Below are 57,671 nucleotides of genomic sequence, written 5' to 3'. Positions count from 1 at the left end.
AATAAGAATTAAAACAATATGGTGAACTTTTCGGATTTTAAGAATATATAGTTAGTAAAAACTGTCTTTAAAGGCCTGGGTAGAATTATTCACTTTCAGCTTTTCAAGGATATTCTGGCGGTGTCTGCTCACCGTATTTACGCTGATAAAAAGCAAATCTGCAATTTGTTTACTGCTATATCCTTCTCCTACAAATTTTAAAACTTCCAGTTCTCTGTGGGTCAGTATACTTTTATAATCCAGTTTATCTTTAACAATAATTTCCCCTTTCACAGTATTAACAATCATAAATTCAGGCATTAAAGACTGTTTCAAAGCAATATTATAAAGACAAAGTGCAAATCTTAACTTCCCATTATCCGGTGAATATATATAAAACATACGATGTTTTACGGCCTTGTATTCTTCGTTTTTATCTTTCATCCTGATGTTTGACAAAACAGCATAGTCCGAACGAAATTCAGGTTCTATTGAATCTAATAAATTAAAAAAACGGAGCTCATGGATATATTTTTTAAGCCTGTCATCAGGATGTATCTTCTTCAGCATCTCTTCTTCCCAAATGGAATCAATTTCTACAGAACCCATATGAAAACTTATTCCCAGTTCTAAGGCCGTTTTTGATTTATAAATATAACTTTTATCAGCCTGCATGTCGCTTAGTACTCCTATTGCACCTTCTATCTGCGAATACATTTGTGCTCTTTGCTTATAGATCTCAATGTCCAGTAAACATTTCTTTGAGGTCTTGTCCAGCAGCTTATCACTTAATTGTTCCCGGATCTCCATATGGTTATTTTTCAGTATTGATATGATACTTCTTTAATTATACTTTTGCTAAAATAATAATTTACCCTTAGAACTTATTAAAAAAGAGAATGAAGAGATTGATATTAGGTTTCTGCGCACTATTTCTGACCCAAAAGATTTCGGCTCAGACCTTAGAAAAAATGACCTGGTTTAATGAACCCGAAAAATGGGAGATCAAAAACAACAGTATATCCATGTTTGTGACACCACAAAGTGATTACTGGAGGGTCTCACATTACGGATTTACAGTAGATGACGCTCCTTTTTACTATAATCTCTATGGAGGTGAATTTGAAGCCAAAGTAAAAATAACGGGTAATTACAAAGCTAGATTTGATCAGATGGGCCTTATGTTGCGGACAGATAAAGAGCATTACATCAAAGCCGGTGTAGAATTTGTAGACGGAAAATACAATCTGAGTACCGTTGTTACTCACGGTAAAAGTGACTGGAGTGTCATTACATTAGACAAAATTCCCTCAGCCATCTGGATAAAAGCTGTAAGAAGACTGGATGCTGTTGAGATATTTTACTCCTTTGATGACAAAAATTACAGCATGATGAGAAATGCCCCACTTCAGGACAACACACCTGTCATGGTAGGTTTGATGGCAGCCTGCCCCGATGGTGAAGGGTTTACAGCTACATTTGAAAATTTCAGGGTTAAGCATCTGCCGGATGAACGTAGACTGAAATGGCTTGAAAACAATAAATAACCGATTGAATTACACTTCAATATACAGTCAATTTTTGCCTCCCGCTTTTTTGGGGGGCTTTTTTTATTTAGAATTTCCCGGCTGTTATATTCAAGATTAAAAAGCTTATACGGCTTTCCTATCATAAAAAAGGATAAACAGAAAACTGTTTATCCTTTTTAGTTTTATGGATCAGAGAATTTTATCCTCCGAATTTTTCTGCGTAATCAGCTTGAGAAGCCTTGATTACTTTTCTTGCGTGTTCAGCACCATATACCTCCTGGATTCTGCATTTTGCAGGCTCATCCGGTAAGTTTTTATAGGTTAGGAAATAGTGCATCAATCTTTTAACTTCAGCTTCCGGTAATTCAGAAATATCTCTGAAATGTCCGAATGCGTGGTCGTTAATCATTACGGCAACAATTTTATCATCTGCTTCTCCTCCATCGATCATTTTGAAACCTCCAATTGGAATAGCTTCCATCAATAAACCTCCTGCATGGATATTATGAGAACTTAATACACAAATATCAAGTGGATCATGATCTCCCATTGTTACATCATCAGCTCCCGCTTCAATAGCAAGCTTCATTACCTCATTATGACAGTATGTTCTTGGTACAAAACCATACAAAGCCGGGATAATATTGGAAAACTTCTGTGGTCTGTCTACTTTTAAGTATCCTGTTTCTTTATCTACTTCATATTTAATTGTATCTGAAGGAACAATTTCCACAAATACATTAACAACATTCGGTGCATCCTCTCCTGCAGAAATTCCGTGCCATGGATGTGCTTTAAAATTTGGAATCATTATTTTATCTCTTATTTTTTAAGTTATTATTAAAATTTCTTTTCTCAAGTCTTCTATTGTCGCTGCAATATAGTCATTGTCCTCCATATAGTTCATGATAAAAATAGTCTTGAACTCATTCAGATCAGCATTTCCATTCAATCCTTCGTAAGTTTTATGAAGCAGCTCTATTACGGCATTTTTAGAATCTACGATATTCTTCCATGAATTTTTCGAAAGATACAGCTGCTGTGAAGAATTGTATTCAAACTCTTCATTAATCGTTTTCTCTGTAAGGAAAAGGAATTCGTGAACAGCCAGCTCTTTATCAAATTTCTGAATAAGATTGGAAGGTTTCAGCCTTTCAAGAAATAAAGTCATCCTTTCATAAGAATGTGCTTTATTTTCTGTATTCGACTTCACCGAAAGCAGCTTGATTTCTTGATTTTTAAGGGTAATATACGAATGTACAAACTGTCTGAGCAATACCAGGAAAGGAATCGCAATGATCAATGCAAATGCATACGGTAGATATTCTGAAAAATTAGCCATAATTTTAGGTGGCAAAATTACTAATATTTTCTGAAACTATAACTCAAATAAAGCAGGCCTTTGTGTAACTTCATGATAACACACGCTGTTTTCATCAAAAAAATGATAAACAAGACTTTTTCTGGTTCTGTTTTTATCCAAATGAGGCTCCCCGCCATGGAGAATATTAGCATGCCAGATTAGTAAATCTCCTTTTTTGGCTCTGAAAATTTCTTTTTTCAATCCCAGTTCTTTCACTTTATTCTCAAGGAATTCTTCATATGCTGTATAGCTCTTTTTACCTATTTTGAAAGCAGTTCCTTCATTATCATAATCAGAATTCAGGAAGTAAGGAAGCTTTTGACTTTTGGGGATATAATGCAGTGCTCCATTATTTTCATCTACATCTTCCAACGCAATCCATACCCCCAGAAGTCCTCCCAATGGATAAGTAGTCATATGAATACTGTCTGAATGGGTTTTCTGCTGGCTTCCATTGATGAAATTTATACTCTGGAAAAGCTTGGCTTTACCATTTAATAGTACGGATAAGAATTCTGTGAGGTCCTTATCATTTCCTATATTTTTAAGAATTTCCGAATGATGAATCGCAAACATCAGTTTCCCTCCATATCTAAACTTCAGAGTACCGTCATTAACCATGTTTTCAATCTCCTGATTGATTTTATCGGCAGTTTCCGGGCTTAGATAGTTTCTGATGATCATATATCCGTTATCATCATATTGAAGAGCACTTTCTTTAGCATCTTCTGATAATTTAGTAAAAAAAGGAGTGGCAGTAAGCTTATCTTTATCTGCTTTTCTTTCTGTATCAGGGAGATGGGCAAAATCTGAGCTGGAAATACTGGAAAAATAACTCTTCTTAATTCCGTATTTTTTATACAATGGGATATTATGCTTTAACTTACTCTTTTTAAATAAGTTATATAACATATATGATAATTTATAATTGCGAAGTTGCTGGAACATAATTGTTGGAATAAGTATGTTATAAAGTTAGGGAATAATACTTAATTAGAACCAATCTAAACAATGGTTTTTATCATATTACAAGAGTTTACCGCTTATTAAAAAATACCCAAATTTCTTCAAAAGATCTTTTTTGGAATTTTCAATAATTGCATAAGGTTTTAATTCCGGGCGGAACCCTCTGAAGAACTCTTCAATATTGGGTAGTTCCCCTCCTTCAAAATCAAAGATATGAGTTTCAATAGTTTCTCTGATAATGGTATCAATCAGGGCCGAAGCACCGGATATTTTCACGTAATCTTTATCATTAAATGTTCCTAAAAGTGCTACCATATTGCAATCAGAATAAGTTGCAATAATATTGATAATCTTATGGTGATAAAAAAAGGCAGAAAATTTGAGATAATTCAAGTGATAGGAAGCTTCAAAAATCCTCATGAAATCAGGAAGATCATTTTCCTTACTCAACCCTATCATATTATTTTCTATAAAGAGTTTAGCTTCCTCATAGCTAATTGTTTTAATTTCAGAATTCTTTACCACTTCATCATCCAATCTGAGTTTTCTTTTTCTTTTTGGAGAATACCGTGCATATACTTTTTCGTAAGAATCAGGATAGAGCAAAAAGTTTTTTTTCAATCGGAGCTTCGTTTGAAGCTGGTTACAATCATTCAGTGGGTAAGCTCTGATCAAATAGTTTTTTTCCAGAAAATGCAAAAAAGCCTCGTTAAGCTGTATATCATCTTTAGGAGAAAAAACACCTAATTGCTGACAGAGTTTAGGATTATGAACAATTTTAATTCCATATTTTTTTACAAAAGGAACAGGCATTACTGCCTCATAGTCATTATAGACTAAGATTTCCCATTGCTTTTCCGAAGTGGTATCTAAAAAATCCTTTGTAGCAGAATACTTCTTCTGTTCAGACTTTTCTAAACATCGGGAATATTTTACGAAATCAATTTCATTGTATCTTAATCTTCTAATCATAATAATCCTGTGTCCGAAAAACTAAAATATGAATCCTGTGTAATGATAATATGGTCTAAAAGCTGGATATTTAGGGTTTTTCCGGCTTCTTTTATTTTTTGTGTAATATTAATATCTTCCCTGCTTGCTTTTAAGCTTCCCGAAGGATGATTATGTGCTATAATAATACCTGTTGAAAAATGATCCAATGCTTTTTTAAAAAGAATTCTTACATCTACAATAGACTGGCTGATTCCTCCCTGTGTCAGCCGGGATATATGGATGACTTTGTTACTGTTGTTAAGAAAAATAGCCCAAAATTCTTCAGTTCTCAGATCGGACAACTGATTTTTAAGCAGTACGTAAGCGTCATTGCTATTTCCTATAGTAGATTTTTCCGGAATCTCCTGTCCTGCCCTTCTTCTCCCTATTTCTAAAGCAGTAGCAATAGAAATGGCTTTAGCTTCCCCTATTCCTTTAAATTTCATTAAATCTTTAATAGAAAGCAGACTCAGCTGATGCCAGTTATTATCTACAGAAGCCAAAATCTTTCTTCCCAGTTCTAAAGCACTTTCCTCTTTACTTCCACATCCCATTATGATAGCCAGCAGCTCAGAATCAGAAAGCGAGTTCTTACCTTTATGTAAAAACTTTTCTCTCGGTCTGTCATCCTCGGCAAGAAACTTTATGGGCATGGGAGATAGTTTATGGGTTATGATTTATATATAAAATTAATAAAATGCATATAAAATGATGGGCTGCTCTGATTGATCAATATATTTTGCAGTTTCATTAAATGCATTGGCAGAAAGCATTGGGCATCCAAGACTCAGACATGCCGGATTTTGAGATTCATTATCCGGAACACATCCATAAGAATGGAGTACAATTGCTCTTTGCATAGCATTGCTATTAGTGGTATCCAGCCCTTTTAAACGGTATGCTTTTCCGAATTTCCCAACATAGCTTTCCCGAATTTCATATTTCCCTAATGAAGACTGATAAGATCCTTCAATATTACTAAACTGCAAAGTACTTGAATGGGGAATAGCCGAACCTGAACCATGAGATACAATTGCTTTTTGTACTATTCTATCTTTTTTTAAATCGTAGATAAAGTAACGGTATTTCCCGGAATGTATTTTAAAATTTATAAAAACAGCCAATTCCTGATTATAGTTTTTCCCTTTGAGATAGCTTTTAATCTCAGAGATTTTAGACTGAGGAACTCCGGATACATCCAACTGCTGGGATTCAGCTTTTGAACAGGAGATCAATAGTATAAAAAGGAAAATAAAATGTTTCATCATCTGGCTGGCCTCTGCTATTCTATAATCATTCCGTCTTTCATGACAAGTTTACGGTCTGTGATTTCAGCAAGATTCGGGTTATGGGTTACAATAACAAATGTCTGATTATATTTATCTCTCAAATCAAAAAACAGCCTATGAAGGTCGTCTGCATTTTTTGAATCCAGGTTACCTGTTGGCTCATCCGCAAAAATAATCTTAGGAGAATTAATCAATGCTCTGGCTACAGCTACCCTTTGAGCTTCACCACCTGAAAGCTGATTGGGCTTATGGTGCAGTCTCTGTTCTATCTTTAAGTCTTCAAATAAAGCATGTGCCTTATCAAGAGCTTCTTTTTCATTAGCTCCGGCAATTTTGGTAGGAAGCAAAACATTCTCCAAAGCAGTAAACTCGGGAAGAAGCTGATGAAACTGAAATACAAAACCAATATTCTGGTTTCTGAATTTAGAAAGCTGTTTATCATTCATATTGATAAACGATTCTCCAGCTATGGCAATTTCAGTATCATATTTAGATGAAGCCGTAGGATGATCCAATGTTCCTAAAATCTGCAATAATGTAGATTTACCAGCTCCCGATTCCCCAACAATAGAGACAACTTCTCCCATCTTGATGTGAATATCAACTCCTTTCAACACTTCTAAATTCCCATAAGACTTATGGATATTTCTTGCTTTAATCATGATTCAAAAATAGTAACATATTGTTGATTTTACAACAAATTGTTACAACATTATTGATCGTAAAACAAAAAAACCTCCCGCTTTGGAGAGGCTAGCATTATATTACTCAATTTTCAAAGGGATATGTTTGACTTTTCCACGCTTGAGAAATGAACTATTTTATTTTCTGTTTTCATGATAGAGCCTCCGAAGAGGCTTTATTATTGTTTTGTCAATACAATTTCTTTAGGTAGAGCCTGAGGAAATGGAGTTGTATTATAATACTGACAATCTGTTGTAATCATATTACTTCCAAGAGTAAGCTTCCAATTAAGCTGTATTTTAGAGGAATCTGTAAAATTAATTGCTATCCCTCCTGAAGTATTACAAAGATCTGGATTAAAATAAACCAAAGCAAATTTCTATTATCTAGTCCTCTAGTTCTTTTGCTTTTACATTTCCGGCCTTAAAGATTAGCTTTGTTGCGTGCCAGAAATTTTTTCTTTTACTTGTATACTTATCCATTTTAGATAAACAATTAACAAAATAAGTTTCTTTTTTACTATTATTTTTAAAGATAGTCATAACAGTACTAAAACCATCCATGCAATTAATTGTTAAAGTGTCTTTACCATTATCTGAAATGTCATATAAAGCTTTTGGATTAATTTTCAAAATAGCATGATCAATAGCTTTATATTCTTTCTTTGAAAGGTTTCGGGTGTACTTGTCTTTTTTGCTTTCAACCGTTATTTTCATTCTATGCCTTCCTATTTTAATCGGTTCGATAATAATGTTTATACCACTACCAATTATTATCGAATTTGAATGGCTAAGTTCTATTTTTTCAAATTGATTTTGAGAAAAGCAATAATTATAAAAAGTAAAATAAATTAAAAATAAGACTTTTCTACACATGTTATTATTGTTTTGTCAATATAATTTCTTTAGGTAGAGCCTGAGGAAATGGAGTTGTATTATAATATTGGCAATCTGTTGTAATCATATTACTTCCAAGAGTAAGCTTCCAATTAAGCTGTGTTTTAGAGGAATCTATAAAATTAATTGCTATCCCTCCTGAAGTATTACAAAGGTCTGGATCAACATAAATAAGAGAATACTTGTCTCCATACTTTCTAAAGCTCACACCATTTATTTTTGCATTATCATCTGTTAAACTGGTATTGTCAAATAGAATACTTCCATTATTATCTAATACTTTGAACTTTCCAATTAAATAATCCTTATAATGCTTAAAATTATTATCATATTTATTGGATAGTTTTTTAAAAGTTACATAAATAATTTTATTATCCCATATTCCTTTCCATGTTCCTTCATAATAAGGAAGCTCATTATTTGTATCTTTTTGATAAGAATTCTCTGGAAGATCAATTTCAGATGGTCTTAATGAATATATCTGTTGAGCCTTAAAAAATATGCTCACACTAAAGAATATAAATAGAAATAAATTTTTCATAATTTTGAAATTAAATTGTTATTAAGGGCAAGGAATTGGCTTTACAGGATTGTCTTTTCCATCATATTTCAACTTACTTGTACTACCTGTAATTTTATCACTTTTATAAACTTCTAACCCGTCAAGTTTTACCTTCTCTTCAAGGAATTGAGTAAACAACTTTTCAACAATAGCAGGATTAGCCAATTCATTTTGAGATAATCGTTCGTATGCTGTTTCATACCAAGACTGCCAATTAGCTTGAGTATTAGGTCCAATACCATAATTACCATCTCCGGAGTATTTTAATATATAATTTCCCTGTGATGTAATTACCATGCCATAAGCATCACTCATTGTTCCCTTAACTTGAGCATTTCTTACACAACTTGTTAAAAAAGTAGAAACATCAGCGGGTGAGAATATCTTAACAACTCCAGGTTTACTATCAAGATGAGTATGCATATAGCCAAAATATTTATTCCCCGGTGGGAACTTCAAATTATCATTTGCAGTATTTGCCAAGGGCTCGTAATTGGTCTGTGGCCCATATGCGGCAGCAAGTCCTGTTTCTTGCTGTTTATCAAATATTTCTTGTTTATCCAATGCAGAAACTTTATCCTTGAAGGTCTGATCATTTTTTTGCTTTTTCATTTTCTCACATGATTCATCAGAACTATCAGGATTATTAGGGTTACCACTTCCATCACAGTTTCCATATACCCCACAACCTCCACCAACTACCCCAGGATCCCCTCCACCGGGATTAGCTCCCGGAAGATAAAGATTAGGGTCTCCTTTCGGTCCGTTAGGTTTTGGTATAGTGATCACCACTTCGCCCGTCCCGCATGGTGATCCTTCATCCCATCCGCATCCGCCTCCTTTACTAGCTGTTCTTTCACTCATTAGTTTTTTGCTGTACGCTAAACGGAACAGATCAATAATTTCTTTATAATAAGCATTTTCAGAACCCAGCCTCCAAAATTCAAGCTTAGTCTCCTCCTCTTTTAGAATACCAACTTCTATTCCAATGACTTCATTTGCATTCACTACCGGATAAAGTATCCAGCGTTCAGCATTGTTTTTCATCATTAATTCTTGGGAACGGATATTAAGTTCTACATATTCTTGCGAAACGGATTTTCCTGGAGCATTGTTTTTCAAAAAGGTTTTCTTTGTATAGGAAGTGGTATAAATACTGTCATATTTTTCCAAAAGGGTTTTATATCCCTTGGCATAATTTATGGGTTCTCCGTTTCGAGAAGTAAATACCTGAAACCTGTTCACTGTTTGCAGAGGACTGGGTATTATTTCGTCCTCCGTCCTACAGGAAAGTAATGAAAAGGTAATGGTTCCTGAAAGGGTTAACCGAAGAATTAATTTTTTCGTCATAAGTGTGTTTTTTTAAGTTGTTAAATATAATATTTTTTATTTACCCACAAAACTGTGAAATATTAATCAATCTACAAAACCTATTTTTGCATAATTCTACCCCTTATCCGGGTAATTTTTTGAGGAAATTATTTTTATATTTGTCTAAAATAACAAAGCATGACTAACAACGTTGCAGAGAAAATAAAAAGACTTCGAAAGTCCAAAGGATTCTCCCAGGAAGAAATGGCTGAAAAATTGCACATTTCCCAATCTGCCTACGCCAGAATTGAAACAGGGGAAAGCCACTCTTGGGCAGCACATATAGAAAAACTTAGTGAAATTTTTGAAATAAAGCCTGAGAATTTTCTTTCAGATGAAACCAATAATCTGGAACAGGAAAATACTGATCAAAAAGGAGGTATGGCTTTTCAATTTGTAGGAACAATTAATACCATCAATTCTCTTTCTGAAAAATTAATAGAACAATATGAAGGGAGAATCGAAGAACTGAAAACCCAAGTAAAAGAACTTAAAGAAGAGATAAAAATACTGAAGAAATAATTTTATCGGAAATATTTAAAAACAAAAAAACCTCCCAAAGCGGGAGGTTTTAGTATGTACAGTTTAGAAATTACAGTAACAATGTTAATGGATTTTCTAAATATGTTCTTAATGTTTGTAAGAATTGAGCACCTGTAGCCCCATCCACTACTCTATGGTCACATGCCAATGATAGTTTCATTGTGTTTCCTACTACAATCTGACCGTCTTTAACAATTGGTTTTTCAATAATTGCACCTACGGATAGAATGGCAGAGTTTGGTTGGTTGATAATACTTGTAAATGTTTCGATTCCGAACATTCCCAGGTTAGAAATAGAGAATGTAGATCCTTCCATTTCATTAGCTTTAAGACCTTTATTCTTAGCTCTTGAAGCCATATCTTTCACGGATGCAGAAATCTGAGTGTAGCTCATCTGGTCTGTATTCTTCAATACAGGAACTACCAATCCGTCAGGAATAGCTACTGCTACACCCACATTGATATTTCCTCTGTGGATGATCTTATCACCTGCCCAGCTTGAATTTACCTGAGGGTGTTTTCTTAAAGCAATCGCAGTTGCTTTAATGATCATATCATTGAATGAAATTTTAGTATCTGGTAAAGAATTGATCTCTTGTCTAGCTACAATAGCTTTATCCATATTGATCTCAACCATCAGATAATAATGAGGGGCAGAGAATTTACTTTCAGAAAGACGTTTCGCAATGATATTTCTTACCTGTGAGTTTGGAGTCTCTGTATCTTCTCCCTGAACGAAGTTTACTGCTACTTGAGCAGCAGCACTTGCAGCCGGAACTGAAGCAGCTGGTTTCGCCTGAGATGGCTGATAGCTTTCAATATCTTTTTTAACAATTCTTCCGTTTTCTCCAGAACCCTGAACACTGTTGATATCAACACCTTTGTCCTGAGCCATTTTTTTAGCTAATGGAGAAATTGCAACTCTGTCAGAAGATGAAGAATCTGCAGCCGGAGCAGCTTTTTCTTCTGTCTTAGTTTCTGCTTTTTGTTCAGCAGGTTTTTCTGATGACTGAGCAGCAGCTTTTGGAGCTCCTACAGCTGAAACATCTGTTCCTGCAGGGCCAATCATTGCTAATACGGAATCTACCGGAGCTGCACCACCTTCTTCTACACCTTGCTTCAATAATACTCCATTGAATTCAGATTCGAAATCCTGAACCGCTTTATCTGTTTCAATTTCAGCAAGAAGATCTCCTTCTTTTACTGTATCTCCTACATTTTTGTGCCACTTAGCTACTTTACCTTCTGTCATAGTATCAGAAAGTCTTGGCATTGTAATAATTTCTACTCCTGCCGGAACTTCTGCCGCAGCAGGCTCAGCAGCAACCGGAGTTTCTGATTGAGGTTGTTCTTCTGATTTTTTTTCTTCAGAACCTGCACTGGAAGCAGCTGCTCCACCTGTTAATCCTGAAATATCTTCTCCTTCATTACCGATGATCGCCAAAACAGAGTCTACAGCAGCAGCATCTCCTTCTTGTACACCCACGTATAAAAGAGTTCCTTCTATTTCAGATTCGAAATCCTGAACTGCTTTATCAGTTTCAATTTCAGCTAAAATATCTCCTTCTTTTACTTTGTCGCCTACTTTTTTATGCCATTTTGCCACTTTACCTTCCGTCATAGTATCAGAAAGGCGGGGCATCGTAATTACTTCTGCCATAATTTTTTTTAATTTGAAAATTTAGTCACCTGAAAATTTGAAAGGACCAATAATGATCGCTGGTATTTTCAAATTTTCAGATTAACCTATTATCTTTTTAGTTTTCTAATTTATCTAAGAATGGATAATTTTCCTGAGAATATACATACTCATAGATTTTTTCTGTATCCGGATATGGAGAGTTTTCCATGAACTCTATACATTCGTCCACAAAGTCTCTAGACTTGTTATCCATCACTTCCAATTCTTCTTCTGTAGCCCATCCGTTAGATAAAATTCTGTGTTTTACCAATTCGATAGGGTCATCATTTTTGTGAACGGCAACTTCTTCTTTTGATCTGTAAGGCTCTGCATCAGACATAGAGTGTCCTCTGTAACGGTAAGTTCTTGCTTCGATGAACGTTGGTCCGTCTCCTCTTCTAGCTCTTTCAATTGCTTCGTAAGCAGCTTCAGCTACTTTTTCAGGATCCATTGCATCTACAGCAAGACAAGGCATTTCATATCCTAATCCTAGCTTATAGATATCTTCGTGGTTGGCTGTTCTTTTTACAGAAGTTCCCATTGCATACTGGTTGTTTTCCACAACAAATACTACAGGAAGTTTCCAGTTCATCGCCATATTAAATGTTTCATGTAATGAACCTTGTCTTGCAGCTCCATCTCCAAAGAAACAGATATTTACAGCTTTTCTGTCAAAATATTTATCTGCAAAAGCAATACCAGCTCCTAAAGGAATCTGTCCTCCTACAATACCATGACCTCCATAGAAACGGTGTTCTTTACTGAAAATGTGCATAGAACCACCCATACCTCCGGAAGTACCGGTTGCTTTACCGCAAAGTTCAGCCATGATTCTCTTAGGATCTACTCCCATCGCCATTGGATGGATATGGCATCTGTAGGCAGTAATCATACTGTCTTTCGTTAAGTCCATTGCATGCGTGAATCCGGCAGGGATTGCTTCCTGACCGTTGTACAAATGTAAAAAGCCTCTGATCTTTTGTTTTAGATAAAGAGAACGGCATTTGTCTTCAAACCTTCTCCACATTGTCATATCTTCATACCACTTCAGGTATACCTCTTTAGAAAATTCTTTCATGTGTTAGCTCTTGCTTTTTTATGATGAAATAGTTGAGCAAAATTATGAAAAAAACTTTGTTTTTATTGTATACATATCAATTGTTTTTTTGGTTATAGTGTTATATTTGACTTTTAAACTTAAACATGGAAGAAAAGAACTCTTCATTGACGCACAAAATTTCAAAGATCATCTCTGATTTTTTCAATCCTTTGGTCTCCCTTTTTATCTTTTTCATCTATATGAGTATACAGTCATATACGCTAAAAGATTCCTTAGTATACTTCCTGCCTATTTTATTATTGATTATGCTTCCTGTGATTATCTGGCTCGTATGGAATGTAAAAACAGGAAGATACACCAATATGGATGTTTCGAACCGGGTACAGAGAAAGACACTCTATATATTTATTGCTGTATGTGTACTTGCCTATATTCTTTTTAATTATCTCAAAAACGGATATGTGGATTTCATCATGCTGTTTATCCTTATTCTTCTTTTCGCCTTACAGATCAGTAATCTTTATATTAAAAGTTCTATGCATACAGCCTTCAATGTATTTGTAGCAGCTTTGTTTTTCTCATTAAACTGGAAGCTGGGTATTCTTTGGCTGGGTATTGCTGCTTTAGTGGGGATTACGAGAATTATTCTAAAAAGACACACCATTAAAGAAGTATTTATGGGCGCAGGAATAGCATTTTTAATATCTTTTATCTATCTTTATTGCAATATACAATTTCAACATTAGAAGAATATATGAAAATAAATCATCTTACTGCCGCAGAGGAAAACTTTATGAAGCTGTTTTGGAAGTTGAATTCCTTTTATCTTAAGGATGTTATGGAACAACATCCGGAGCCCAAACCACACCAGAACACGGTCTCTACATACTTAAAAATATTAGTTGAAAAAGGCTATTTGTCTACTGTAAAAGAAGGCAGGATTTTTAAATATTCAGTACTTGTTCCTTTTGAGGAATATAAAAAGTTTCTACTGAAAGAGCTTTCCCATCACTTTTTTAATGATTCCGGAAAAGAGATTCTGGAATTTTTAATGAATGAAAAGCTAATTTCACAGAACGATCTGAAAGGATATTTTGATCTTAAAATTGAAATAAAACCTACCAAAATAGAAGAACCGAAATTTGAGTTCGCTGATGAAATTCTAAGTCCTAAAAAAGAGAAGAAAACAAAAGTAAAAGAAAAGGATAAAGACAAAAAGAAAAAGAAGAAAAAAATATAAATACCGAGGCTTATGAAAACAAAATTTCTTGAGATAACGGGAAAAGCCAAAGAAGTGATATTTCGTTATCCGATGGTCCTCTTCATGGCTCTGTTAACTTCTTTTGGGGCGATCTATCTATATGAGACCACAAGATCAAGAAATGACTCTTTCACATGCTACATGTTCACTATCTGTTCCGGCTTGGGAATATCATTGATGTTTGCATTGAAAATACTTTCCCAGCGAATAGGAAAACGGTATCTGCTAGAATCTGCAGGAATTATCGGCCTGGTGGGATTTTTTTTTATTCTACCCGGCAACAAGAAAGATTTTAATGAAGTCTATGGATATATCATTGCTGTAGCATTCATTCTTTCTCACCTGCTGGTTTCTTTTGTAGCCTTTTTAAACAAGGGCAGGGAAATTAGTTTCTGGCAGTATAACAAAAATCTATTTGTCAATATTGTACTTACGGCTATATTCACAGGAGTGCTCACAGCCGGAGTGGAACTGGCTATTTTAGCAATTGACAAACTTTTTGATTTTCAGTTTAATGATAGTGTTTACTTTGATGTATTCTTCTTTCTGGCTATTGCCGGAAGCTGTCTGATTTTCCTAATCTTTAATGAAAGAGGATTGCCAGACCTTGAAGAAGACGGCAAATATCCTGTTGTTTTAAAATTTTTCACCCAGTTTATTCTGATTCCGCTTCTTTGTATCTATGCCATTATTCTTTATTTCTATTCATTTAAAATACTGATCAATTGGCAACTTCCAAGGGGCTGGGTCTCTTATCTGATTCTTGCTTACAGCATGGTAGGAATTCTTGCTTTATTGCTTGTGCATCCATTAAAAGAGGATCATACCAAATCCTGGGTTAAAGTATTTTCAAGATTATTTTACTATACGGTTATCCCTCTGGTTATCCTCCTTTTTGTTGCTATTTTCACCAGGCTTTTAGCATATGGATATACAGAGCCAAGATACTTTGTTTTACTCCTGGCTTTATGGCTGACAAGTTTAGTGGTTTATTTTATTTTCAACAAAAAGTCAAGCATAAAATTTATTCCTCTGAGCTTATTTATATTGGGGGTATTTTCACTTGTTTTTCCTTACCTAAATGCTTTTAGCGTAGCCAAAAGAAGCCAGAAAAATGAATTGATTAAGCTATTAAAAGAAAATAACCTGCTTACTGGAGGTACAATAGATTTCAATAAAAAGATATCAGATTCTGTGATTGATAAAATGTCATCACAGTTTGAATTTTTAATAAAAAGAAAACAGGAAAGTTTTTTGCTTACTCTCGCAGCCCCTAAAGTTCGGGATAAATGGTCAAAAGATTTTGAAGAACCCTATTACTGGGCAATCAATAACAGCCTTAGAAATTCTTTTACTTATGCTGATAAACATTCCGGAGCACCTGCGTATGAACAACTGACGCTTGAGTCAGAAACAGATGTAGTAAATATTGAAAGCTATCAGTATTTAATTAAATTCCAAAGTTATGGCCAGGAATCAAAAGAAATCAATGGAGATCTGTTTCTTATTGACAATAAGACTGAAAAGATCAAAGTAATCCTGAACTCAAAAGAAGAAGTAGATTTTACTCCGGCTATTGATAAGCTATTTAAAGATAACATCCATAGAAGCGGAACGGTAAAATTAAAAGAAGTGGCTGTAGAAAGTGATCTGGGTAAATATCATATTAAGATTATTTTCCCTACGGTCACAACTCAAAAAGATACTTACAGTAAAGGTGGAAATATTTATTATAATGATGCCTTATTCCTGATCAGAGAAAAATAAAGACATAAAAAAAAGCGGCTTAAAAGCCGCTTCATATTTTTTACCAACGTTTTCCACCGCCGTTGTTTCCTCCGCGATCACCTCCGCCACGGTTATTTCCATAGCTTCCGCCACCTCTGTTGTTTCCATAACCACCACCTCTGTTGTTATCGAAACTTCTTCTTGGCTTCTCTTCTCTAGGTTTAGCTTCAGATACGTTAAGCTCTTTTCCGTTGAATTCTTTCTGATTAAGAGCTTCGATAGCTTGTTGTCCTTCTTCATCACCCATCTCTACAAAACCGAAACCTCTTGAACGACCAGTTTCTCTGTCTGTAACGATTTTAGCTGATGATACATCACCAAATTCTGCGAATAGATCATGCAACTCATACTCTTTAGTTGCGTAATTGATGTTTGAAACAAAAATGTTCATTTTAAATAAAATTAAAAAATTAATAAAAATTTGGTATATAAAAGAAAAGCAACATAAATTAATGAACAAATATTGATTCCAAATATAAACGAATGCAAGATACAATAAAAAATCTAAAATCAAAATATTTTTTACCTCCCCTTCATTTTCAAATGTTTTCTCTTATTTATTTTAATCATTAAACAATACATAATTATCGTATAACAATATTTATTTATTAATATACAGACAAAAGTTAAAGTTAGTTAACATAATAATTTATAATAATACTGTGCGTTTTTCACCCTATTAAATTTCATTTTCATTCAAATAAAACAATATTATCCCGGGAACTATTGCAATAATAGTCAATCTACACATTATAATGGTAAAAACGAAGAGGTCATAATCCCGGATTTTTCAAAAAAAACACTGATCTTTATCTGTTAAAAATTGAGAATAATACAGGCTATTAAGAATGCTCTTTATGAACAGCGACTTAAAAAAAAGCAGGCTCCAAAATAAAATGATTGAGAAAATGAATAATCTTCTTTCGATCAATAAATATCATTCTTTTGAAAAGCCCGGTTTTAAACATTAAATTTGCAAAACAAATTATTAAAATTATGAACTACCATACCAGAAAATGGGTAAAACCTGAAGATTTAAATCCTAACCATTCTCTTTTTGGAGGAAGACTTTTACAGTGGATTGATGAAGAAGCTGCGTTATATGCAATTATCCAGTTGGAAAACACAAAAGTAGTCACGAAATTTATCTCCGAAATTAATTTTGTAAGCTCTGCAAAACAGGGAGATATCATAGAAATTGGTATAGAAGCAACCCACTTCGGCTCTTCTTCGGTTACTCTTAAATGTGACGTCCGAAACAAGATGACCCATCAAACGATTATTACAGTTGATAAAATTGTAATGGTAAATCTTGATCAGGATGGAAACCCTGCTCCTCACGGTAAAACTCAGATTGAATTTGTAAAAGACAGATTAAACAGCAGTTTATGACAATCTTCATAAAAAACATGGTCTGCAACAGATGTATTTCTGCTGTTGAAGATATCTTCACCAAAGCTGATGTGAAAATAGGCTCCGTTATATTAGGCGAAGTGGAAACAGAAACTGAAATATCAGCTGACAAAATGAAGGCCATTGAAAAAGAGCTGCTCGAAACCGGTTTTGAAAGAATTATGGATTCAGCCCATCAACTGGTTGAAAAAATCAAAAACCTTATCATTGTAAAGGTCAGTGAACTTGACATTGCTGATAATTTTTTGCTTTCCGAATTTTTAAGTTCAAAGCTCCACAAAGACTACAGCGCTCTTTCCAAAACGTTTTCACAAAATGAGAATATTACCCTGGAACAATTCTTTATTCTTCAAAAAATTGAAAAAGTAAAAGAACTCCTTTTATACAATGAATTCAATCTTACCGAAATTGCAGGGAAACTGGGCTATAAAAGCGTCCAGCACCTCTCTACCCAGTTTCGGAACAGTACCGGCTTTACCCCTACTGAATTCAAGAAACTGAAAGACCATCACAGAAAACCTCTGGATAATCTTTAATGTTTGAGCGTGGGAGTGCCAGAGAGTTTAGCGCAGGAAAGAATATAAGCAGTATCGGAATAATTACCTTCATACTTATAGGGATGAAGTTTTTCCTATTTGTCTTTTTGATAAGAATATAGATATCCTCCCACCCTCTTATTCTAATACTCTCTCACTCCCATACTCTTCCACTCTAAAACCCTCCAACCAAATTTTATAACTATTATCCTTAAATTTATAACAGCATTATTCCTCCTTTTTGGAAATTTGTAATATAAATTTAAGAATCATGGAACAACAGTATAAAATACTCGGAATGACCTGTTCAGGCTGTCAGAAAAAGATTTCCAATCAACTGAACAGCATAGATGGTGTGAAAGCCGATGTAAACCTGGAGAACAATACAGCAACAATCACCTCTGATCACAAAGTTGAACTGTCTGTTTTGAATAATGCTTTGGCCGAAATAGGAAAATACAAACTTGAAGACCCGGATAATCCGGACAAGGCTTTTGTAAAACCTCAGGATCGCGTATCTCCATCTTCAGTATATTATTGCCCGATGGAATGTGAAGGCGAAAAAGTATATTTCAAACAGGGAGAAAGGTGTCCCGTTTGTAAGATGTATTTAGTTCCTATTGAAGAAAAACTGGCCAAAGATCCCCATCACAAGCCAGCCTATTCCTCCACTCACCTTCCGGAAAATTTCAAAACCAGTGTTGGAAAGCATTATTGCCCCATGTTCTGTGAAGGCGACAAAGTTTATGATGAAAAAGGCGATTGCCCGGTATGTCATATGCACTTAGAAGAAATCACTGAAGATCTTGTAAAAAATACAGATACCCAAAGTCACAGTCATCATCATTCCCACACTCATGATCACAGCCATCATCATACAGCTCCTGCAGTAACGGATGAAATGGCAGGGAAATACTATTGTCCCATGTATTGTGAAGGTGATAAAACTTATGATTCTAACGTAGGCTGCCCTGTTTGCGGAATGGATCTGGTAAAATATCCTGAAAAGAAAACAGCAAAATATACCTGTCCTATGCATCCTGAAATCATCCGTGATGAACCGGGAGACTGCCCTATTTGTGGAATGGACCTCGTAAGAATGCCAGACAGCGGAGATGATGAGGAAGATGAAACCTACAATCTCTTAAAAAGGAAATTCATTACTTCATTGGCATTTACCATCCCCGTTTTCATTCTTTCAATGGGTGGAATGTTTATCAATTTTCCTTTTTCCCATCAGGTGCAGGGATTTATTGAACTGGCCTTGACACTTCCGGTTATGTTTTACTCCGGGTGGTTCTTGCTGAAAAGAGGCTGGGTTTCCTTCAAAACATGGAACCTCAATATGTTTAGCCTTATCGCACTGGGAGTTGCAGCTGCATTTATATTCAGTATTACAGCATTAGCTTTTCCAGATATCATTCCACATGAAATCCGTGGGCACAATCATGAAATCCCTTTATATTTCGAAGCAGTCTGTGTCATCTTAACATTGGTTATTTTAGGGCAATTGATGGAAGCGGCAGCTCATAAAAAAACAGGAAATGCCATTAAGGAATTAATGAACCTGTCACCGGATGAAGCTAATCTTATCGTCAATGGAGAGGAGAAAAAAGTTCTGCTTTCCCAGGTAAAAATCGGAGACTTGCTAAAAGTAAAGCCAGGTGAAAAAATTCCGGTTGACGGTAAAATTACAGAAGGAAGCTCAATTGTAGATGAAAGTATGATCACGGGAGAGCCTGTTCCTGTGGAAAAGAATATTGATGACAGAGTATCTTCAGGAACCATCAACGGGAATCAGGTATTCATTATGAAAGCTGAAAAAGTAGGTGACGAAACCCTTCTTTCGCAAATTATAAAAATGGTAAATGAAGCCAGCAGAAGTAAAGCACCTATTCAGAAGCTGACTGATAAGGTTTCAAAAGTATTTGTTCCGGTAGTCATTCTTATTGCGGTCCTTACCTTTTTTCTATGGCAGTTTTTTGGCCCGGAAGGAAAAAGAAGTTTATTTGCTTTCATCAATGCGGTGGCAGTTTTAATTGTAGCCTGTCCGTGTGCTCTTGGGCTTGCAACCCCTATGTCTCTGATGGTAGGAATCGGGAAAGGAGCTAAGAACGGTATCCTGATCAAAAATGCAGAGGCTCTCGAGCAAATGAATAAGATAAATGTTCTGATCACAGACAAAACAGGAACTTTAACGGAAGGGAAACCCTCTTTGGAATATATTGAGACGGTAAACAGCGAAGACAAAAATCAAATCTTACAGTTGGCATTTTCGCTCAACCAAAATTCTGAACACCCTTTATCCAATGCGGTTATAAAAAGAGCTAAAGAAGAAAATATTGCTGCTGAAAAAGTAGATCAGTTTGAAAACATTTCAGGAAAAGGGGTGAAAGGTAAAATCAATGGGAAGATGGCTTATCTAGGAAACGAAAACCTTGTCACTTCTCATCAGATACAGATTCCGTACAGTTTAAAGCAAAAAGCCATAGAAGTACAGTCAAAAGCACATACGATCTCTTATATTGCAGTGGATCAAAAAGTATTGGGTTTCATAAGCTTTACAGACAAAATTAAATTAAGCTCCAAAAAAGCAGTGGAAAGACTGATGGGCGAAGGAATTGATGTGATCATGATGACCGGAGATAATGAACATACCGCGAAAGCAGTAGCTGATGAACTGGGAATCAAACATTTTAAAGCCAACTGCCTTCCTGAGGATAAACTGAATGAAGTAAAAAAACTACAGCAGCAGGGAAAAATAGTTGCGATGACCGGTGACGGAATTAATGACTCTCCTGCCCTTGCACAATCCAACGTAGGAATTGCCATGGGAACAGGAACAGACGTCGCTATAGAAAGTGCTGAGATTACACTGCTCAAAGGAGATATTCTGGGAGTAGCAAAAGCTAAGCTGCTAAGCGAAAAACTTCTTAAAAACATTAAAGAAAATCTATTCTTTGCATTTATCTATAATGTATTGGGAGTTCCGGTAGCGGCAGGATTATTGTATCCATTCTTTGGAATTCTATTATCCCCCATGATTGCAGCTGCAGCCATGAGCATCAGTTCTTTATCGGTGATCCTGAATTCATTGAGGTTAAATTCCGTAGATCTGGATATAAAATAATAAAATGAAAAAAGAGAATCTTTACATTGGATGCTCAGGATTTTATAATAACGACTGGAAAGGGTCGTTATATCCTGAAAATGCTCCAGGTAAAGATTTTCTTTCTTTATATGCCAGGGCTTTTAATGCTGTAGAGATCAACTCCACATTTTATAGGATTCCAACAGCCAAAACTCTTTTAAAATGGTATGATGAAACTCCGGAGCTATTCAGATTCTTTATTAAGATTCCCAAAGCCATCACTCATCAGAAACGCCTTACAGAATCAAAAGAAGATATTATAAGCTTCTGTACTCATATTCAAAACAACCTGAAGGATAAGCTTTCCGGTTTTCTGTACCAATTCCCTCCTTCCTTTAAAAATACCCCGGAAAATCTTACCCTCATTATTGATAATCTTGATTTTAATTTTTTAAATGTTATTGAATTCCGTCACGAATCATGGTGGCAGAAAGAAATATTTGATTTCTTAAAAAATATCAATACTGTATTTTCAGGAGTAAGCTTCCCCGGAAACCTCCCTGAAGATGTAGTCATTAATCATCCTGAAATAATCTATTACAGACTGCATGGGAAACCTGTTCTCTATAAATCCGAGTACAGCAATGATTTTCTTGACCATCTTGCCGCCAAACTCAAGATGAAGAAACAAACAGCCTTTATATTCTTCAACAATACCTGGGGAACTTCCGCTGTTAAAAATGCAATCTACTTACAAGAGATTTTATAATCCTTTTTAATTTCAACAATATAAACGGTATCAATTTGTTAAAATTAAATAATTCCCCACAATAGGAAGAATTATTTAATTTCAATGAAAATAGAGAAATTCTATTGTTTTCGCATTTATAAATGTTAAAAAACAGATAAAACAAAAACATAAACTTATAATCAACAGATTAATGGAAATATGCTTTAAAATAAAGTTCTTAAAATAACCTTAAAAAGAAAAAACACCTTGAATAATGGCATATAATTTGTTAACTTTTCAGTGTTATTTTTAACGATTTTTAACAATTTAATTTCCATTACCTTTATGAGAAAAACTTTTGCGGGAAAGTCAAAAAACACGACTTTTCTCGGGATGTTTGCATTGATGAGTGCAACTTCGGTTTTATTGAACAACTGTAACTTCAAGAATGATGTGAATGAAAAGCTCAATTCACAAGAACATCCTACCGCGGAAATAGTCCCCAAAATAGATGATGAAAATATAGATCCTGATAAAAGGATCATCTACCTTACTTTTGATGACGGCCCGAACCAGGGCACAGAAAACCTGTTAAAAATCCTGAATAAAAGAAATGTATGTGCTACAGCTTTTCTTGTGGGTAAACATGCCTATGGAAGCAAAAAGCAAAAGGATGATTTTGAACTTTTAAAGCAGAATCCTCTTGTTGAGCTTGCCAATCACAGCTTCAGCCATGCCCACAACAAATACACAGATTTTTATAAGAATGCGCAGGCAGTGGTACATGATTTTGATATTGCAAAAGACAGCCTTAAACTTCAGGATAAAATTGCCAGAACTCCGGGAAGAAATATCTGGAGACTCAACAATATTAACGTAACTGATATTAAGAGCTCTACTCTTGCAGCAAACGGACTTAAAAATGCAGGCTATAAAGTAATCGGATGGGATCTCGAATGGAGACCTTCGCATAAAATGACTCTAAAAGGGAGCCATGAAGCCATGTTGAAAAAAGTAGACAGCATCTTCATTAACGACCTTGAAAAAACTTCAAGACACCTTGTTTTTCTTACTCATGATCAATACCTTAGAGATACTGACTCTATCAACGAATTAGATCTGTTTATTGAAAAGCTGCAGAAAAGCAACAAATTCGTTTTCAGAAAGATTTCACAATATCCGAAGATTAACGAAGTTTTGAACTAATATTTTTTTGAAAAAAGTATAGCCTAAAATTAATCTATAGGCAGAAACTGTCAAGTAAATTTCGGAAATTTGCATTTATGAGCATTAAAGAAAATTATCAGACGATAAAAGACCGGCTTCCGGAAGGTGTACAGCTGGTTGCTGTTTCCAAAACACATCCTGTTTCAGCCATACAGGATGTTTATGATTTGGGGCAAAAAGTATTTGGCGAAAATAAAGTTCAGGAACTAATGGAAAAATCCCCTTTACTTCCTGATGATATTCAATGGCATCTGATTGGGCATTTACAGACCAACAAGGTAAAATATATTGCTCCTTTTATAGACACTGTACAAAGTGTAGATTCTGAAAAATTATTATCCGAAATCAATAAAGAGGCCGGAAAGAATAACAGGATCATCAAGGTTTTGCTGCAGATAAAAATTGCCGCTGAAGACAGCAAGTTCGGACTTGAAATTCATGAAGCTGAAAACCTTTTTAAACAGTATATTGATGGTCAATATTCTCATATCAAAATTACCGGTTTAATGGGAATGGCTACTTTCACCGATGACGAACAACAGGTAAGAAAAGAATTTTTAACCTTAAAAGGCCTTTTTGATGAATTAAATAAACTAAAATCATTGAAAACCTTATCAATGGGTATGAGTGATGATTTCCCGGTAGCTATTGAATGTGGTGCCAATTCAGTAAGAGTAGGATCGGCTATTTTTGGAAGAAGAGATTATTCAAAATAGAATTTTTAGGTACAGTTTTTGCTAATAATTGAAACAAAAAATTTAAATTTGCAACTATGCAAAAAATCCTTATAGTAGAAGACGAAAAAGCAATCTCGGGAGTACTTCACAGTATTCTTTCTGATGAACTTACCGAATATGAATTTGTTATCGCTGAAGACGGCCTTGAAGGCTACAAGCAGGTAGAAAAAGAAGATTTCGCTTTAGTGATTTCTGATATTAAGATGCCTAAGCTTTCAGGAACCGAGCTTTTGAAACAAAGTCTCGCCTTAAAGCCTGAAACTACTTTTATTATGATCTCGGGTCACGCAGATATTGATTCTGCTGTTTCCTGCCTTAAAGAGGGTGCATACGACTTTATTTCCAAACCTATTGACATCAACAGACTGATCACCAGTGTGAAAAACGCTTTGGTAAAGGAAACCCTGAAGAAAGAGAACAAAAATCTTCAGACGGAGAACAAAACATTAAAGAGAAAAGTAAATAAAAAGTACCAGATGATCGGAACCTCTCCTGCTTTGCAGAAGATTCAGGATATGATCGAAAAGGTAGCTGTTTCGGACGCCAGAGTACTGATTACAGGACCTAACGGTGCCGGAAAAGAGTTGGTAGCTCACGCCATTCACAACCAAAGTGAGCGTGCAAGGGGACCGATGATTGAGGTAAACTGTGCTGCTATTCCTTCTGAACTTATTGAATCTGAGCTTTTCGGACACGTAAAAGGATCTTTTACCGGTGCTATTAAGGATAAGCAGGGAAAATTTGAGCAGGCAAACGGAGGTACTATCTTCCTGGATGAGATTGGGGATATGAGCCTTATTGCTCAGGCTAAAGTACTGAGAGCTCTTCAGGAAAGCAAAGTTTCTCCTGTAGGAAGTGATAAGGAAATAAAAGTTGACGTAAGAGTAATTGCGGCAACCAATAAAAATATGCAGAAAGAAATTGAGGAAGGAAAGTTCAGAGAAGATCTTTACCACAGGCTTTCTGTTATAGAAATTTACGTTCCACCATTGGACGAAAGAAAAGAAGATATCAAATTATTAGTTGACCATTTCTCCGGTATGATTGCCGATGAACACGGTACTGCTGTGAAAAAATTTGATGATAAAGCTATTGAAGCGTTAAAAGCGCTTTCATGGACTGGAAATATCAGAGAGTTAAGGAATGTGGTGGAGAGGTTAATTATTCTTGGAGGAAACTCTGTTTCTGAAAGTGACGTTGCAAGTTTTGTAAGGAAATAATTGAATTATTATTTACAATATATAAAAATTTGCAGTATCCATACTGCAAATTTTTTTTTTGACTTATTTTGAATATAAACTATATGAATCTTAAAATATTATGAACTTTTTAAACAAAAAATATACGAAAGAATGCCTGACTTTGGCTCTGCCTGTTATGCTTACTCAGGTAGGGCAAGTTTCAGTAAATTTATTTGACAATATTATTGTCGGAAAACTTTTAGGAGCGGATGCACTAGCCTCTGTTTCATTAGGAAATGCCGTATTTTTCTCAATCTTTGTATTGGCACTTGGGTTTTCATTTGCCATACCTCCGTTGGTATCAGAAGCACATTCAAAGCAGGATCACGCAACCATTAACTCTGTTTTCAGTCATGGGTTTGTGATCAATATGTCCGTAGGAATTATCCTGATGGTGGTTTTACTCCTGGCAATGCCACTACTCTACCATTCCGGGCAACCCGCAAAGATCATCCCTGATACAGTGGATTTTCTAAGTATTATGGTCATCAGTATGATCCCTTTCATGGCTTTTCAGACTCTCCGTGAGGTTTCTGAAGGGCTGTCTTATACTATTGGGGTTACCAAAGCTACTATCATTGCCAATATCATCAATATTGCTTTGAACTATGTATTTATTAAAGGACTTTGGGGTTTTCCTCCAATGGGTGTAAAAGGATCTGCTCTGGCAACACTGATCTCCAGAATATTTATGGTTGTTTTTCTTTATTTTGTATTGATTAAAGAAGAAAGAACCAAACGTTATATCAAAGATTTCTCTTTAAAAATCCAGGATTTTTCAAAGAAAATGTTCGATAAAATGATAAAATTAGGCTTACCGACTGCTTTACAGATGTTCTTTGAAGTAACGGCTTTCGCTGGGGCAGCTTTCATCTGTGGACTTATTTCCGCTCATGATATTGCTTCACACCAGATTGCCCTTAGTATGGCTTCATTTACCTTCAACTTGTGTGTAGGTTTCAGTGTTGCTTCTACGGTAATGATCGGACGAAAACTTGGTGAACAGAACTTTGTGGAATTAAGAAAAGTGGGAATCAATAATTTGAAGATCGCCTTTATTTTTATGTGCATCTGCGGACTGGTCTTTATTTTAGGAAGAAATATATTGCCAACTTTCTTTACTAAAAAAGAAGAGGTGGAAGTGATTACCCTGGCCTCAAAACTAATGATCATTGCCGCTTTATTCCAACTTTCTGACGGGATACAGGTAACGGCATTGGGAATGCTGAGAGGTTTACAGGACGTTAAAATACCTTCTATTTACACCTTTATAGCCTATTGGGTCATTACCATTCCTCTAGGCTATTTCTTCTGTGTAACGTTAGAAATGGGAGCTTTCGGAATGTGGATTGCTCTGGGATTAGGCTTAACGGTCTCAGCCGTTTTCCTTGTCAAACGATTTTTAAATATGTCTGCAAAAAGAATTAAGCAGAATACATAAATAAAACGTATGAAAACATCAACGCAGGGCTTAAAGCTCTGCGTTTTTTTTATTAGATTTTGTTACATTTGCCTCCGCTAATTAATCATCATGAAAAAAATATTATTCCTGCTTACTTTATCCGCAGGATCTTTTTACCAGGGGCAAACCAATAGATTCACCTATGAACTTCAGTACCGGAAAGATGCTTCAGAAGAATACAGAAAAAATATGATGAATCTGGATATCAATCCAAAATCTGTTACATTTTATGATAAAACCTTTGCCGATTATGACTCTATAAACAAACAGGCTCATGAAGCCGTTTCCCGCTACAGTACAAAAACCGACCAGGTCATCGAAAGAAAACCCGATTCTTTCAAAAACAAATGGTACAGAGACTTTTTTGATTATTTTGTTGTAGAAACAAATGATGAAATGAAATGGAAGCTGCTGCAGGAAACCCAGCAATACAACGGCTATACACTTCAGAAAGCTACCACAGATTTTGGAGGCAGAACCTGGAACGCCTGGTTCTCCAATGATGTGAATATCAAGGAAGGTCCTTATAAATTCCGTGGACTTCCGGGATTGATCTTTATCCTGGAAGATACCGACAAAAATTTTGTGTATAAACTGATCAACAATAAGAAACTTGATACTTATTATGATACCAAGGAATTTGTGGAAACCCATTATGGAAAACCTGCCATTCCTATAACGAACGAAAAATTCAATACATATATTGCAGATATTTACCAAAATCCTACGAGAATGTTTTCAGAAAAAATAAAAAACGGGCAAAAAGCAACTTTTAAAAATGAAAGCGTAGAATCTATCGAAGAACTTAATAAGAAAAAAGAGATGCTTCAGAAAGGCATTAAAGGACGGTATATCTATATTGAAAAGGATAAGGAACCGGTATTCAAAAGTAAATAATACTTTATCTAAAGAAGTAATCCCATTATAAAACAAAATCAGTTGTTTCTTACTAAAAAAACAACTGATTTTAATTGATATACTTTAGGATTGTTTTCTCAAAGATTTTTGACTATTGTCAATATTTATCCAATCTTTTTCCCAAGAATCTTTAAACTTCTTTCGATTCCATCCAGAATGGCTACATTGGGAAGGGTTCCCCAATCTTCAAATCCGAAGTGTCGGAATAGCCTTAAACTGGGTTCGTTATGAAGGAAAATAAGTGCCACGAGATTATGTACTCCAAATTTTGCAGCATTATCAATACAATACTCAAGAATTGTTTTTCCATAGCCTTTTCCTCTGCAGCTTTCATCCAGATAAATGCTTACCTCTACTGTTCCGCTGTACGCCGCTCTTTCATGGAATGAGCTGAAACTTACCCATCCTATGATCTGGTCTTCAGCATCTTGAACGATCCACAGCGGTCTTGTTTCAGGGTTATGCTCCTCAAACCACTCTTGCTTACTTTCCACGGAAACTTCTTCTACATCTGCAGTTACCATCCTTGAAGCAATTGTTGAATTGTAAATGGCCACAATTTTATTTAAATGAGCCCTCTCAGCATTTCTGAACTTTAATTTTTCCATTGATCTTGATTCAACTTTTTCAATACAAAAATACTAAATTTTAAAAACACCCCTTAATAAATAAAGCTTATTTTCAGATTTCAACACTTAAATAAAACGAACCCCTAAATATTTCAACACAAATTTCAAAACAAACTTATATAACTTAATATTCTTCTATTTCAAATCTTTTAAAATCCTGTTTAAACTTCTTACCGTTATTCCCAGATAAGCCGCCATATCTTCTTTAGAAATTTGAATACCTTGTTTTTCCTGCATTTTTATGAGCTGGGTTAAAGTATGTTCCGTGGTGTAAAGCTGTTGATAAGAAGCTCTGCTGGAAGTATTAATAATCCGTTCTGCGAAGGATTCCAACAGTAAGTTATTCAGACGGAGATCATTTTTAATCAAGGACCTGAAAAAAGGAATACCCACTGCATAAACCTCTACTTCTGATAGGGCTTCAACACTGCATAAACAATTGGTATTTTTGATCACCTCTACTTCCCCGATAATTTCTCCGCTTCCCAAAAATTCAACAATATATTCTTTCCCGTTTTCTTCCATTAAAAAACATTTGACCACTCCTTTTTTAATCAGGATAACCCTGGAGAGCTGCTCACCCTGTACTGTTATTTTTTCTCCTCTGGAAAAAGAGTTCACTGCAATATCTTCCTTATTCTCCTGTTTTGTGTATAGATCTTCGAGATAGTTTAAAAATGTATGATTCGTTCTTAACATGCTGGTCCGGGACAAATGTCCTTGGTTGATTTATTTTTTATGCTGAATTTTGTCGACAGAAAATTACAAAACTAAAATGAATAATCACATAACAACCATTGCCTTTGATGCAGATGATACCCTATGGATCAATGAACCTTATTTTCAGGAAGCAGAAAAAGAATTCTGTGTACTTCTTGAGGACTATCTGCCGCAGCATTCCGTATCGCAGGAATTGTTTAAAACTGAAATGCAAAATCTGCATTTATATGGATATGGGGTAAAGGGATTTATGCTGTGTATGATTGAAACGATAGGCAGAGTTACCAACAACACCGCTTCCCTGCAGCTAGTGAACAAAGCCATTGAGCTGGGACAGAGCCTTTTGCAAAAACCTATTGAACTTCTGGATGGGGTTACAGAAACCCTCGAAAGCCTGAAAGGAAAATACAGACTGGTTGTTGCCACTAAAGGTGATCTGCTGGATCAGGAGCGAAAATTAAAAAATTCAGGATTACAGGAGTTTTTTCATCATATTGAAATCATGAGTGACAAGAAAGAGAATGATTATAAAAAATTACTGAAGCATCTTGACTGCCAGCCGGAGAACTTTTTAATGCTTGGAAACTCTATAAAATCAGATATTTTACCGGTACTTGAAATTGGAGGATCGGCAGCCCATATTCCTTACCATGTTACCTGGAGCCATGAACAGCATGATGTTAATTTAGAACATCCCAATTTCATGGAATTGGAAAGTATTGACGAAATTCTGAAATACCTCTAGGATAAGGTAATAATTCATTTATTATAATCCTGTTATACATAAAGGAAGGCTGTTTTTCAACAGCCTTCCTTTTTATTATTTCTTCAAACATTTTTCAAGGAACTGATCCTGCTCCCATAAAAGATGTAAGATATTTTCTTTCGCCTGGTATCCATGTGATTCTTTTGGAAGAAGAACCATTTTAACCGGCGCTCCCAGGTTTTTCAGCGCCTGGAAATATCTTTCCGTCTGCAATGTGAAAGTTCCCGGGTTATTGTCTGCATCCCCATGCACCAAAAGAAGTGGTGTTTTCATTTTATCTGCATTCATAAACGGAGACATGGTATTATAGATCTCCGGAATATCCCAGTAATTTCTCTGCTCACTCTGGAATCCGAAAGGTGTCAGCGTTCTGTTATACGCTCCACTTCTGGCAATACCACAGGCAAAGAGATTGGAATGTGTCAAAAGATTTGCCGTCATGAAAGCTCCATAGGAATGTCCTCCAACAGCCACTTTCTTTTTGTCGATATATCCCAACTGATCTACAGCATTGATGGCAGCATCGGCATTGGCTACCAGCTGAGGAATGAAGGTATCATTAGGCTCAGTTTTTCCTTCACCAATAATTGGGAAAGCAGCATCATCCAAAACAGCATATCCTTTTGTTGTCCAGTATACGAAAGAACCGTAATACGGGAAGGTAAATTCATTTGGATTTTGGGTATTCTGCCCTGCGGTATTCTTATCTTTATATTCTGTAGGATAAGCCCAAATTAACAGAGGAAGTTTTTCTTTCTTCGCTTTTCTATCATAATTTGCCGGTAAATAAAGTGTTCCTGTCAGAGTAACGCCATCATTTCTTTTATAGGTAATTACTTCTTTATAAACATCTTTAATACTCTCAAAAGGATTGGCAAAATGCGTTACCGTTTCTGTTTTATTAGACTTAATATTCTTTTTAAAATAGTTCGGATACAAACTTGGAGATTCCTGAGTGGTTAGAATCTCTCCTTTTGAAGGATTCAGAATATCAATAATACTCTCTTTCGTATTTTTAAGGTTGGAAGTATACAATCTCTTTTTCTTCAGTGATTTCACATCCATCTCATCAATAAAAGGATGTTGTCCATCTTTTGTAAATCCGTCCCCAATAAGATAAGCTTTACCTCCTTTCAGATCTATAACAGATCTTCCGTATTGGTTTTTTACTCTATTAAATTTCCCCGGATCACTGTAAACATCCTGATAATTTCGGTCTTCAATTATTTTGGATTCATTGTTATTAAAATCAACAAGGAAAGATTTTGTATTTCTGGTATCATACCAGCCTTCAGAAACTACGGCATAATGATCATTGGTCCAGTTTACATCTTCATATCTCTGTTTTGTTTTGAAGAATGATTTTGGAGCGGCAGTAAACGGAGCTTCCCACATAAAGATTTCATCTCTGTATTCTGAAGCTTTAGACTGGTCTCCTCCATCAAGTGCTTCAGCAAACACCAGCGTTGAAGGCGCATCGCTTCTCCATGACAGATCTCTTTTTCCGGTTCTTACGGATGAAAAACCTTTCGGCATAATCTCATTCAGGGGAACTTCATTCACCACTTTTACAGCGTTTCCTTTTATATCGTACACCGTTGTTGTTATTGGAAATCTGCTTAAAGGAACAATATAGGAGAATGGTTTCTTAATAACGGTTGCCATTAAATAATTTCCATCAGGAGAAAAGCTTAAGCCGGTATACATATCCTGATCTTTTACTTTTTTAAGACCTCCGTTAAGATCAACACTGTATACTTCAGAAGCGGTAAGAACCTCAAAATTCTTCTCATCCTGCGGATTCTTTAAAAGATCCTGGTATGTTCTGTTCTGAGATACTTTTCCATCAGCAGTAGAAACAATAGGTCCTGTTGGAAGATCCTTGCTGGAATCAATTAAAGCAGGTCTGTTTTGAGGAAGGGTTTTAATTAATAAGCTCTGGGAATCATTATACCATACATAGGGTGATCCCAGGTTGGCATTCAAAACATCTCCGGTAATTTTTTTGGCAGTAGCTGTTTCCATGTCTACAATCCAAAGCTCCACTCCTTTAGCGGTAGTATTGGTAAAAGCCAGTTTTTTTTCATCCGGAGAGAATGAAGTATATGTAATTTTAGCATCTGCCGGCAAATTCTTTACCTGAACCTCATTCTTATCATTAATCTTCCTGATTTTAAGGTTATTCAGGTAATTGGCAGTACTTGCAATATTGGTAACGGGATTAATCCTCAGCCCTCCCAATTTCATCTCCTGCTGGCTAAGATCGCTCAGCGTCTTATAAGTGGGACGATACATAAAAACAACCCAGTCTTTTTTGTTGTTCATCAGAACACCAGGCGGCCTATCATAGTCTGCAAGTTTAAGGATTTCTGCAGAGGGTTTTTGATACGTAATATTTTCCTGTGCATCATAAAAATTGAGAAATGCCAGAAGGCAAATAGTCAGTTTTATCTTCATAAAATCATTTTTCACGAATTTAGTGATTTTTAATAAATTTTTAAACACTCACTCACAAGATCCTTTACAAATCCCACTATATCGATACTGGAAATAAAAAAAGAGCATTAAACAATGCTCTTTTATATCTATTTTTGAAATCAGCTTACCAATCTGAAGCCCGTTTTCTCTTTTCTATCATATGATCTACTGAAAACTTTCCTGCACCAAATGCCATAAGCAGAAGATACACGGAAAGATAAATAAGACTCAGCTCTCTCTTTTCAAAAGGATCTGCGCCATGAATAAAAAAGCCCGCAATAGCCATTGTAAAGATCAGAAATCCTAAAGAGATTCTTGTGAAAAGTCCTAATATCAGTAAGATTGAACAAACAAATTCCGCAAATACCGTAAGAATCAGGGAGATCTGAGGTCCTAATCCCATAAAATCAAAAAATTCAATTTTACCGCCTTCCAATAACATCTGAAGCTTTGGAAACCCATGAGAAAGCATTGCAAAACCTACAAAAACTCTCACTGCAAATAAAATAATATCTTTAAGTATTGAGCTGGAATTTGAATCAGTATAGTTCATTTACTAAAAAATTTAGACTAAGGTAATAAAAATCTTTTAATACAACGGGATTACAGCGTTTTTTAGTCTATCTGTAACCAAAGTTTTTTAAATCTCTGTCGTTCTTTCGCCAATCTTTTTTCACTTTTACGAATAAATTCAAGTGAATTTTCTTGGAAAAGAATTTTTCAAGATCCAATCGTGCTTCAGTCCCTACTTTCTTGATTGCCTCACCTTTATGCCCAATAATAATTCCTTTTTGGGTATCTCTTTCTACATAAATAATAGAATCTATAAAAATAATTCCTTCTTTTTCTTTAAACTGTTCTGTAACCACTTCTACAGAGTAAGGAATTTCTTTATCATAATTCAAAAGAATTTTCTCACGAATAGCCTCATTCACGAAAAACCTTTCCGGCTTGTCCGTATACTGATCTTTATCATAATAAGGCGGGTTTTCGGGTAGTAAAGATTTTAATTTAGGCAAGATAACCTCTGTATTGAAAGCATTCAGTGCAGAAATTGGAAGAATCTCCGCTTTCGGAATTTTATTGTGCCAGTCTTCTACTAATTTTTCAAGTCCTTCCTGTGTAGTCTGATCAACTTTATTCAGTAAAAGAAGGACAGGAACAGGAATTTTATTCAGTTTATCTATTAAAAACTCTGATGGTTCTGCTTTATCAGTAACATCTACAATAAATAAGAACACATCAGCATCCTGCAAAGAATCCTTTACAAAATCCATCATTTTTTCCTGAAGACCATATTTTGGATCCAATACTCCCGGAGTATCAGAAAATACGATCTGCAGATCATCTTCATTATAAATCCCAAAAATTCTGTGACGCGTTGTCTGCGCTTTCTGCGTTACAATCGCTAACTTCTCTCCCATCAACTGGTTAAGAAGAGTCGATTTTCCGGCATTGGGCTTTCCAACTATATTTACAAATCCTGCTTTGTGCATAAAAATATTATTACGAACTGCAAAGTTAGTAAAAACAAAATTGGTCTTAGAGTGAATCTCCATATTTAAAAAGAAAAAAGAGACTTATTTGGCTTTATGCAGCATTACAAAAAAGAATTTTTAAGGGGAACCTGATAAGAAAAATGATATTCCTCTGCTTATTGAGGCATCCGATTAATCATTAGATCAGCCAATGGACTATCATCCCAAGGATATAATACATCAAGAATTTTATCAACTTTTATTCTTCTTTATATTTCAAAAAAATTATAGGATTATTTTGCATTACATTACTTAAAACCGATACTTTTGAATATTAGAATTCATATGTATGAATATAGACCAGATTCTTGATCAGATTTACCTCCTTCCTGAAGCCTCAAAAAAAAGTTTAAAAGAACATATTACCGAAGTTTCTCATCCTAAAGGTTTTTGCCTGATGGAAGCCAATAAAGTAATCCCTTACCTTTATTTTATCCGCAAAGGTATTGCCCGTGCTTATGCCAGTACTTCAGAAAATGACATTACATTTTGGTTTGGGAGTGAAGGCCAGTGTATCCTTTCCATGAAAAGTTATGTAGAGGATAAGCCTGGTTACGAGAGTATTGAACTGCTGGAAGACTGCGAATTGTACCAGCTGGAAACCGAAAGTTTAAGAAAACTGTTCAATGAGGATATCCACATTGCCAACTGGGGAAGAAAATTGGCGGAAGCTGAAATGATCAAATCTGAGGAACTGATTATTTCCAGACAGTTTAAAACATCTTTGGAGCGCTATAAAGATCTTATGTTTTATCAATCTGACTTACTCAAAAGAGTTCAGCTTGGCTATATTGCTTCTTACCTCGGAATTACTCAGGTAAGCCTGAGCCGGATACGGGCAGAGATCAAGTAGCTTAGAGAGGGAGTAAGCTACAAGTCCATCCTTTTCTTATTTCAGGTACTCAACTTTTTTCATCATATTCCTCAATCCCAGAAGATTGAAATCAATTCTTTACAAAATCTATATACTTCCTTCTTCCAGTCTCCGACTTCTTTCTGTATAATATCCCCCGATCTCATTTTTTAACAATTGTAAAATTTTGTTTGCTTTAAAATTCTGAAATTTGCAGTAGAAAAATTAACAAAAATGAATTGGATCATATTAGTTATCGCAGGATTATTTGAAGTTGCCTTCGCGTCATGTTTGGGAAAGGCAAAAGAAACATCAGGAACGGAAATGTACCTTTGGTATACCGGATTTCTGATCACGATGACTATAAGCATGCTTTTGCTTATCAAAGCCACTCAGACCTTGCCTATCGGAACGGCTTATGCCGTATGGACAGGAATTGGAGCTGTAGGAACAGCTTTAATGGGAATTTTCTTCTTTAAGGACCCTGTAAGCTTCTGGAGAGTATTTTTTATTGTAACGCTTATCGGTTCTGTAGTAGGATTGAAAGCTGTTTCTTCTTCACATTAAGATTCGACCTTAAAAAAGCACATAAACTTCTATCTATATTTAAAAATGGAACCGTCTTCTATATGAAGGCGGTTTCGCTTTTCTCACACTTATCTTCAACATTTCCAGCTTCCATTATTTTTAGCTTATCCATAAAAAAACCTGCCAAAGATAGGCAGGTCTTATTTATTTTTTGAAAACCAACGGTAAGATTTCGTTCTCTCTTAATCCGTATTTTTTGATTTCTTCCTGGGGAAATTTCTGAGAATAGAAATTCACTTCTGTTTCGAAACCTGCTTTTTGCAAACGATCAAAATAATCCATCCCATACCAGCGGACATGGTCATACTGCCCAAAATGTTTCTGGCGTTCTTTCGGATCTTTAATGGTAAAATCTTCATAGGTTTTTTCCAATGAATTTTTCATTGGAACCTGAAGTATCCCCCATCCTCCGGGTTTCATTACTCTGTACAATTCACTCATTGCTTTGGCATCATCTTCAATATGTTCCAAAACATGATTACAGAAGATAATATCAAAACTTTCATCCTCAAAAGGTAAGTTCAGGATATCCGCCTTTACATCTACAATCGGGGAATATAAATCCGCTGAAATATAATTCAGATTGCTCATCCTCTTAAATTTCCTTAGAAATTCCTGTTCAGGAGCAATATGCAGAACTTTATAGCTTTTAATAAAAAAATCAGTTTCATTCTGAAGGTAAAGCCACATCTGGCGGTGTCTTTCCAGGCTCAGTGTTCCCGGAGAAAGAGCATTCTCTCTCTGCTTTCCATACCCGTAAGGCAGAAATTTCCGATATGACCTTCCGTCTATAGGATCAAAGAACTGATCTCCTTTAAAAAACTGATAAATAAGCGGCCTCGCCCAGATGCTCATTTTGATAAGCATCGGACGTGGAATTTTATTCAGTAAAAGTTTCGTTATTTTTTTCATTAAAAATCCAGCTGGAACTGCTTTTCTTCATCGCTTTGAATTCCTAAAGCTTCGTAAATATATTGGAATGTAGAAAGCAACACAGGTTTACCATTGATTACAGCCACATCATGTTCAAAGTGAGCAGAAGGTAAGTTATCTAAAGTAGTTACAGTCCATCCGTCATTATGGAATTTCACTTTTTCAGTTCCAAGATTGATCATCGGTTCAATAGCAATAGCCAAACCGTCTTTAATCACTTTTCCGCTTCCTTGTCTTCCATAGTTGGGCACCTGTGGGTCTTCATGCATTTTTCTCCCTAAACCATGTCCTACAAGCTCTTTTACCACTCCATATCCTTCTTTTTCACAATGAGCCTGGATAGCATGGGAGATATCACCGATTCTTTTCCCTCTTACACATTGTTCAATCCCTTTATAAAGAGATTCTTTACTCACCTTCAATAATTTTTTTACTTCCGGTTTTACTTCACCAATTTCAAAGGTATAAGCATGATCTCCTACAAAACCGTTCAGGATTACCCCACAGTCTACAGAAAGCACATCGCCTTCTTGTACGATATCATTGTTGGGAAAACCATGAACTACCTGATCATTCGGAGAAATACACAGTGAGTTCGGGAAACCTCCATATCCTAAAAATGCTGGTTCTGCTCCATGATCCTTAATAAAATCGTGAGCCAGTTTATCTAAATATAAAGTGTTTATTCCCGGTTTAATTTCTTTAGCCAACATTCCCAATGTTTTAGAAACCAATCGGGCACTCTCCTTCATAAGACGCAGTTCGTCTATCGTTTTTAATTGAATCATTGTTGTATAGATGTTAGATTAGATGTTGGAAGTCCGATTACAGCTTTGTGCTAATGGTTGACTTCCCATGATCTATAAACTCTTCTGATAATACGTAGAAACTTTTAGTAATGACGTTATAATGTCCTGTTACTAAGTTCTATTCTACCAGAAAAGTCCTTTTTTCTTTTCTTTTTTTAGTTTTGAATAGGCAAGAACTTCTCTTCCTTCTACACGGAATTCTATTCTTTCCTGAATAATATTGTAGATTTCACCCCATCCAGGAAATCCTCCTAAGTTTCTGTCATCAATAAACCAGTCTGCATCCAGTTTTCTGGATTGATTTGCAGAATCGAAAACTTCTCCTTCAAAGCTTGAATTTACGGCATAAAACTCTACTCCGTTTTTTTTGCAGAATTCTACTGCTTCATCTAATGTTTTTCCGTGTCTGTATGTCCAAAGGATAAGTCTGTATCCCTCTGCCTGAAGTTTTTTTAAGGTTTCAAAAGCGAAAATTTTCGCTTTTCCAATTGCCGGATATGCATCATCTACAATCGTTCCGTCAAAGTCAACGGCAATCTTTTTATTATTTAACATTTTGTTCTTTTTTTAGCTTTGCAAAGATAAGAAATAAAAAAGAGTGCCAAAAAGAAAGGCACTCAATACTTTTATAATTTAAAAAATTCTATAGAATTTAGCTCTTCACCCAGTTAAACTGGAACTGAAGATCCGGTGTAGAAACTCTGTCTGTAATTTTCTGTAGTCTTGCAGGAAGTTTCATTAAATACTCCTGAGCTTTTTCTGCTTTTTCTGTAAGACCTTTTACGTGCTCAATTTTCCACTCATCCAACAGATCTTTCATAATATTGATATAATCATTACCTGTATACACCATACATCTTTGTGCAGCATCTGAAAAATGTCCCCAAAGTTCTCCTGCTTTTTGTCCTGACTGTCTCATCAAGTGAGCCGGCATTACAATTTTCTTACGCATCATATCTTCAAAGGCAAGAATCATTTCTGAAGGGTCAATTTCAAGAATTTTAGCCACGAAATGTTTGTATGCTTTAGCGTGTCTTGCTTCATCTGCAGCAATTACCCCACACATTTTAGCCAGTTTTCCGTTTCCAGATTGCTTCGCCAAAGTACCAACTCTTCTGTGAGAAATATTAGTTGCTGTTTCCTGGAAACTTGTATAAATGAAGTTTCTGTAGGGATCCATACTTGTTCCTAAGTCGAACCCGTCATTGATCAAATACTGAGTTGTGATCTCCACTTCTCTCATATTCACTCTTCCACACAGGTATAGATATTTATTCAGTAAATCTCCGTGTCTGTTTTCTTCTGCAGTCCAAGCTCTTACCCAATTCGCCCAACCTACTTTTTGTTCCTGGTTTACTCCGTCTACTCCCATCAACCAAGACTCATAAGAAGGAAGAGCCTCTTCCGTAATACAGTCTCCGATTAGAGTTACAAATAAGTCGTAAGGCATTTCACGAGCAAAAGTCTGAATTTCCTCTAAATCATGTTTAAAGTCATCGCTTGATGGATCTGGCAGGTAATCGGAAGGCTGCCAAATTTTTTCAATTGGCGTTAAAAATTTATCAAGAAAAGAACCTACTTCCTTTTCCAATATTCCCATTACTTCTTTCCTAACAAGCTTTTGATACATTTTACTATTCAGTTTTTAATTAACAAAGATATGATTTATTTATTATTTAACGCATAATAAAGTATGCAAGTCATACCTTATCTGATATATATCATAAAAAATGCCACTATATCATTATAACGGCATTTTTTTATGAATATTATTGAATTTTAACTAATCAAAACCTCTCCTGTCATAGCATCCGGTATTTTCACACCCATTACATTAAGGATGGTAGGCGCTACATCACCCAGTTTACCGGGTTTTAAATTCCAGGTATTGTCTTTATCCATGACGATAAAAGGGACAAGGTTGGTAGAATGCTGTGTGTTTGGAGTTCCATCAGGATTGATCATTACATCCGAATTTCCGTGGTCTGCCAGTATAAAAACAGCATATCCGTTTTCATAAGCAGCTGTTGCCACTTTTTCAATGCACTGATCTACTACCTCAGCAGCTTTTATAGCAGCTTCAAAAACACCTGTATGACCTACCATATCTGTATTGGCAAAATTCAGGCAAACGAAATCGGCAGTTCCATTTTCTAATTCCGGTACAATAGCATTGGTAATATCATAGGCTGACATTTCCGGTTTTAAATCATAGGTAGGAACATCTTTCGGGCTTGGACAAAGTAATCTTCTTTCTTCCTTAAACTCTTCCTCCCGTCCTCCCGAGAAGAAAAAGGTAACGTGAGGATATTTTTCCGTTTCAGCAATTCTGATCTGAGACTTTCCGTTTTTCTCCAGTACCTCTCCCATTGTTTCTGTTAACACATTTTCGTCAAAAACAACCTGAACATTCTGGAATGTTTTATCGTAATTCGTCAACGTAATATAATAAAGGTTGAGTTTACGCATAGAAAAATCCGGGAAATCTTTTTGTGAAAGAACTTCTGTAATTTCTCTTCCTCTGTCTGTACGGAAATTGAAACAGATCACGACATCATTATCTATAATCTTCGCTACCGGTACTACATTTCCTGTAGCTGTAGTATTCACTAAAATAATAGGCTTCAGGAATTCATCCGTTACATTATGATCATAAGAATCTTTAATAGCGGCCAGGGCATCTGTAGTCTCTAATCCCACTCCATCCACAAGAGCATCATAAGCTAATTTTACACGCTCCCATCTCTTATCTCTGTCCATTGCAAAATATCTTCCTACTACTGTGGCTAATTTCCCTGTAGTAGCTTCCATATGCTTCTGAAGTTCATCTATAAATCCCAGTCCTGAATGCGGATCACAGTCTCTACCGTCTGTAAAAGCATGAACAAATACATTTTCGTTCAACCCGAATTCTTTGGCAGCAGATAATAATCCTTTTAAATGATTGATATGGGAGTGTACTCCTCCATTGGATACCAATCCTATAAAATGTATTTTTTTATTCTCTCTTTTTGCATATTCAAAAGCATCCTGGATCACTTTTTCCTGTCCCAATGTTCCGTTTTCAACGGCCATATTGAGTTTTACCAGGTTTTGATACACTACTCTTCCGGCGCCCAGATTCATGTGGCCTACTTCAGAGTTTCCCATTTGTCCTGCAGGAAGTCCCACTGCTAAACCACTTGCTTCAAGTGTTGTGTGTGGAAATTTTTGATAACAGCTGTCTATAAATGGTGTATTTGCTTTATCTATGGCAGAAACATTTGGGTTGGTTCCCAATCCCCATCCGTCAAGGATTGCCAGTATTGCTTTTTTCGACATTTTGTATAACTTTTGTACTACAAATTTACCTAATTTCCGATGAATAGAAGAATTTGAAGGCTCGAATTTTATTGATTATTGATCGTCAGGATGATATTGCAGGTAATCCAACCATGTCAAGGTTTAAAACCTTGACATGGTGTATTAAATAATTCGGGAAATGATCAGATGAATTTCTATCGAATGAAAAAAGATCATTTTTATCATAAAATTTCAGCTTCAATTCCCTTCATAAATCCGTAAATCTTTTTAATTTTGCGGTATGGATTTACGAGATCAATTGAAGAATCTTTTTCCTGATCATGATGAGCAGGATTTTGAAATGCCTGAAGAACAGTTCAAGCAGAAAGAACCTTTGGTATGCAAATTTGAAAAAAAGGGAAGAAACGGAAAGCCTGTAACAATAGTTGAGGGTTGGGAAGGCAGTGAAGAAGACCTGAAGAAAATTTCAAAGAAAATAAAAACCACCTTAGGAATAGGCGGTTCTGAAAAGGATGGGACAATTATCATTCAGGGTGATAACCGTGATAAAATCATGAGTATCCTTAAAGATATGGGCTATAAAACCAAACGTGTTGGCGGATAGGTTTAGAAATAAACCTGAGCTTCCGGCAATAAGGTTTTTAATTGTTCTATTTTAGATTTCTCTATAGGGTTTCCTATAAGAATCAGTGTTTTAAGATTTTTTAAGTGTTTAATTTCTACAGGAATATCTGTCAGGTTATTATGAGCCAGATTCATGCTGACTATATTTTTTAATCCTTTTACTTTGGATGAAATCTCGGTAATATGATTATCACTTACATTCAGAAATTCCAGATGCTGAGATTTATATAGATTTTCCGGTAGTTTTGTAATGGCATTCTGCTGAAGTTCAAGATATTTTATATTTCTGGGAAAAGACAGATTTCCAAGATCATTGATCTGATTATCAGAAAGATTTAAAAATTTCAGATTTTTAATCTGGTCCAGACGGTCTCTAATAAAACTGATCTGATTCCCCTGGAGATTAATTTCTTCTAATGTCGGAATTTCCATCAATGCTTCCGGAAAAACATTCAGGTTATTGGCATCAAGATGAATGGCTTTTAAGTTTTGAAGTTTGGCTACATTGGGATTAATGCTTGTCAGGCTATTCAAATTGATAGAAAATGTAGTGAGCTTTGTAAGTTGGCCAATTTCATCCGGAATATATTTAATACTGTTTTCATTAACATTCAAAATCTCCAATTCTTTGAGTTCAAACAGCTCCTGATCCATTTTTTCAAATTTATTACCCATTATATTCAGAAAAAATATTGAATTCAGCCTGGTGATCTCAGGAGGCAGATTAAATAATCCTTTTTCCCTGAAACTCATACTGTAAACTACTTTTTTGCTATTTAAAGCATCTTCAATATTCGTGAAGGTAGGATATTTAACGGGATCGATCTGGGCCTTTGCCAGAACGAGAGAGAAAATGGAAATAAACAGTATCGATTTTTTCATAGATAAAAATGTCCGCCGGCAATACTACCGGCAGACAAAAGTTTAATAATTTATTTCTTTAAAAGTTTTACCGTCTTCTGGAATCCTCCTTCTGCTTCAATATTTAAAATTAAAACACGGGATGCTTCCAGCTGTGATGTGAAGTCAAGGTCCAATACTTTGTTTAACCCGTTAAACTTCTTTGTATAAACAATTTTTCCGTCCATACTGTAAGCGGTCACAGCAATATCTTTCAATCCTTTTTCAGAGTTTATTTTAACAATTCCTGAAGTAGGGTTTGGAGCTACGTTTACTGTAGTTTCTGCAGTTTTATTCTCTATAGTTCCCAAAGATCCTTCTATTCCTAAGTTTTCTTTAAGTGCAATCACAATTGTTGCAGATTTTCCTTTATAGTTGATTGTATTTCCAGTCGCGTCAATATCTGTAGAAATAGTAGAATCCGGATGCTGGATAGAGAAGAATCCAAATTTGTGATCAGGTGTGAATGTAAGCCCTGTAGGTTCTGAACCAGACGGCATAGAAGCAAAGAGTTTTACTTTAGGATTAGCCTGTGTATGGTCAGGAGCAATAACCCAGATATAGTTTTTCCCACCATCCTGAAGAACCCAAAGGTTTCCAAGCTCATCAAAGGTAAGGTTATCATTTCCGTCTCCCCAAGCTTCAGACATGGTTCCCTGAGCTGTATTGAAAGAATATGATGTAGAAGCTCCTCCCACAAATGTTTCCACCTGAGAAGCCGTAGTTCCGTTATCCTGTAAACGATATACTTTGTCTAATCCTTTTGCTGTAAAGTAAATCTTACCGTCTAATGGGCTGATATCTACATCTTCCACTCCATTGAATTTTGTTCCTCCATATGTTTGGGCAAGATTATTGGTATTGTTCTGGTCAGCCTTAGTTTTGTTTGGAATCTGAACCCATGTTGCTGTAGTGCCCACCGGATCTCCCGATGTACTAAGTCCCTGATCTAATTTCAATACATAAAGGTTTCCTGAAGCCAGGTTGTTCGGAGTATCCATTACATATTTGTATACCATGTGCGTTCCTCCATCTTCTCCGTAATAAGCAACAGTTCCGGCTGTGTTGATCACAACATTTTCATGGTTCATGATTCCCATCTGCCAAAGTTTACCCTTAGTTCCATCCTGATTTTTAGAAATCACCTGAGCTGTGGCAGGATCAATTTCCACAAGCCATCCGTAATCTTTATATCCGTCATTGTTCACATCACTGGAAGTAACAGATTCTTCAGCTGTAACCACTGTTCCCCATGGGGTAATTCCTCCTGAACAGTTTCTGATCGTCTGTACCAGACTAGGATCTGAAAAACTTACAGCTCTGGATTTTGTCAGCTGCCAAAGTTTGGTAGAAGCATTATAGTTGATTTCAGCCATAGTAACTCCTCCCGGATTAGTTTCATGGTTTACTGAAAGATATCCGTTTGTACTGCTTCCGGTTTTTGGAACATAAGCTGTAAAGTCATTCTGTCCTCCTACGAATCCTCCTCCTTCAGTATAATTATCTCCTTCTTTCAGGATAAGCTGGTACTTATGCGCTGTAGGAATAATAAGCTTGTTGGTTTGTGCTGTAGGAACGATAGATGTAAAACAGCTGATATGGGTTCCGTTACAAGTAGTAGCGGCAGGTATTGTCTTTAAATAAGCATCAATTCTAAGATCAGAACTTCCTGTGCTTCTATTGTGTAACTCTACAGAAATTCTGTTCACTCCATTTACAAATTTCGACTTTGGAATAGAGAAAACATTGTATACACTTTCTGCAGCACCATCAACGATTGTACTTGAAAGTGTATTAAAAGTGATAGCACCAGCAGGCATATTATCTCTTACGACTTCTTCACCATTAAGATATACTACAATTCCGTCATCTCTCATTACCCCCAATTCCATATGATCAGAAAGCGTGGATAAATCAACGGTGAAATCTTTGGCAAAATAAGCCGTGGTAAGCCCTGTAGCACCATTATGTATGGTAGTGGTTACAGGATCACCATATCCTAAAGGACCATTTCCTGTGGCCCATGAAGAAATATCATATGTTTTAGTTTTCCATGCATCCGGCTGAGCCTGATCAAGGTCTTTATAGCTCCAGGACGAGTTTTTATTAAAAACAAAAGTCTGCGCCTGAACAGAGGAACCGGCAAGTAAGGCCAAAGCTCCCAATGTGAGTAATTTTCTCTTCATTTTAATTTGATTTATTAGACGTTGCAAAACTATTTTTTTAGAACTACCCTTCTGTTAATAGGACTTTAAATATAGTTCCGTCAATATTAATTAATCAATAACCCAATGTTAAGGGAGTTAAATTATCATTAAATAATGCAGGATAAGGGGTTATGGGGTAATCGTTTTGCTAAACCTTATAGGTTTTTGAAACCTATAAGGTTATGGACTATACTAAACACTAACGATCAACATCTTACAACTTTTACCCCGAGCTTCAAACCCTTATTATTTCGCTTTACTCACATCAGTAAGAGCGTTCAGGAAAGCAATAATCTCTTTAATTTCTGTCGGGGTAAGATTCAGTTTATCGGGAGCTAATGTTTGATTTTTCATTTTTAATCCTAAGCCTTCTCCTCCACCTTCGTTATAAAAATCGAGAACTTCTTCCAGCGTACTGAAAGCCCCATTATGGAAATAAGGCTTGGTAAGGGCAATATTTCTTACTGTAACAGTCTTGAATGAATAATCATAAATCCATGATTTCTCTTTTTTCACCGGGCTTTTTCCTCTTCCAAGATCGGAGTCTAATTCTACAGGAAGCTGATTAACAGGTTTTGTTGTGATTCCTAATACTTCCGATTCATTTTCATTGAAAAGCGGTGGTACCAATCCTGAAAAATGAGGGGCAAAATGACAGGTCGCACAATTGGCTTTCCCCATAAATAAATTAAAACCTTTTTTAACATCTTCGGAAACCTCTTTTTCATTTCTCATAAAACGGTCAAAATCACTGTCAAAAGAATATAGCGAAGCCACATAAGAGCTTAAGGCTTTTGAGAAATTTTCTTTATTGATTTTACCGTCTTTAAAAGCATTACGGAATTTCTTTTTGTATTCAGGGTCTGTTTTTAATTTGCTGATGATATTTTCATAGCTGGTATTAAATTCTTCTTCATTATAAATGACATGTTCAGCCTGCTGTTCAAGATAAAAAGCCCGAAGGTCATAGAAAAATCTTTTGGCAAAAACAGCATTATAAAGAGAAGGTGAATTTCTTAAGACTGTTTTTCCTTCGATATTGCTTGGAGATTTTGCCTTAAGGTCTGTAAACGCATTGTCCTGAAGATGACAGGTAGCACAGCTCATTTTTCCGTTACCACTAAGGTTCTGATCATAGAAAATGGATTTTCCAAGGTTTCTAAGGGAAGGATTGTCTTCCGAAGATTTTAATAAAGTATAGAAATAAGGATCTAAGAAATCACTGCTAAAGAGGTTTTTGTTACCTACATTCCAGCCTGAGAATTCTTTCAGATCGTCGGGTCTTCCGTCCCATCTCCCCAATTCTTCATATAAAGGCTGTATATATTTTTTGTAAAATTCTATCCTGTCAAAAGTTTCGAAATCTTTATGGGAAGACAGATAGCTGATCCCTTCAGCCAGAATCTGATGGGCTTTCTCTGTATTATAATTTTTAAAATAGAGATCGTCGCTGATATATTTTTTGATTCCCCAAAATGCTGAACGGGCTTCTTCAGAAGTATTCAAAGAACCAGGAGTATCAAATCCGGTAACTCCCAATGTATAAACTCTGATCAGCTCTATACGCAAAGGCAGGGTTTTATTATTTCCTCTGCTTACTCCATTTTTCACGGTACTCAGATAGAAATTTGAGTAGCTATTGTATAAAAAGTCAGTAATGGTTTTGATCTTTACTTTTTCATTCTCAGCATCTTCGGAGAATATAAGTTCATCCAAAACCTGCAGTCCTTCCGGCGGAAGTGTATAAGCCGATGTCCCAGCTGCTTCAATATGGAATAAAGGCGCTGCGTTAAGGTGAGTTTTTGTATATTCAGGGTAATGATAGGCAATATAAAATTCTATTTCTTTGAATGAATTTCTGGTACTGCTCAGAGATTTCTGCAGTTCTTCAAGGGAAATCTTATCTTCTGAAAACCGGTAAACATCTGATTTCAACTGTTCCAGCTTGCCTTTAAAGTCTGTTAAACCTTTATTGATAAATGTATTTTCGTTTTCCTTTCCTTTGTAAACCGGATTAAAAGACATTACTGCAAATCCTATTAAAAGGATCACAACAAGCAATGGGTAAGATTTCATTAATTTTTAACGGCAAAGCTATTCATCAAATATTATCTTAACTTTAATAGGAGATTAAAAAATGTTTATATTTTAGATAACGGATTTTTTACTAATTTTAAACCCCGAAATCAAATTCATTATTCTAAGGAAGACGGTTTATTCTAAAAAACCGGTAAAAAATAATGGTGAAGGTTATTGGGAGAGGATTTTTTAATTTAATTCAACAAATCAAAACTAAAATAATAATATGAAAACAAAGTTATTGTTTGCTTGTATGGCCAGCCTGCTTTCTCTTTCTGCTTTTTCGCAAAAGAAAAAACAACAGGAAATGGCTGTGTATGCAGAGAAGAAAGGTAATGATTATTACCTGGTCCGTCTGGAACAAGGCAAAGATATTCCCAATGTCTATGTTTATTCAAATGGAATCACAAAACCTTATAAAAATTATACTGAACTAAAAGATGTTGTTATGGAGTTTCCCGGAATGATGGAAACCAACAACTCAACTAAGGAGGAACTCGTTTCTGTTCTCAAAAAAGATGATCATTTCTATGAGGTTACCTCACAAAGGAAAGATCCTAAAAATTTTGAGAAAACAATTATTACGGTATACGAAGTAATTCAGGGGCAAAAAAGAATCGTTGAAGAATATGATACGATCTTCGATCTTGCCGGGTCTCCTTATAAAGACGCAATTTTCATTAATTAAAATATAAAAATATACATTATGCTCAATAAACTTGCTGCCTCAGAACTTGTTCTGAATGAAGACGGAAGTGTATACCACTTGAACCTTTTACCTGAAGATATCGCTGATAAAATCATCCTTGTAGGTGATCCCGACAGAGTAGCGAAGGTTTCAAAATATTTTGACACAGTAGAAATCAAAAAAAATAAGAGAGAATTTTATACGCATACAGGAACTCTTCGCGGAGAAAGAATTACAGTAATGTCTACAGGTATCGGAACTGAAAACATCGATATCGTGATGAACGAACTGGATGCTTTGGTTAATATCGATCTTAAAAATAAAGAGTTCAAAACTGAACACAAAGCTCTTGAATTATTCCGTATGGGAACTTGCGGAAGTGTAAACCCGGATGTACAGGTTGATAATATGCTGGTTACCCAAAATGTAGTGGGACTAGACGGGTTAATGCATTTTTACCAGGATTACAACTTTGAAAATGAGTTTTCTAAAAGCTTCATGGAAAAATTCCCTTATGAAAAAATTAAGCCAATGCTTTATTTCTCAGACTGGGCAGAAGAAATGGGAGACTATTATAAAGATGCCAAATATCACGGAAATACAGCTACATTCCCGGGGTTCTATGCTCCACAGGGAAGACAGCTTCGTTTAAAAGCAGTAGATGACAAATTCCTGGAAACTTTAAATGATCTGGGAATCACGAATTTCGAGATGGAAACTTCTGCCATCTATGCGCTTTCAAAATTATTAGGCCATAAAGCCATTACAGTAAATAACGTAATTGCTAACAGAAGACGTGGAGAATTCTCCGCAGATCACCATGCTTCTGAGAAAAACCTGATTGAATGGGTATTGGAAAGAATCATTAAATAGTTAAGATTATAACTATAATACATACAGAAAGCTATTCTCATTGAGGATAGCTTTTTTATTTTTATCAGGTTTAGACTAAAGTTTTCTTTGGTAAACGAGCAAAGCTTCATTTCTATTAAATATACTCTTATCCGTTCATCTTCTTCAGGATTTTTTCAAAAGTATTGGTATTCCTGCTTGTAAACCGGTCTTTAAGGCTTTTTTTGCCTAAAATCTTTCCAAAAGTAGAATCTAAGGTATTTCCTTTTGGAACCTGCCAGTAAAATATACTGTTGATAATTTCTGCCTTTTCATCTTCAGTATGGGAAGCTTTTTGAAATTCTTCCATCAAAACATCTTCCACACCTGAAACGCCCACAAAGGCATAAATATGAAGGTTCTCATTCTTTTCAAAAGGGATACCACTCCAGAATAATTCTACTTCCTCCTTTGCTTTAACAAACAGAAAAGCTTCATAAGAAAAATGTCCGGACATAGCTTTTTCCAGAATTTCCTTTAATTCTTCAACAGCCTTATCTGAAGAGAACACAATATTTCCGGAAGCAAGTATGGAACTTACCTCTTCCATTCCGGCATCTTTAAAAACCTGGCATACGTCAGCCATTTTCATGTTTGTTCCTTTTACATTGACACCACGGAGAAAAGCACAGTATTTCATAGATTAGATTTTAGAGAATAGGTTGCAGATACTGGGTTGGAGGGTTTTGGAGTTTGAGTACGTCTACCCTTTCAACTTCTTTATTCTTTATTCTTTATTCTACCTTAATATATAAATTATAATCAGTTCCAGAAGGCTTCAGTTTATAGATTTTTTCCAGTATTTTATGATTACTTTTCAGATGATCTTTCACTCTGAACTCTTTCAAAAGTTTATAGTGAGTCTGATAATACACAGCATTAGCATCATTACCCTCATATAAATTTTTATAAGAGAGAAGATATTTCGGCTTTCTTGTTTTAACGGTATTAATCCAATAATTCACTTTATCCTTTTTGATTTCTTCCTGAATCTGTTTATCTACCAAACCTACTTCATCAATGGTTTTTAAGCCTGAGAAATATGGGACATAGCCTGCCGGCTCCAATAAAATCCATTGATTTTTATCTTTTTCATATTGATTTAAAAATACACCGATTGTTCTACGGTAATTCCATTCTCCGTTTCCTGTAGCAATAGCATGAATGGTTTGAAAGGCAAGCATGGGAACAATATAAAATATAGTCAATAATGACAGCCACAGGTTTCTTTTCTCTTTCTGCTCTAAAATAAAAATAAGAACAGGTACGAAAAGCAGAAGCTGCGGAACCCAGTAATACCAATCGAATAAACTCTTCTGAGAGATAAAAAGAATCTGTTTTACCCATCCGAAAATAAAGATCATCCACAGGAAATAATTTCTGTTATTTCTCTGTCTGATCAAATAAATAAAACACAGGACTTCAAAAATCAGTACAACAACCGTTACGGGATTAAAATTCCCGGGTACTTTTAGCATTCCCCAGAAATTTCCAAAACTCACAAAGAAATAGCTGATGTGCTGCTGCAATGTAAAACTTTGCTCATATAGTAATTTCTTTGCTGTAATGGTATTATTAACAAGTTCACCAAAGTAGAACCAGTTGAAAGCCACAGTAAATAAAACACCCCAAATTCCCCCAAAAACATAAATCCATCTGATTTTTTTATTCCAGAAAAGGTCAACCAGAAAAACAATTCCCAGGAAGATCACCGTATCTATTCTTGTGAACATGATCAAAACAGGAAGCAGGGCCAATACCCATTTTTTTCCTTTGTAAAAACCATAATACAGTAATGACATCTCCAGAAAAAATAATAATCCATACTCCATTCCAAGGATTGAAATTTTAATGGAAGGTGGAAGAATACCTATTAAAAAGATGAAAATAGCTTTATGCCAGGGATTTTTAAGAACCAAATGAGAAAGAAACAATGTCCCTATTGTAAAAAGCAGGGAATTGAAAATCAAAAGAGGTTCAATAAAGTTTTCTTTTCCAAAAACAAAGTTGAAAATATAGGATACAAAAACATACAGATGAGTGGTAGAAGCTGAGATTTTAGTATCTCCGTTGAAACCGATCACTCCGTAGTCCAGTAAATTCTGGGCAACCCTCCAGGTGATAAATGCATCTTCCTGAATATAGTGCGTTAATAAAAAAAGGAGTTTAAAAATTACTGTAAAAATTACAGCATAGATGGGGAACCTGCTATTCTTTGTTTCAGACATTCTGTATTTTTAGTTTCACAAATATAATCTTAAAATTCAGGATTCCCAATAATAAAAAAACGGAACCGAAGTTCCGTTTTTAAAATATTTTATTGTGTTACCTTGATAATTGCTGTGGTAATCTGATTTTCTTTTTCTTTCGAATAAGTAGAATCAAAAGGTTCCATGATATCAAATAGATACTGATAGAATGGAGTGATCTGTTGAACATTTTCAGATTCCTTCATTGCTTTGTCTTTACCCATCTGCTGAAGTTCTTTTACAAAAACATTGAATTTCTTATCAATAGGTTCAATGGATTTTACCAGATAAGCATATGCTTTTTCTTTCTGTCCTATTCTTGTATAAGCATCCGTAACCGCAGAAACTACAAGAGAATATTCCATAGGTTTTGTTCTCATCTGTCTTCTCAGATAGCTCTGATCTGTTTTTGAAAGGCTTAAATAATAATCATATTCTTCAAAAATTCCTTTTTTAAGCACTTCTGCTAACTGAAGACCTTTCTGCTCCTGCCCTGCAATAATGTATCCTGATACAATTGAACTTAATGAGCGGGGATCATTATATTTTTCTGCAGGAATTTCTTTAGCTGCAAGATCCAGGATTTCCAATGCCTTCGCTTTCTGATTGTTCAATGCAAGTGCTGAAGCAGCTCTGCTTGCTGACATTCTGTAGCTGATAATATTGGATGTAGCCGTCTCATCAAAGTGAGCATTTAAATTTTTAAAGTTCCCCCATCTGAAGTTCTTCACTACGTTATAAAGAGAATTAGGATCTACTCTTCCCATATCTCCATCCGGAGTCTGAGGGGTGTGAATTGGTATTAGCCTGTAGCTGAATCCGTCAAACTGAAGATATTCGTTAAGGTAGAAAATATTTTCACTGTCATAGATTCCTCCTGAAGAGAAGTTAATCGGACGTTTCCAATCGAAGTTTGCCAATAGATCTAGCAGGATCAGGTTGTTCTTATAAAGAGTGTTTCCTTTGTAAGTGATCATAATCTGATTCGCTACATTCGGAAGATCTTCCGCGTTGATGATTCCTGCTTTCAATGCGTTATCTTTATTGACAGGAAGGATAAATTTGTTAACCGGAAGAATATTATATTTTTCATATTTCTCCTCTCCGAAATACATTTTTAAAAGCTGGTCTTTTTCAGGAGACTTGAATTTAATAAACTCAATAGCCTGCTTCAATGTTAAAGAATCCTGTGTAAGATATTTTCTGAATGACTGGAATTCTGTTTCCGGAGCTCCCTGTTCTTTCAACATAGAGAAAACACCTTCCCAATCTTCTTTCTTCATCATATAGATCTGGTCATTGACACCGTCTCTGTAATCATCATGTGTTAACTGACTTGGGATTCCCATTGCATTATACGTTCTTCTTTTCACCTGATCTAAGTTCCATGGTGTAGAAGCCAGGGTAAAGTTAACTACTTTCACATCATCTCTGAATCTCTCAGTTTCCTGAATCGCCCAAACCGGGTAAGTATCATTATCCCCATATACAAAAAGGATATCATTCTTAGGCAATGATTTTAATACAGAATAAGCATAGTCATACGCAGTATATCTATCGCTTCTGTCGTGAACATTATAGTTCTGGAAGCCCATCATAAATGGTACTCCCAATAAAACAACTCCTAATGCTATATTAGCTCCGTTAGATTTTATTTTGGATTGTAAGAACCACAGAATAGCTCCTGCTCCCAACCCTATCCAGATGGCAAAAGCATAGAATGAACCTACCATGGCATAATCTCTTTCTCTCGGTTCAAAAGGTTTTACTCCTGTATAGAAAACAATTCCTACACTGGTTAAAATAAATAAAGATAACAAAGCATAGAATCTTCCGAAGTCTCTGTTCAACTGGAAAAAGAATCCGATCAATCCTAAAATCAATGGAAGGAAGAAAAATGCTACGGTACTTTCATTTTTAAACTTAGCAGGCATTTTATCCTGATTTCCTACTAATGCATTATCGATAAAAGGAATCCCTGAAATCCAGTTTCCTTTTGTGCTTTCCATATTTCCTTCAAGATCATTCTGTCTTCCCACGAAGTTCCACATCAGGTATCTTACAAAGTAATATCCATTCTGGAAAGAAATGAAATAATCCATATTCTGAAGTAATGAAGGCTTTTGAACATTGATCAGGTTATATGGTTTTACTTTCAGATAATCTGCCGCAGTAATTGATTTGTCTTCATATTTTGTTCTCATCTCATCGAAGATCTGCTTAGCCTGTGGGTTATCAGCAACATCTTCATTTCCGTAATTGAATGTAAAATCAGGAGCTCCGTACATAGCAATATAATTGGCCATTACATCTTTATCCTCACTGAACATTCTCGGCATTAAGCTTATCTGAGACTTATTGAATACATAATTGAACCGGTCTCCGGTTTTTCTATAGGTTCCGGTTTTTTCATCTTTTTCGTAGATTTCACCGGTTTTCGTTGTTTTAAAACTTCCGTCTTCATTTTTCTCAATACCGTTAGCATCAAGAAATGCCGTATAGTTTTGTCCGTAGATTGTTGGCCAGTCACCATACTGCTCTCTGTTATAATAATCCAACATACCAATAGCTGTATCAGGATCATTAAGGTTCATCGGCGGATTGGCATTTGCTCTGATGGGAATAACCATCCAGCAAGAAAATCCTATCATCATAAAAACCACAGATAAAGCTACCGTCTGGTATACGTTTTTCTTTGCTCTTCTTGCATATTTAATAATAAAATAGCAGATCGCTACCATTATGATAAACGCAACAATAGTTCCCGAGTGGAAAGGAAGTCCAAGCCCATTTACGAAGAAAATCTCCAGTCTTCCGAACATTGTCATGATCAAAGGGAAAATAATTTTGAAAACAATAATCAAAATTCCCAGGGTAATAAGGTTTGCCCAGATAAAGTTTTTCCAGGTAAACTTATAATTTCTTGCATAGTATACAAGGCATACTGCAGGAATCGCCAGCATACACATCATGTGTACCCCAACAGAAAGTCCTAAAATAAAGAAAATAAGGATAATCCATCTCTCACTGTCAACTGCTTTATACTCATTCTCCCATTTTGTGATCAACCAAACCAGAAGTGCGATAAACATGGAAGCCATTGAATACACCTCTCCCTCTACTGCAGAAAACCAAAAGGTATCTGAAAAAGTAAAGCAAAGTGCTCCTATTGCTCCAGCAAATAAAATAGAGATTTCCTGATGCTTAGTAACCTCTTCAAAGTCTTTGTTTAACAGTCTTCTTACAAAATGTGTAATGGTCCAAAACAAAAATAAAATAGTCAGCGCACTGAACAATGCAGACATCGCATTAATTACGATAGAATAATTTTCGCCTTTTCCTAATGCAAAAATGGCTGCCACGGCACCCACAATCTGGAATAAAGCCGCTCCCGGGGCGTGCGTTACTTCAAGTTTTACTGCAGAAGAAATGTACTCCCCACAATCCCAAAAACTAAAATTGGGTTCTATCGTGGACAAGTACGTAAAAAACGCAATGACGAAAATCACCCATCCTAAAGCGGTGTTCCATTGCCTAAAAGTCCAATTTTTCATAGTATTAAATCAATTATGCGAAAATAAGGCTTTTATATTATTTTATATTGTTTTTAACAAAATTTAAAAATTTGGCGTGGAATTTGCGATCGTACTCCTGCTAAAACTGTAAATAAGAAAATAGGTTTTCTAAAATAGACTCCTAGAATTCAAACAAAAGTTTAGTAATTATTTATTTTTTTGTATTTTTGCAGTCAGATTTTTATTGAAAATAACAAGTAATGAGTAATGTTTACGATAATATTCTTGGCCTGATAGGACATACTCCTATGGTGAAGCTAAATACCGTCACAAAAGATATTCCAGCAACCGTTTATGCCAAGTTAGAATCATATAATCCTGGACATTCCACCAAAGATAGAATTGCACTACATATTATAGAAAATGCAGAGCAGAGAGGTTTATTAAAAGAAGATTCTGTAGTTGTAGAAACTACTTCCGGAAATACCGGATTTTCTATTGCAATGGTATGTATCATCAAAGGATATAAATGTATTCTCGCAGTAAGCGACAAAACGAAGCCTGAAAAAATTGCTTATCTAAAAGCTTTAGGAGCAACGGTATATATATGTCCGGCCAATGTAGCAGCGGATGATCCAAGATCATACTATGAAGTAGCTAAAAGAATCGCTCAGGAAACCCCTAATTCCATTTATATCAATCAGTACTTTAATGAACTGAATATTGATGCCCACTATCAGACTACAGGTCCTGAGATTTGGGAGCAGACAGAAGGTAAGATCACTCACCTTTTTGCATGTACAGGAACAGGTGGTACCCTATCAGGTTCCGCGAAATTTTTGAAAGAGAAAAATCCGGATATTAAAATTATTGGGGTGGATGCCGATGGATCTATATTAAAAAGCTATCATGAGACGGGAGAAATCCATAAGGAAGATGTACATCCTTATCAGATTGAAGGTATGGGAAAAAATTTAATTCCTTCTGCCCTTCTTTTCGATAAAGTAGATGAGTTTGTAAGAGTAAATGATGAGATGGCTGCGTACAGAACCCGCGAAATTGCTTTAAAAGAAGCCATTATGGGTGGTTATACTACAGGAGCTGTAACGCAGGGATTAATTCAATATGCCCAATCTCACAACCTTACTGAAAATGATGTCATTGTTTTAATCTATCCTGACCACGGTTCAAGATATATTACTAAGGTATACAGTGATAAATGGATGGCTGAGCAAGGATTTGTTAATAATTGTGTTCACAATTATGATGAAGTCTTCAAGACAGAGTTTATCAAATAATAATATATAATCACAATATAAATTAAGCCTTTTGCGTGTTCTACAACAAAGGCTTTTTTACTTAAAAATTACGATATAATGTTGGATATTTTTGAAAGAATAAAAGAAAATCCAGGACCTCTTGGACAATTTGCAGATTATGGTGAAGGATATTTTATTTTCCCAAGGTTGGAGGGCCCAATTGGTCCGAGAATGCAGTTTCAGGGTAGAGAAGTAATTTTCTGGAGTGCCAATGACTATTTAGGTCTTTGTAATCATCCTGAAGTGAAAGAAGCGGATGCTAATGCAGCTGCAGAATATGGAATGTTTTATCCAATGGGTGCAAGGGCAATGTCCGGAGAGACAGATCAGCACCTTCAGCTGGAGAGAGAATTAGCAGACTTCGTACAAAAGGAATCAGCATATTTATTAAACTTCGGTTACCAGGGAATGGTGTCTACTATTGATGCTTTGGTCAACAGAAATGACGTTATTGTTTATGATGTAGACTCTCATGCCTGCATCGTGGATGGAGTAAGACTTCATTCGGGTAAAAGATTTACCTACAGACATAACGATATGGAGAGTCTTGAAAAAAACCTTCAGAGAGCTACCAAAGTTGCTGAAGAAACAGGAGGTGGTATTTTGGTAATTACCGAAGGAGTTTTCGGAATGAGAGGACAACAGGGAAAAATTAAAGAGATCTGTGACCTTAAATCAAAATATAGCTTCAGACTTTTAGTAGATGATGCACACGGATTTGGAACACTGGGTACAACAGGTGCCGGAGCAGGTGAAGAACAAGGCTGTCAGGATCAGATTGATGTATACTTCTCCACTTTTGCCAAATCAATGGCTGGTTTCGGAGCATTCCTTGCGGGGGACAAAGAAATTATCAGATACCTGAAATTCAACCTGAGATCTCAGATCTTTGCCAAGTCTCTGACTATGCCAATGGTTATCGGAGGATTGAAAAGATTGGAGCTTTTAAGATCGAAACCTGAGATCAAAGCTAAACTTTGGGAAAATACCCACAAATTACAGAACGGATTAAGAGAGAGAGGATTCAACATCGGTGATACCAATACTTGTGTAACTCCGGTAATGATGCAGGGAACTCCGGTAGAAGCTACCCTTCTTGTAAAAGATTTAAGAGAGAATTACGGTATCTTTACATCAGTGGTGGTATACCCTGTAATTCCAAAAGGAATGATTCTATTAAGGTTAATTCCTACTGCCTCTCATACGGATGCAGAGATTAATGAAACCCTGACCGCATTTGAAGCTATTCATGATAAATTAGTAAGTGGTTACTATAAAGAGCAGGAACAGCTATTACTGCAGGAACAAGGATTAAGTTTTAAACCGATTTAATCATCAACATAAAAAAAACCACTGAATTACTTCAGTGGTTTTTTATTTAAAAACTATAAAAGCTATAAAAACGAAATGAAACTCAGAGGATATATGTTAGGAACACTGTCAGCTGTTTCCTATGGATTGATTCCTATTTTTATTCTGCCCATCAAACAAGCGCATTTTTCAGTAGATGTAACCTTATTTTACAGGTTCTTCTTTTCTGCTTTACTGGTAGGTGGATATCTCCTTTACTCCAAAGAGAGTTTCAAAATCAATAAGAAAGAAACGCTTATATTAGCCGTACTGGGAATCTGCTATGCATTGTCTTCAGAATTTTTATTCTTAGGCTATGACTTTCTTACTCCGGGTATTGCCTCTACTGTTTTATTCATTTATCCCGTTATCGTAGCTTTAATTATGTTCTTTTTTTATAAAGAAAAACTCAATAGACTGTCCATAGTATCCTTACTTTTTGCCTTTGCAGGAGTTATTGTTTTATGTTTAAAAGGAAGTGGCCTGGAAATCAATTTTACGGGATTGGGAATTGTGATGCTAAGTTCTCTTTTTTATGCATTATATATGGTTATTGTCAACAAATCAGATCTTAAGGTTTCCGGATTTAAGCTGTCTTTTTATTCCATGCTTTTTACATCCCTGTTTTTTATGACAAAGACAGGTCTGGAGGGACAGTCTTTAACGATACCTTCCCTGTCTCTATTTTTTAATTTTCTCATTTTTGCTTTTCTGACTACTGTTATATCCAGTTTATGCCTGGTATATGCCATTAAATATATAGGATCTACCCCCACAGCAATACTTGGAGCTTTAGAACCTGTAGTTGCCGTAATGGTAAGTGTGTTAATGTTCCATGAAAAGTTCACCCAAAATCTGTTCATAGGTATTACGCTGATTCTTTTAGGGGTTACGCTTAATGTGATTGCAGACAACAGGAAGGCGAAACTTAATCAGTGCACAAGCTAGAAATGGCCGATTGATCTATTAGTAGTTCATAACAAAATTTTTATACTATATTTACCCAACAAATTGATGGGTACATATAATATGCAAATTATTCCAAAGATCATTTTTTCTCTTATTACAAGAATCTTCTTATGTCTAGTTTTATTGTTCTCAGAACCAGTATCATGGCAATTTAGATTTCTATGTGTGATCATTTTTTGCATTCCCTGGATCAGATTTTTCATAAATGACAGCGACAGGAAAAATATAGATCAGTCTATTTATTACAAGCTTTTATCTCTTACCACACCTATATTATATATTTTTATAGTTTGGAAAATCTTTGAACTGTATCATTTCAGTTTAATGACGCAGTTAGTTTTATTCTCTTTACCGGTAATAGCAGGACTTTTTATAGAATCGAAAGATAAAGATTTGTCAAGCAACACTAAACATATCCTACAGACCATGAGTTTCTATTCTATCCTTTTCTTTTTAGCGGTTAATGCATCTTTTGATTTTTCCAAGCCGTTATCCAAAGGATATTTAATTACCGATAAAGCCATTTCTACAGAAGAAAAAATGGATTCGGATGGTTACTCTGAAATTACAAACTATCAGTTTAAGACAATTCCCAAGGAAAAAATGAACCCGGTTCCATTTTGGAAGCAAATATCAGCAGCGGAGCATGCAGACATATATCCAAAGGCAGATCGTTACAATCCCTCCAAAGTATTTCTTAACATTCAAAATAAGAAATATGAAATTCTTGCCAGAAAATTTAAAATTATCCGGGATAAAAATAATGATGGATATTTACGCTTATACTATCTCAAAGAATATACAAAGCCTGATGTAATCAATGTCAGCCGCAAAACTTATAATCAATTTGGAAAAGGAGATTATCTCGATATTGAAACTTATTCCGGATTATTTGGTTTGGAATGGACCTACAATCACTGGAAACATAATCATTGATATGAAT

The 57,671-nt window shown here is 35.5% G+C and carries 54 protein-coding genes; 24 read left to right on the top strand and 30 right to left on the bottom strand.

Going from position 1 to position 57,671, the window contains the following annotated elements:
* Positions 1-51: 51 nt before the first annotated feature.
* Entirely contained in the window at positions 52-789 is a 738-nt protein-coding gene (locus B8967_RS01365; protein WP_084084019.1) for a response regulator transcription factor, read from the bottom strand.
* A gap of 89 nt (positions 790-878) precedes the next feature.
* Between B8967_RS01365 and B8967_RS01360 the strand changes: the two genes are divergently transcribed.
* Positions 879-1,526 carry a DUF1349 domain-containing protein gene (locus B8967_RS01360; RefSeq protein WP_084084017.1) on the top strand — a complete coding sequence of 216 codons (648 nt, stop codon included), beginning with the start codon at positions 879-881 and terminating at the stop codon, positions 1,524-1,526.
* A 181-nt stretch (positions 1,527-1,707) separates the two neighbouring features.
* Here the strand turns inward: B8967_RS01360 and B8967_RS01355 are convergent, their stop codons facing one another.
* The 10 genes from B8967_RS01355 to B8967_RS01305 all read right to left on the bottom strand — a co-directional run bounded on the left by B8967_RS01355 (position 1,708) and on the right by B8967_RS01305 (position 9,611).
* Positions 1,708-2,319: an inorganic pyrophosphatase gene (locus tag B8967_RS01355; RefSeq protein ID WP_047495607.1), complete on the bottom strand. Its 612-nt coding sequence runs from the start codon at positions 2,317-2,319 to the stop codon at positions 1,708-1,710.
* An 18-nt stretch (positions 2,320-2,337) separates the two neighbouring features.
* A complete protein-coding gene (locus B8967_RS01350; protein WP_047495611.1) occupies positions 2,338-2,850 on the bottom strand; it encodes a DUF7935 family protein in 513 nt (170 codons plus the stop codon).
* 36 nt (positions 2,851-2,886) lie between these two features.
* The gene (locus B8967_RS01345) at positions 2,887-3,783 is read right to left on the bottom strand and encodes a phytanoyl-CoA dioxygenase family protein (RefSeq protein WP_228405966.1); all 897 of its coding nucleotides are present in this window, start codon (positions 3,781-3,783) and stop codon (positions 2,887-2,889) included.
* Positions 3,784-3,897: 114 nt separating this feature from the next.
* On the bottom strand, positions 3,898-4,809 hold the full coding sequence (locus tag B8967_RS01340; RefSeq protein ID WP_084084013.1) for a hypothetical protein: 912 nt from the start codon (positions 4,807-4,809) through the stop codon (positions 3,898-3,900).
* Positions 4,806-5,483, bottom strand: a complete 678-nt coding sequence (gene radC, locus B8967_RS01335) for a RadC family protein (protein ID WP_084084011.1) — start codon at positions 5,481-5,483, stop codon at positions 4,806-4,808. Before radC ends, B8967_RS01340 begins: the two co-directional genes overlap by 4 nt.
* A gap of 36 nt (positions 5,484-5,519) precedes the next feature.
* Positions 5,520-6,098, bottom strand: a complete 579-nt coding sequence (locus B8967_RS01330; RefSeq protein ID WP_084084009.1) for a murein L,D-transpeptidase catalytic domain-containing protein — start codon at positions 6,096-6,098, stop codon at positions 5,520-5,522.
* Positions 6,099-6,112: 14 nt separating this feature from the next.
* On the bottom strand, positions 6,113-6,781 hold the full coding sequence (locus B8967_RS01325; protein WP_047495625.1) for an ABC transporter ATP-binding protein: 669 nt from the start codon (positions 6,779-6,781) through the stop codon (positions 6,113-6,115).
* Between the two features lie 408 nt (positions 6,782-7,189).
* A complete protein-coding gene (locus tag B8967_RS01315; protein ID WP_084084005.1) occupies positions 7,190-7,678 on the bottom strand; it encodes a hypothetical protein in 489 nt (162 codons plus the stop codon).
* A gap of 4 nt (positions 7,679-7,682) precedes the next feature.
* Complete coding sequence (locus tag B8967_RS01310) at positions 7,683-8,240, bottom strand: DUF6705 family protein (RefSeq protein ID WP_084084003.1); 558 nt, start codon at positions 8,238-8,240, stop codon at positions 7,683-7,685.
* Between the two features lie 21 nt (positions 8,241-8,261).
* On the bottom strand, positions 8,262-9,611 hold the full coding sequence (locus B8967_RS01305) for a hypothetical protein (protein ID WP_084084001.1): 1,350 nt from the start codon (positions 9,609-9,611) through the stop codon (positions 8,262-8,264).
* Positions 9,612-9,770: 159 nt separating this feature from the next.
* Here B8967_RS01305 and B8967_RS01300 point away from each other — a divergent pair, with 159 nt between their 5' ends.
* Positions 9,771-10,154 (top strand): helix-turn-helix domain-containing protein, encoded by a 384-nt coding sequence (locus B8967_RS01300; RefSeq protein WP_084083999.1) that lies wholly within the window; start codon positions 9,771-9,773, stop codon positions 10,152-10,154.
* A 70-nt stretch (positions 10,155-10,224) separates the two neighbouring features.
* Here the strand turns inward: B8967_RS01300 and B8967_RS01295 are convergent, their stop codons facing one another.
* Both B8967_RS01295 and pdhA read right to left on the bottom strand, forming a co-directional pair.
* Positions 10,225-11,835, bottom strand: a complete 1,611-nt coding sequence (locus tag B8967_RS01295) for a 2-oxo acid dehydrogenase subunit E2 (protein WP_084083997.1) — start codon at positions 11,833-11,835, stop codon at positions 10,225-10,227.
* 97 nt (positions 11,836-11,932) lie between these two features.
* The gene (gene pdhA, locus B8967_RS01290) at positions 11,933-12,934 is read right to left on the bottom strand and encodes a pyruvate dehydrogenase (acetyl-transferring) E1 component subunit alpha (protein ID WP_047495631.1); all 1,002 of its coding nucleotides are present in this window, start codon (positions 12,932-12,934) and stop codon (positions 11,933-11,935) included.
* 125 nt (positions 12,935-13,059) lie between these two features.
* Here pdhA and B8967_RS01285 point away from each other — a divergent pair, with 125 nt between their 5' ends.
* From B8967_RS01285 to B8967_RS01275, 3 genes are read left to right on the top strand one after another with little or no spacing between them, the layout of a single operon-like run.
* A complete protein-coding gene (locus tag B8967_RS01285; RefSeq protein ID WP_084083995.1) occupies positions 13,060-13,662 on the top strand; it encodes a phosphatase PAP2 family protein in 603 nt (200 codons plus the stop codon).
* Between the two features lie 8 nt (positions 13,663-13,670).
* On the top strand, positions 13,671-14,156 hold the full coding sequence (locus tag B8967_RS01280; protein WP_047495912.1) for a BlaI/MecI/CopY family transcriptional regulator: 486 nt from the start codon (positions 13,671-13,673) through the stop codon (positions 14,154-14,156).
* Between the two features lie 12 nt (positions 14,157-14,168).
* On the top strand, positions 14,169-15,944 hold the full coding sequence (locus B8967_RS01275; protein WP_084083993.1) for a DUF4153 domain-containing protein: 1,776 nt from the start codon (positions 14,169-14,171) through the stop codon (positions 15,942-15,944).
* Between the two features lie 40 nt (positions 15,945-15,984).
* On the opposite strand, the gene B8967_RS01270 is transcribed toward B8967_RS01275, so the two are convergent.
* The gene (locus B8967_RS01270; protein ID WP_047495638.1) at positions 15,985-16,356 is read right to left on the bottom strand and encodes an RNA recognition motif domain-containing protein; all 372 of its coding nucleotides are present in this window, start codon (positions 16,354-16,356) and stop codon (positions 15,985-15,987) included.
* A 605-nt stretch (positions 16,357-16,961) separates the two neighbouring features.
* Between B8967_RS01270 and B8967_RS01265 the strand changes: the two genes are divergently transcribed.
* The 9 genes from B8967_RS01265 (at position 16,962) to B8967_RS01225 (ending at position 27,299) form a co-directional block, all read left to right on the top strand.
* Positions 16,962-17,357, top strand: coding sequence for an acyl-CoA thioesterase (locus tag B8967_RS01265; RefSeq protein ID WP_047495641.1), 396 nt, complete (start codon positions 16,962-16,964; stop codon positions 17,355-17,357).
* Complete coding sequence (locus B8967_RS01260; RefSeq protein WP_084083991.1) at positions 17,354-17,914, top strand: helix-turn-helix domain-containing protein; 561 nt, start codon at positions 17,354-17,356, stop codon at positions 17,912-17,914. The genes B8967_RS01265 and B8967_RS01260 overlap by 4 nt, the downstream gene beginning before the upstream one ends.
* Before the next feature lie 271 nt (positions 17,915-18,185).
* Positions 18,186-21,044, top strand: a complete 2,859-nt coding sequence (locus tag B8967_RS01255; RefSeq protein ID WP_084083990.1) for a heavy metal translocating P-type ATPase — start codon at positions 18,186-18,188, stop codon at positions 21,042-21,044.
* Between the two features lie 4 nt (positions 21,045-21,048).
* Positions 21,049-21,774, top strand: coding sequence for a DUF72 domain-containing protein (locus B8967_RS01250; protein ID WP_084083988.1), 726 nt, complete (start codon positions 21,049-21,051; stop codon positions 21,772-21,774).
* A 306-nt stretch (positions 21,775-22,080) separates the two neighbouring features.
* Positions 22,081-22,941, top strand: a complete 861-nt coding sequence (locus B8967_RS01245) for a polysaccharide deacetylase family protein (RefSeq protein WP_084083986.1) — start codon at positions 22,081-22,083, stop codon at positions 22,939-22,941.
* 77 nt (positions 22,942-23,018) lie between these two features.
* Complete coding sequence (locus B8967_RS01240; protein WP_084083984.1) at positions 23,019-23,678, top strand: YggS family pyridoxal phosphate-dependent enzyme; 660 nt, start codon at positions 23,019-23,021, stop codon at positions 23,676-23,678.
* Between the two features lie 56 nt (positions 23,679-23,734).
* Positions 23,735-24,919, top strand: coding sequence for a sigma-54-dependent transcriptional regulator (locus B8967_RS01235; RefSeq protein WP_047495656.1), 1,185 nt, complete (start codon positions 23,735-23,737; stop codon positions 24,917-24,919).
* A gap of 100 nt (positions 24,920-25,019) precedes the next feature.
* Positions 25,020-26,381 carry an MATE family efflux transporter gene (locus B8967_RS01230; RefSeq protein ID WP_047495659.1) on the top strand — a complete coding sequence of 454 codons (1,362 nt, stop codon included), beginning with the start codon at positions 25,020-25,022 and terminating at the stop codon, positions 26,379-26,381.
* A gap of 90 nt (positions 26,382-26,471) precedes the next feature.
* On the top strand, positions 26,472-27,299 hold the full coding sequence (locus tag B8967_RS01225) for a GLPGLI family protein (RefSeq protein ID WP_084083982.1): 828 nt from the start codon (positions 26,472-26,474) through the stop codon (positions 27,297-27,299).
* A 125-nt stretch (positions 27,300-27,424) separates the two neighbouring features.
* On the opposite strand, the gene B8967_RS01220 is transcribed toward B8967_RS01225, so the two are convergent.
* Together B8967_RS01220 and B8967_RS01215 are read right to left on the bottom strand one after the other, a co-directional pair.
* The gene (locus B8967_RS01220) at positions 27,425-27,928 is read right to left on the bottom strand and encodes a GNAT family N-acetyltransferase (RefSeq protein ID WP_084083980.1); all 504 of its coding nucleotides are present in this window, start codon (positions 27,926-27,928) and stop codon (positions 27,425-27,427) included.
* Between the two features lie 156 nt (positions 27,929-28,084).
* Positions 28,085-28,648 (bottom strand): Crp/Fnr family transcriptional regulator, encoded by a 564-nt coding sequence (locus B8967_RS01215; protein ID WP_084083978.1) that lies wholly within the window; start codon positions 28,646-28,648, stop codon positions 28,085-28,087.
* A 76-nt stretch (positions 28,649-28,724) separates the two neighbouring features.
* Here B8967_RS01215 and B8967_RS01210 point away from each other — a divergent pair, with 76 nt between their 5' ends.
* On the top strand, positions 28,725-29,414 hold the full coding sequence (locus B8967_RS01210) for an HAD family hydrolase (RefSeq protein WP_084083976.1): 690 nt from the start codon (positions 28,725-28,727) through the stop codon (positions 29,412-29,414).
* Between the two features lie 75 nt (positions 29,415-29,489).
* Here B8967_RS01210 and B8967_RS01205 read toward each other — a convergent pair whose 3' ends face one another.
* The 3 genes from B8967_RS01205 to era all read right to left on the bottom strand — a co-directional run bounded on the left by B8967_RS01205 (position 29,490) and on the right by era (position 33,409).
* Complete coding sequence (locus B8967_RS01205) at positions 29,490-31,892, bottom strand: alpha/beta hydrolase family protein (protein ID WP_047495918.1); 2,403 nt, start codon at positions 31,890-31,892, stop codon at positions 29,490-29,492.
* A gap of 145 nt (positions 31,893-32,037) precedes the next feature.
* The gene (locus B8967_RS01200) at positions 32,038-32,466 is read right to left on the bottom strand and encodes a DoxX family protein (RefSeq protein ID WP_047495680.1); all 429 of its coding nucleotides are present in this window, start codon (positions 32,464-32,466) and stop codon (positions 32,038-32,040) included.
* A 67-nt stretch (positions 32,467-32,533) separates the two neighbouring features.
* Positions 32,534-33,409, bottom strand: a complete 876-nt coding sequence (gene era / locus B8967_RS01195; RefSeq protein ID WP_047495683.1) for a GTPase Era — start codon at positions 33,407-33,409, stop codon at positions 32,534-32,536.
* A 331-nt stretch (positions 33,410-33,740) separates the two neighbouring features.
* Between era and B8967_RS01190 the strand changes: the two genes are divergently transcribed.
* Both B8967_RS01190 and B8967_RS01185 read left to right on the top strand, forming a co-directional pair.
* The gene (locus B8967_RS01190) at positions 33,741-34,304 is read left to right on the top strand and encodes a Crp/Fnr family transcriptional regulator (RefSeq protein ID WP_047495686.1); all 564 of its coding nucleotides are present in this window, start codon (positions 33,741-33,743) and stop codon (positions 34,302-34,304) included.
* Positions 34,305-34,538: 234 nt separating this feature from the next.
* The gene (locus B8967_RS01185; protein ID WP_027375222.1) at positions 34,539-34,871 is read left to right on the top strand and encodes a DMT family transporter; all 333 of its coding nucleotides are present in this window, start codon (positions 34,539-34,541) and stop codon (positions 34,869-34,871) included.
* Between the two features lie 165 nt (positions 34,872-35,036).
* Here B8967_RS01185 and B8967_RS01180 read toward each other — a convergent pair whose 3' ends face one another.
* The 5 genes from B8967_RS01180 to gpmI all read right to left on the bottom strand — a co-directional run bounded on the left by B8967_RS01180 (position 35,037) and on the right by gpmI (position 39,955).
* Entirely contained in the window at positions 35,037-35,804 is a 768-nt protein-coding gene (locus B8967_RS01180) for a class I SAM-dependent methyltransferase (protein ID WP_047495689.1), read from the bottom strand.
* On the bottom strand, positions 35,804-36,613 hold the full coding sequence (gene map, locus B8967_RS01175) for a type I methionyl aminopeptidase (RefSeq protein ID WP_047495692.1): 810 nt from the start codon (positions 36,611-36,613) through the stop codon (positions 35,804-35,806). Before map ends, B8967_RS01180 begins: the two co-directional genes overlap by 1 nt.
* 144 nt (positions 36,614-36,757) lie before the next feature.
* Positions 36,758-37,189 (bottom strand): BT0820 family HAD-type phosphatase, encoded by a 432-nt coding sequence (locus tag B8967_RS01170; protein WP_047495696.1) that lies wholly within the window; start codon positions 37,187-37,189, stop codon positions 36,758-36,760.
* Positions 37,190-37,286: 97 nt separating this feature from the next.
* Positions 37,287-38,264 (bottom strand): acyl-ACP desaturase, encoded by a 978-nt coding sequence (locus tag B8967_RS01165; protein ID WP_047495699.1) that lies wholly within the window; start codon positions 38,262-38,264, stop codon positions 37,287-37,289.
* Positions 38,265-38,413: 149 nt separating this feature from the next.
* The gene (gene gpmI, locus B8967_RS01160) at positions 38,414-39,955 is read right to left on the bottom strand and encodes a 2,3-bisphosphoglycerate-independent phosphoglycerate mutase (protein WP_084083974.1); all 1,542 of its coding nucleotides are present in this window, start codon (positions 39,953-39,955) and stop codon (positions 38,414-38,416) included.
* 262 nt (positions 39,956-40,217) lie between these two features.
* Between gpmI and B8967_RS01155 the strand changes: the two genes are divergently transcribed.
* Positions 40,218-40,541 carry a translation initiation factor gene (locus B8967_RS01155; protein WP_047495705.1) on the top strand — a complete coding sequence of 108 codons (324 nt, stop codon included), beginning with the start codon at positions 40,218-40,220 and terminating at the stop codon, positions 40,539-40,541.
* A 2-nt stretch (positions 40,542-40,543) separates the two neighbouring features.
* Here the strand turns inward: B8967_RS01155 and B8967_RS01150 are convergent, their stop codons facing one another.
* The 3 genes from B8967_RS01150 to B8967_RS01140 all read right to left on the bottom strand — a co-directional run bounded on the left by B8967_RS01150 (position 40,544) and on the right by B8967_RS01140 (position 45,744).
* A complete protein-coding gene (locus B8967_RS01150; RefSeq protein ID WP_084083972.1) occupies positions 40,544-41,443 on the bottom strand; it encodes a leucine-rich repeat domain-containing protein in 900 nt (299 codons plus the stop codon).
* Between the two features lie 50 nt (positions 41,444-41,493).
* Positions 41,494-43,647, bottom strand: coding sequence for an alkaline phosphatase PhoX (locus tag B8967_RS01145; RefSeq protein WP_084083970.1), 2,154 nt, complete (start codon positions 43,645-43,647; stop codon positions 41,494-41,496).
* Between the two features lie 267 nt (positions 43,648-43,914).
* Positions 43,915-45,744, bottom strand: a complete 1,830-nt coding sequence (locus tag B8967_RS01140) for a cytochrome-c peroxidase (protein WP_084083968.1) — start codon at positions 45,742-45,744, stop codon at positions 43,915-43,917.
* A gap of 229 nt (positions 45,745-45,973) precedes the next feature.
* Between B8967_RS01140 and B8967_RS01135 the strand changes: the two genes are divergently transcribed.
* A complete protein-coding gene (locus tag B8967_RS01135) occupies positions 45,974-46,435 on the top strand; it encodes a hypothetical protein (RefSeq protein WP_047495718.1) in 462 nt (153 codons plus the stop codon).
* An 18-nt stretch (positions 46,436-46,453) separates the two neighbouring features.
* Positions 46,454-47,308, top strand: a complete 855-nt coding sequence (locus B8967_RS01130; RefSeq protein WP_047495721.1) for a nucleoside phosphorylase — start codon at positions 46,454-46,456, stop codon at positions 47,306-47,308.
* A gap of 127 nt (positions 47,309-47,435) precedes the next feature.
* Here the strand turns inward: B8967_RS01130 and B8967_RS01125 are convergent, their stop codons facing one another.
* From B8967_RS01125 to B8967_RS01115, 3 genes are all read right to left on the bottom strand, one after another.
* Positions 47,436-47,966 (bottom strand): DUF1697 domain-containing protein, encoded by a 531-nt coding sequence (locus B8967_RS01125; RefSeq protein ID WP_084083966.1) that lies wholly within the window; start codon positions 47,964-47,966, stop codon positions 47,436-47,438.
* A 94-nt stretch (positions 47,967-48,060) separates the two neighbouring features.
* Positions 48,061-49,554 carry an LTA synthase family protein gene (locus tag B8967_RS01120; protein WP_084083964.1) on the bottom strand — a complete coding sequence of 498 codons (1,494 nt, stop codon included), beginning with the start codon at positions 49,552-49,554 and terminating at the stop codon, positions 48,061-48,063.
* Positions 49,555-49,643: 89 nt separating this feature from the next.
* Positions 49,644-53,129 carry a glycosyltransferase family 117 protein gene (locus B8967_RS01115; RefSeq protein WP_084083962.1) on the bottom strand — a complete coding sequence of 1,162 codons (3,486 nt, stop codon included), beginning with the start codon at positions 53,127-53,129 and terminating at the stop codon, positions 49,644-49,646.
* Between the two features lie 221 nt (positions 53,130-53,350).
* Here B8967_RS01115 and B8967_RS01110 point away from each other — a divergent pair, with 221 nt between their 5' ends.
* From B8967_RS01110 to B8967_RS01090, 4 genes are all read left to right on the top strand, one after another.
* Entirely contained in the window at positions 53,351-54,388 is a 1,038-nt protein-coding gene (locus B8967_RS01110) for a PLP-dependent cysteine synthase family protein (protein ID WP_047495732.1), read from the top strand.
* A gap of 81 nt (positions 54,389-54,469) precedes the next feature.
* Positions 54,470-55,741, top strand: coding sequence for an aminotransferase class I/II-fold pyridoxal phosphate-dependent enzyme (locus tag B8967_RS01105; protein WP_174772376.1), 1,272 nt, complete (start codon positions 54,470-54,472; stop codon positions 55,739-55,741).
* A 75-nt stretch (positions 55,742-55,816) separates the two neighbouring features.
* Complete coding sequence (locus tag B8967_RS01100; protein ID WP_084083961.1) at positions 55,817-56,707, top strand: DMT family transporter; 891 nt, start codon at positions 55,817-55,819, stop codon at positions 56,705-56,707.
* 345 nt (positions 56,708-57,052) lie between these two features.
* Positions 57,053-57,664, top strand: coding sequence for a hypothetical protein (locus tag B8967_RS01090; RefSeq protein ID WP_084083957.1), 612 nt, complete (start codon positions 57,053-57,055; stop codon positions 57,662-57,664).
* Positions 57,665-57,671 lie beyond the last annotated feature (7 nt).

This window comes from Chryseobacterium sp. YR221 (assembly GCF_900176315.1).
Classification (GTDB): Bacteria; Bacteroidota; Bacteroidia; order Flavobacteriales; family Weeksellaceae; genus Chryseobacterium; species Chryseobacterium rhizosphaerae.
This window is presented reverse-complemented; position numbering and strand designations above follow the sequence as displayed.

Excerpts from the sequence above, each read along its gene's own strand:
- B8967_RS01365 (WP_084084019.1), bottom strand. The coding sequence starts at position 789 with ATGGAGATCCGGGAACAATTAAGTGATAAGCTGCTGGACAAGACCTCA.
- B8967_RS01360 (WP_084084017.1), top strand. The coding sequence starts at position 879 with ATGAAGAGATTGATATTAGGTTTCTGCGCACTATTTCTGACCCAAAAG.
- B8967_RS01355 (WP_047495607.1), bottom strand. The coding sequence starts at position 2,319 with ATGATTCCAAATTTTAAAGCACATCCATGGCACGGAATTTCTGCAGGA.
- B8967_RS01350 (WP_047495611.1), bottom strand. The coding sequence starts at position 2,850 with ATGGCTAATTTTTCAGAATATCTACCGTATGCATTTGCATTGATCATT.
- B8967_RS01345 (WP_228405966.1), bottom strand. The coding sequence starts at position 3,783 with ATGTTATATAACTTATTTAAAAAGAGTAAGTTAAAGCATAATATCCCA.
- B8967_RS01340 (WP_084084013.1), bottom strand. The coding sequence starts at position 4,809 with ATGATTAGAAGATTAAGATACAATGAAATTGATTTCGTAAAATATTCC.
- radC (WP_084084011.1), bottom strand. The coding sequence starts at position 5,483 with ATGCCCATAAAGTTTCTTGCCGAGGATGACAGACCGAGAGAAAAGTTT.
- B8967_RS01330 (WP_084084009.1), bottom strand. The coding sequence starts at position 6,098 with ATGATGAAACATTTTATTTTCCTTTTTATACTATTGATCTCCTGTTCA.
- B8967_RS01325 (WP_047495625.1), bottom strand. The coding sequence starts at position 6,781 with ATGATTAAAGCAAGAAATATCCATAAGTCTTATGGGAATTTAGAAGTG.
- B8967_RS01315 (WP_084084005.1), bottom strand. The coding sequence starts at position 7,678 with ATGTGTAGAAAAGTCTTATTTTTAATTTATTTTACTTTTTATAATTAT.
- B8967_RS01310 (WP_084084003.1), bottom strand. The coding sequence starts at position 8,240 with ATGAAAAATTTATTTCTATTTATATTCTTTAGTGTGAGCATATTTTTT.
- B8967_RS01305 (WP_084084001.1), bottom strand. The coding sequence starts at position 9,611 with ATGACGAAAAAATTAATTCTTCGGTTAACCCTTTCAGGAACCATTACC.
- B8967_RS01300 (WP_084083999.1), top strand. The coding sequence starts at position 9,771 with ATGACTAACAACGTTGCAGAGAAAATAAAAAGACTTCGAAAGTCCAAA.
- B8967_RS01295 (WP_084083997.1), bottom strand. The coding sequence starts at position 11,835 with ATGGCAGAAGTAATTACGATGCCCCGCCTTTCTGATACTATGACGGAA.
- pdhA (WP_047495631.1), bottom strand. The coding sequence starts at position 12,934 with ATGAAAGAATTTTCTAAAGAGGTATACCTGAAGTGGTATGAAGATATG.
- B8967_RS01285 (WP_084083995.1), top strand. The coding sequence starts at position 13,060 with ATGGAAGAAAAGAACTCTTCATTGACGCACAAAATTTCAAAGATCATC.
- B8967_RS01280 (WP_047495912.1), top strand. The coding sequence starts at position 13,671 with ATGAAAATAAATCATCTTACTGCCGCAGAGGAAAACTTTATGAAGCTG.
- B8967_RS01275 (WP_084083993.1), top strand. The coding sequence starts at position 14,169 with ATGAAAACAAAATTTCTTGAGATAACGGGAAAAGCCAAAGAAGTGATA.
- B8967_RS01270 (WP_047495638.1), bottom strand. The coding sequence starts at position 16,356 with ATGAACATTTTTGTTTCAAACATCAATTACGCAACTAAAGAGTATGAG.
- B8967_RS01265 (WP_047495641.1), top strand. The coding sequence starts at position 16,962 with ATGAACTACCATACCAGAAAATGGGTAAAACCTGAAGATTTAAATCCT.
- B8967_RS01260 (WP_084083991.1), top strand. The coding sequence starts at position 17,354 with ATGACAATCTTCATAAAAAACATGGTCTGCAACAGATGTATTTCTGCT.
- B8967_RS01255 (WP_084083990.1), top strand. The coding sequence starts at position 18,186 with ATGGAACAACAGTATAAAATACTCGGAATGACCTGTTCAGGCTGTCAG.
- B8967_RS01250 (WP_084083988.1), top strand. The coding sequence starts at position 21,049 with ATGAAAAAAGAGAATCTTTACATTGGATGCTCAGGATTTTATAATAAC.
- B8967_RS01245 (WP_084083986.1), top strand. The coding sequence starts at position 22,081 with ATGAGAAAAACTTTTGCGGGAAAGTCAAAAAACACGACTTTTCTCGGG.
- B8967_RS01240 (WP_084083984.1), top strand. The coding sequence starts at position 23,019 with ATGAGCATTAAAGAAAATTATCAGACGATAAAAGACCGGCTTCCGGAA.
- B8967_RS01235 (WP_047495656.1), top strand. The coding sequence starts at position 23,735 with ATGCAAAAAATCCTTATAGTAGAAGACGAAAAAGCAATCTCGGGAGTA.
- B8967_RS01230 (WP_047495659.1), top strand. The coding sequence starts at position 25,020 with ATGAACTTTTTAAACAAAAAATATACGAAAGAATGCCTGACTTTGGCT.
- B8967_RS01225 (WP_084083982.1), top strand. The coding sequence starts at position 26,472 with ATGAAAAAAATATTATTCCTGCTTACTTTATCCGCAGGATCTTTTTAC.
- B8967_RS01220 (WP_084083980.1), bottom strand. The coding sequence starts at position 27,928 with ATGGAAAAATTAAAGTTCAGAAATGCTGAGAGGGCTCATTTAAATAAA.
- B8967_RS01215 (WP_084083978.1), bottom strand. The coding sequence starts at position 28,648 with ATGTTAAGAACGAATCATACATTTTTAAACTATCTCGAAGATCTATAC.
- B8967_RS01210 (WP_084083976.1), top strand. The coding sequence starts at position 28,725 with ATGAATAATCACATAACAACCATTGCCTTTGATGCAGATGATACCCTA.
- B8967_RS01205 (WP_047495918.1), bottom strand. The coding sequence starts at position 31,892 with ATGAAGATAAAACTGACTATTTGCCTTCTGGCATTTCTCAATTTTTAT.
- B8967_RS01200 (WP_047495680.1), bottom strand. The coding sequence starts at position 32,466 with ATGAACTATACTGATTCAAATTCCAGCTCAATACTTAAAGATATTATT.
- era (WP_047495683.1), bottom strand. The coding sequence starts at position 33,409 with ATGCACAAAGCAGGATTTGTAAATATAGTTGGAAAGCCCAATGCCGGA.
- B8967_RS01190 (WP_047495686.1), top strand. The coding sequence starts at position 33,741 with ATGAATATAGACCAGATTCTTGATCAGATTTACCTCCTTCCTGAAGCC.
- B8967_RS01185 (WP_027375222.1), top strand. The coding sequence starts at position 34,539 with ATGAATTGGATCATATTAGTTATCGCAGGATTATTTGAAGTTGCCTTC.
- B8967_RS01180 (WP_047495689.1), bottom strand. The coding sequence starts at position 35,804 with ATGAAAAAAATAACGAAACTTTTACTGAATAAAATTCCACGTCCGATG.
- map (WP_047495692.1), bottom strand. The coding sequence starts at position 36,613 with ATGATTCAATTAAAAACGATAGACGAACTGCGTCTTATGAAGGAGAGT.
- B8967_RS01170 (WP_047495696.1), bottom strand. The coding sequence starts at position 37,189 with ATGTTAAATAATAAAAAGATTGCCGTTGACTTTGACGGAACGATTGTA.
- B8967_RS01165 (WP_047495699.1), bottom strand. The coding sequence starts at position 38,264 with ATGTATCAAAAGCTTGTTAGGAAAGAAGTAATGGGAATATTGGAAAAG.
- gpmI (WP_084083974.1), bottom strand. The coding sequence starts at position 39,955 with ATGTCGAAAAAAGCAATACTGGCAATCCTTGACGGATGGGGATTGGGA.
- B8967_RS01155 (WP_047495705.1), top strand. The coding sequence starts at position 40,218 with ATGGATTTACGAGATCAATTGAAGAATCTTTTTCCTGATCATGATGAG.
- B8967_RS01150 (WP_084083972.1), bottom strand. The coding sequence starts at position 41,443 with ATGAAAAAATCGATACTGTTTATTTCCATTTTCTCTCTCGTTCTGGCA.
- B8967_RS01145 (WP_084083970.1), bottom strand. The coding sequence starts at position 43,647 with ATGAAGAGAAAATTACTCACATTGGGAGCTTTGGCCTTACTTGCCGGT.
- B8967_RS01140 (WP_084083968.1), bottom strand. The coding sequence starts at position 45,744 with ATGAAATCTTACCCATTGCTTGTTGTGATCCTTTTAATAGGATTTGCA.
- B8967_RS01135 (WP_047495718.1), top strand. The coding sequence starts at position 45,974 with ATGAAAACAAAGTTATTGTTTGCTTGTATGGCCAGCCTGCTTTCTCTT.
- B8967_RS01130 (WP_047495721.1), top strand. The coding sequence starts at position 46,454 with ATGCTCAATAAACTTGCTGCCTCAGAACTTGTTCTGAATGAAGACGGA.
- B8967_RS01125 (WP_084083966.1), bottom strand. The coding sequence starts at position 47,966 with ATGAAATACTGTGCTTTTCTCCGTGGTGTCAATGTAAAAGGAACAAAC.
- B8967_RS01120 (WP_084083964.1), bottom strand. The coding sequence starts at position 49,554 with ATGTCTGAAACAAAGAATAGCAGGTTCCCCATCTATGCTGTAATTTTT.
- B8967_RS01115 (WP_084083962.1), bottom strand. The coding sequence starts at position 53,129 with ATGAAAAATTGGACTTTTAGGCAATGGAACACCGCTTTAGGATGGGTG.
- B8967_RS01110 (WP_047495732.1), top strand. The coding sequence starts at position 53,351 with ATGAGTAATGTTTACGATAATATTCTTGGCCTGATAGGACATACTCCT.
- B8967_RS01100 (WP_084083961.1), top strand. The coding sequence starts at position 55,817 with ATGAAACTCAGAGGATATATGTTAGGAACACTGTCAGCTGTTTCCTAT.
- B8967_RS01090 (WP_084083957.1), top strand. The coding sequence starts at position 57,053 with ATGACGCAGTTAGTTTTATTCTCTTTACCGGTAATAGCAGGACTTTTT.